The organism is Methylobacterium sp. W2 (genome assembly GCF_020662345.1).
Lineage (GTDB): Bacteria > Pseudomonadota > Alphaproteobacteria > Rhizobiales > Beijerinckiaceae > Methylobacterium.
The window spans coordinates 1-55,452 of sequence record NZ_VMOA01000016.1 but is presented as its reverse complement, the minus strand read 5'-3'; the positions used below and the strand labels follow the sequence as shown (position 1 = coordinate 55,452).

At 68.4% G+C, this 55,452-nt stretch carries 54 protein-coding genes, 1 tRNA gene and 1 pseudogene (1 of these 56 only partly in view); 21 read left to right on the top strand and 35 right to left on the bottom strand.

The genetic code is table 11. The annotated features are described in order from the left end of the window. Positions 1–615 carry the 5' portion of an SDR family NAD(P)-dependent oxidoreductase gene (locus FPV16_RS11230; RefSeq protein WP_227438273.1) on the bottom strand. The gene continues 87 nt to the left of window position 1, outside the view, so 615 of the gene's 702 nt are visible here — the first part of the coding sequence; it begins with the start codon at positions 613–615; its stop codon lies off the left edge, out of view. Positions 616–679: 64 nt separating this feature from the next. Next, positions 680–1,153, bottom strand: a complete 474-nt coding sequence (locus tag FPV16_RS11225; protein ID WP_227438272.1) for a nucleoside deaminase — start codon at positions 1,151–1,153, stop codon at positions 680–682. 142 nt (positions 1,154–1,295) lie between these two features. Here FPV16_RS11225 and FPV16_RS11220 point away from each other — a divergent pair, with 142 nt between their 5' ends. The 4 genes from FPV16_RS11220 to FPV16_RS11205 all read left to right on the top strand — a co-directional run bounded on the left by FPV16_RS11220 (position 1,296) and on the right by FPV16_RS11205 (position 5,624). After that, on the top strand, positions 1,296–1,499 hold the full coding sequence (locus FPV16_RS11220) for a CsbD family protein (protein ID WP_227438271.1): 204 nt from the start codon (positions 1,296–1,298) through the stop codon (positions 1,497–1,499). Between the two features lie 151 nt (positions 1,500–1,650). After that, positions 1,651–3,870: a pseudouridine synthase gene (locus FPV16_RS11215; RefSeq protein ID WP_227438270.1), complete on the top strand. Its 2,220-nt coding sequence runs from the start codon at positions 1,651–1,653 to the stop codon at positions 3,868–3,870. Continuing rightward, positions 3,867–4,424: a 16S rRNA (guanine(966)-N(2))-methyltransferase RsmD gene (rsmD, locus tag FPV16_RS11210; RefSeq protein WP_227438269.1), complete on the top strand. Its 558-nt coding sequence runs from the start codon at positions 3,867–3,869 to the stop codon at positions 4,422–4,424. The genes FPV16_RS11215 and rsmD overlap by 4 nt, the downstream gene beginning before the upstream one ends. Before the next feature lie 66 nt (positions 4,425–4,490). After that, positions 4,491–5,624, top strand: coding sequence for a spore photoproduct lyase family protein (locus FPV16_RS11205; RefSeq protein ID WP_227438268.1), 1,134 nt, complete (start codon positions 4,491–4,493; stop codon positions 5,622–5,624). 43 nt (positions 5,625–5,667) lie between these two features. Here FPV16_RS11205 and FPV16_RS11200 read toward each other — a convergent pair whose 3' ends face one another. Further along, a complete protein-coding gene (locus FPV16_RS11200) occupies positions 5,668–6,072 on the bottom strand; it encodes a winged helix-turn-helix transcriptional regulator (protein ID WP_227438267.1) in 405 nt (134 codons plus the stop codon). Between the two features lie 76 nt (positions 6,073–6,148). Here FPV16_RS11200 and FPV16_RS11195 point away from each other — a divergent pair, with 76 nt between their 5' ends. Next, on the top strand, positions 6,149–6,760 hold the full coding sequence (locus FPV16_RS11195; protein WP_227438266.1) for an FMN-dependent NADH-azoreductase: 612 nt from the start codon (positions 6,149–6,151) through the stop codon (positions 6,758–6,760). A gap of 24 nt (positions 6,761–6,784) precedes the next feature. On the opposite strand, the gene mutL is transcribed toward FPV16_RS11195, so the two are convergent. The 3 genes from mutL to FPV16_RS11180 all read right to left on the bottom strand — a co-directional run bounded on the left by mutL (position 6,785) and on the right by FPV16_RS11180 (position 10,079). Continuing rightward, positions 6,785–8,737 carry a DNA mismatch repair endonuclease MutL gene (mutL, locus tag FPV16_RS11190; protein WP_227438265.1) on the bottom strand — a complete coding sequence of 651 codons (1,953 nt, stop codon included), beginning with the start codon at positions 8,735–8,737 and terminating at the stop codon, positions 6,785–6,787. 71 nt (positions 8,738–8,808) lie between these two features. After that, complete coding sequence (locus FPV16_RS11185; RefSeq protein WP_227438264.1) at positions 8,809–9,633, bottom strand: hypothetical protein; 825 nt, start codon at positions 9,631–9,633, stop codon at positions 8,809–8,811. After that, positions 9,630–10,079: an abscisic acid-deficient protein Aba4 family protein gene (locus FPV16_RS11180; RefSeq protein WP_227438263.1), complete on the bottom strand. Its 450-nt coding sequence runs from the start codon at positions 10,077–10,079 to the stop codon at positions 9,630–9,632. Before FPV16_RS11180 ends, FPV16_RS11185 begins: the two co-directional genes overlap by 4 nt. Positions 10,080–10,118: 39 nt before the next feature. Here FPV16_RS11180 and FPV16_RS11175 point away from each other — a divergent pair, with 39 nt between their 5' ends. Next, positions 10,119–10,772, top strand: coding sequence for a TetR/AcrR family transcriptional regulator (locus tag FPV16_RS11175; protein WP_227438262.1), 654 nt, complete (start codon positions 10,119–10,121; stop codon positions 10,770–10,772). An 85-nt stretch (positions 10,773–10,857) separates the two neighbouring features. Here the strand turns inward: FPV16_RS11175 and FPV16_RS11170 are convergent, their stop codons facing one another. Beyond that, positions 10,858–11,847 carry a KpsF/GutQ family sugar-phosphate isomerase gene (locus FPV16_RS11170; protein ID WP_227438261.1) on the bottom strand — a complete coding sequence of 330 codons (990 nt, stop codon included), beginning with the start codon at positions 11,845–11,847 and terminating at the stop codon, positions 10,858–10,860. A gap of 357 nt (positions 11,848–12,204) precedes the next feature. Here FPV16_RS11170 and FPV16_RS11165 point away from each other — a divergent pair, with 357 nt between their 5' ends. The 4 genes from FPV16_RS11165 (at position 12,205) to FPV16_RS11150 (ending at position 16,750) form a co-directional block, all read left to right on the top strand. After that, positions 12,205–13,893, top strand: coding sequence for a methyl-accepting chemotaxis protein (locus FPV16_RS11165; protein ID WP_227438260.1), 1,689 nt, complete (start codon positions 12,205–12,207; stop codon positions 13,891–13,893). Positions 13,894–14,090: 197 nt separating this feature from the next. Further along, positions 14,091–14,585 (top strand): hypothetical protein, encoded by a 495-nt coding sequence (locus tag FPV16_RS11160; RefSeq protein ID WP_227438259.1) that lies wholly within the window; start codon positions 14,091–14,093, stop codon positions 14,583–14,585. 100 nt (positions 14,586–14,685) lie between these two features. After that, the gene (locus FPV16_RS11155; RefSeq protein ID WP_227438258.1) at positions 14,686–16,116 is read left to right on the top strand and encodes a protein adenylyltransferase SelO; all 1,431 of its coding nucleotides are present in this window, start codon (positions 14,686–14,688) and stop codon (positions 16,114–16,116) included. A gap of 76 nt (positions 16,117–16,192) precedes the next feature. Further along, positions 16,193–16,750, top strand: coding sequence for a hypothetical protein (locus tag FPV16_RS11150; RefSeq protein WP_227438257.1), 558 nt, complete (start codon positions 16,193–16,195; stop codon positions 16,748–16,750). A 69-nt stretch (positions 16,751–16,819) separates the two neighbouring features. Here the strand turns inward: FPV16_RS11150 and hpxZ are convergent, their stop codons facing one another. From hpxZ to FPV16_RS11135, 3 genes are read right to left on the bottom strand one after another with little or no spacing between them, the layout of a single operon-like run. Beyond that, the gene (gene hpxZ, locus FPV16_RS11145) at positions 16,820–17,200 is read right to left on the bottom strand and encodes an oxalurate catabolism protein HpxZ (RefSeq protein WP_227438319.1); all 381 of its coding nucleotides are present in this window, start codon (positions 17,198–17,200) and stop codon (positions 16,820–16,822) included. Positions 17,201–17,208: 8 nt separating this feature from the next. Beyond that, positions 17,209–18,603: an AtzE family amidohydrolase gene (locus FPV16_RS11140; RefSeq protein WP_227438256.1), complete on the bottom strand. Its 1,395-nt coding sequence runs from the start codon at positions 18,601–18,603 to the stop codon at positions 17,209–17,211. An 8-nt stretch (positions 18,604–18,611) separates the two neighbouring features. After that, positions 18,612–18,818 carry a DUF4089 domain-containing protein gene (locus tag FPV16_RS11135; RefSeq protein ID WP_227438255.1) on the bottom strand — a complete coding sequence of 69 codons (207 nt, stop codon included), beginning with the start codon at positions 18,816–18,818 and terminating at the stop codon, positions 18,612–18,614. 419 nt (positions 18,819–19,237) lie between these two features. On the opposite strand from FPV16_RS11135, the gene FPV16_RS11130 reads away from it, so the two are divergent. From FPV16_RS11130 to FPV16_RS11120, 3 genes are read left to right on the top strand one after another with little or no spacing between them, the layout of a single operon-like run. Further along, positions 19,238–19,963, top strand: a complete 726-nt coding sequence (locus FPV16_RS11130; protein ID WP_227438254.1) for an NrtR DNA-binding winged helix domain-containing protein — start codon at positions 19,238–19,240, stop codon at positions 19,961–19,963. Between the two features lie 17 nt (positions 19,964–19,980). Next, positions 19,981–20,964, top strand: a complete 984-nt coding sequence (locus FPV16_RS11125; protein ID WP_227438253.1) for an SPFH domain-containing protein — start codon at positions 19,981–19,983, stop codon at positions 20,962–20,964. A 2-nt stretch (positions 20,965–20,966) separates the two neighbouring features. Beyond that, a complete protein-coding gene (locus tag FPV16_RS11120) occupies positions 20,967–21,860 on the top strand; it encodes a hypothetical protein (RefSeq protein WP_227438252.1) in 894 nt (297 codons plus the stop codon). Between the two features lie 79 nt (positions 21,861–21,939). Here the strand turns inward: FPV16_RS11120 and FPV16_RS11115 are convergent. The 14 genes from FPV16_RS11115 to FPV16_RS11050 all read right to left on the bottom strand — a co-directional run bounded on the left by FPV16_RS11115 (position 21,940) and on the right by FPV16_RS11050 (position 36,041). Next, positions 21,940–22,016, bottom strand: a tRNA-Met gene (locus FPV16_RS11115). Between the two features lie 116 nt (positions 22,017–22,132). After that, positions 22,133–23,374, bottom strand: coding sequence for a tryptophan synthase subunit beta (gene trpB, locus FPV16_RS11110; protein WP_227438251.1), 1,242 nt, complete (start codon positions 23,372–23,374; stop codon positions 22,133–22,135). A 135-nt stretch (positions 23,375–23,509) separates the two neighbouring features. Then, positions 23,510–24,154 carry a phosphoribosylanthranilate isomerase gene (locus tag FPV16_RS11105; RefSeq protein WP_227438250.1) on the bottom strand — a complete coding sequence of 215 codons (645 nt, stop codon included), beginning with the start codon at positions 24,152–24,154 and terminating at the stop codon, positions 23,510–23,512. A gap of 13 nt (positions 24,155–24,167) precedes the next feature. After that, complete coding sequence (locus FPV16_RS11100; RefSeq protein WP_056252984.1) at positions 24,168–24,539, bottom strand: lipopolysaccharide assembly protein LapA domain-containing protein; 372 nt, start codon at positions 24,537–24,539, stop codon at positions 24,168–24,170. A gap of 40 nt (positions 24,540–24,579) precedes the next feature. Beyond that, positions 24,580–24,900, bottom strand: coding sequence for an integration host factor subunit beta (ihfB, locus tag FPV16_RS11095; protein ID WP_227438249.1), 321 nt, complete (start codon positions 24,898–24,900; stop codon positions 24,580–24,582). A gap of 78 nt (positions 24,901–24,978) precedes the next feature. Then, positions 24,979–25,959 (bottom strand): signal peptide peptidase SppA, encoded by a 981-nt coding sequence (gene sppA / locus FPV16_RS11090; protein ID WP_227438248.1) that lies wholly within the window; start codon positions 25,957–25,959, stop codon positions 24,979–24,981. A 414-nt stretch (positions 25,960–26,373) separates the two neighbouring features. Beyond that, a complete protein-coding gene (gene mqo, locus FPV16_RS11085; protein ID WP_227438247.1) occupies positions 26,374–28,104 on the bottom strand; it encodes a malate dehydrogenase (quinone) in 1,731 nt (576 codons plus the stop codon). Between the two features lie 734 nt (positions 28,105–28,838). Further along, on the bottom strand, positions 28,839–30,569 hold the full coding sequence (rpsA, locus tag FPV16_RS11080) for a 30S ribosomal protein S1 (protein WP_227438246.1): 1,731 nt from the start codon (positions 30,567–30,569) through the stop codon (positions 28,839–28,841). A 283-nt stretch (positions 30,570–30,852) separates the two neighbouring features. Beyond that, complete coding sequence (locus FPV16_RS11075; protein ID WP_227438245.1) at positions 30,853–31,431, bottom strand: hypothetical protein; 579 nt, start codon at positions 31,429–31,431, stop codon at positions 30,853–30,855. A gap of 155 nt (positions 31,432–31,586) precedes the next feature. Beyond that, a complete protein-coding gene (locus FPV16_RS11070) occupies positions 31,587–32,297 on the bottom strand; it encodes a DUF1013 domain-containing protein (RefSeq protein ID WP_018043156.1) in 711 nt (236 codons plus the stop codon). 224 nt (positions 32,298–32,521) lie between these two features. Further along, positions 32,522–33,466 carry a ribose-phosphate pyrophosphokinase gene (locus tag FPV16_RS11065; protein ID WP_019903469.1) on the bottom strand — a complete coding sequence of 315 codons (945 nt, stop codon included), beginning with the start codon at positions 33,464–33,466 and terminating at the stop codon, positions 32,522–32,524. A gap of 126 nt (positions 33,467–33,592) precedes the next feature. Beyond that, positions 33,593–33,820, bottom strand: a complete 228-nt coding sequence (locus FPV16_RS11060) for a DUF4170 domain-containing protein (RefSeq protein WP_056433705.1) — start codon at positions 33,818–33,820, stop codon at positions 33,593–33,595. A 172-nt stretch (positions 33,821–33,992) separates the two neighbouring features. Continuing rightward, positions 33,993–35,633 (bottom strand): exodeoxyribonuclease VII large subunit, encoded by a 1,641-nt coding sequence (gene xseA / locus FPV16_RS11055; protein ID WP_227438244.1) that lies wholly within the window; start codon positions 35,631–35,633, stop codon positions 33,993–33,995. A 54-nt stretch (positions 35,634–35,687) separates the two neighbouring features. Beyond that, entirely contained in the window at positions 35,688–36,041 is a 354-nt protein-coding gene (locus tag FPV16_RS11050) for a hypothetical protein (RefSeq protein WP_227438243.1), read from the bottom strand. A 166-nt stretch (positions 36,042–36,207) separates the two neighbouring features. Here FPV16_RS11050 and purD point away from each other — a divergent pair, with 166 nt between their 5' ends. After that, positions 36,208–37,491 carry a phosphoribosylamine--glycine ligase gene (purD, locus tag FPV16_RS11045; protein WP_227438242.1) on the top strand — a complete coding sequence of 428 codons (1,284 nt, stop codon included), beginning with the start codon at positions 36,208–36,210 and terminating at the stop codon, positions 37,489–37,491. Positions 37,492–37,575: 84 nt separating this feature from the next. After that, positions 37,576–37,746, top strand: a complete 171-nt coding sequence (locus FPV16_RS11040) for a hypothetical protein (RefSeq protein ID WP_227438241.1) — start codon at positions 37,576–37,578, stop codon at positions 37,744–37,746. A 9-nt stretch (positions 37,747–37,755) separates the two neighbouring features. Here FPV16_RS11040 and FPV16_RS11035 read toward each other — a convergent pair whose 3' ends face one another. Both FPV16_RS11035 and otsB read right to left on the bottom strand, forming a co-directional pair. Then, positions 37,756–38,766 (bottom strand): glucokinase, encoded by a 1,011-nt coding sequence (locus FPV16_RS11035; RefSeq protein WP_227438240.1) that lies wholly within the window; start codon positions 38,764–38,766, stop codon positions 37,756–37,758. Positions 38,767–38,892: 126 nt separating this feature from the next. Continuing rightward, positions 38,893–39,645 carry a trehalose-phosphatase gene (gene otsB, locus FPV16_RS11030; protein WP_227438239.1) on the bottom strand — a complete coding sequence of 251 codons (753 nt, stop codon included), beginning with the start codon at positions 39,643–39,645 and terminating at the stop codon, positions 38,893–38,895. A 234-nt stretch (positions 39,646–39,879) separates the two neighbouring features. On the opposite strand from otsB, the gene FPV16_RS11025 reads away from it, so the two are divergent. Continuing rightward, positions 39,880–40,374 (top strand): DUF427 domain-containing protein, encoded by a 495-nt coding sequence (locus FPV16_RS11025; protein WP_227438238.1) that lies wholly within the window; start codon positions 39,880–39,882, stop codon positions 40,372–40,374. 205 nt (positions 40,375–40,579) lie between these two features. Further along, on the top strand, positions 40,580–41,806 hold the full coding sequence (locus tag FPV16_RS11020) for a serine hydrolase domain-containing protein (RefSeq protein ID WP_227438237.1): 1,227 nt from the start codon (positions 40,580–40,582) through the stop codon (positions 41,804–41,806). A 91-nt stretch (positions 41,807–41,897) separates the two neighbouring features. Here FPV16_RS11020 and FPV16_RS11015 read toward each other — a convergent pair whose 3' ends face one another. From FPV16_RS11015 to gyrB, 6 genes are all read right to left on the bottom strand, one after another. Next, positions 41,898–42,536, bottom strand: coding sequence for a DUF2147 domain-containing protein (locus FPV16_RS11015; protein WP_227438236.1), 639 nt, complete (start codon positions 42,534–42,536; stop codon positions 41,898–41,900). Between the two features lie 294 nt (positions 42,537–42,830). Then, positions 42,831–43,040, bottom strand: a complete 210-nt coding sequence (locus tag FPV16_RS11010) for a hypothetical protein (protein WP_027173954.1) — start codon at positions 43,038–43,040, stop codon at positions 42,831–42,833. 446 nt (positions 43,041–43,486) lie between these two features. Then, on the bottom strand, positions 43,487–44,272 hold the full coding sequence (gene pcaD / locus FPV16_RS11005) for a 3-oxoadipate enol-lactonase (RefSeq protein WP_227438235.1): 786 nt from the start codon (positions 44,270–44,272) through the stop codon (positions 43,487–43,489). Between the two features lie 117 nt (positions 44,273–44,389). After that, positions 44,390–45,223: a 3-keto-5-aminohexanoate cleavage protein gene (locus FPV16_RS11000; protein ID WP_227438234.1), complete on the bottom strand. Its 834-nt coding sequence runs from the start codon at positions 45,221–45,223 to the stop codon at positions 44,390–44,392. 312 nt (positions 45,224–45,535) lie between these two features. Further along, positions 45,536–45,853 (bottom strand): hypothetical protein, encoded by a 318-nt coding sequence (locus tag FPV16_RS10995; RefSeq protein ID WP_227438233.1) that lies wholly within the window; start codon positions 45,851–45,853, stop codon positions 45,536–45,538. A 24-nt stretch (positions 45,854–45,877) separates the two neighbouring features. Next, on the bottom strand, positions 45,878–48,331 hold the full coding sequence (gyrB, locus tag FPV16_RS10990) for a DNA topoisomerase (ATP-hydrolyzing) subunit B (RefSeq protein ID WP_413629269.1): 2,454 nt from the start codon (positions 48,329–48,331) through the stop codon (positions 45,878–45,880). A gap of 259 nt (positions 48,332–48,590) precedes the next feature. On the opposite strand from gyrB, the gene FPV16_RS10985 reads away from it, so the two are divergent. Beyond that, positions 48,591–48,959, top strand: coding sequence for a type II toxin-antitoxin system RelE/ParE family toxin (locus FPV16_RS10985; RefSeq protein ID WP_227438231.1), 369 nt, complete (start codon positions 48,591–48,593; stop codon positions 48,957–48,959). After that, positions 48,956–49,333 (top strand): helix-turn-helix domain-containing protein, encoded by a 378-nt coding sequence (locus FPV16_RS10980; protein WP_227438230.1) that lies wholly within the window; start codon positions 48,956–48,958, stop codon positions 49,331–49,333. Before FPV16_RS10985 ends, FPV16_RS10980 begins: the two co-directional genes overlap by 4 nt. Positions 49,334–49,389: 56 nt before the next feature. Here FPV16_RS10980 and FPV16_RS10975 read toward each other — a convergent pair whose 3' ends face one another. Beyond that, positions 49,390–50,034, bottom strand: a complete 645-nt coding sequence (locus tag FPV16_RS10975) for an MBL fold metallo-hydrolase (RefSeq protein WP_027173959.1) — start codon at positions 50,032–50,034, stop codon at positions 49,390–49,392. A 301-nt stretch (positions 50,035–50,335) separates the two neighbouring features. On the opposite strand from FPV16_RS10975, the gene FPV16_RS10970 reads away from it, so the two are divergent. Continuing rightward, positions 50,336–51,970 (top strand): ABC1 kinase family protein, encoded by a 1,635-nt coding sequence (locus FPV16_RS10970; protein WP_227438229.1) that lies wholly within the window; start codon positions 50,336–50,338, stop codon positions 51,968–51,970. 19 nt (positions 51,971–51,989) lie between these two features. On the opposite strand, the gene FPV16_RS10965 is transcribed toward FPV16_RS10970, so the two are convergent. Then, a complete protein-coding gene (locus tag FPV16_RS10965) occupies positions 51,990–52,289 on the bottom strand; it encodes a HigA family addiction module antitoxin (RefSeq protein ID WP_227438228.1) in 300 nt (99 codons plus the stop codon). Between the two features lie 19 nt (positions 52,290–52,308). Then, positions 52,309–52,589, bottom strand: a pseudogene (locus FPV16_RS10960) (type II toxin-antitoxin system RelE/ParE family toxin). A gap of 305 nt (positions 52,590–52,894) precedes the next feature. Between FPV16_RS10960 and FPV16_RS10955 the strand changes: the two are divergent. Continuing rightward, positions 52,895–55,452, top strand: a 2,558-nt coding sequence (locus FPV16_RS10955; protein ID WP_227438227.1) for a penicillin-binding protein 1A, incomplete at its 3' end; no start/stop codon positions are given.

Sequence of the window (55,452 nt, the reverse complement as noted above, 5' to 3'; positions counted from 1 at the left end):
GATGGCGTCGGGGTCAAGCAGACTGTCGGGTGCATCCGCGGTCTCGGGGCGGGAGGCGCTGCGGATCCCGCCGTCGATGACGAAATGGGCGACATGGATGCCCTTCGGCTGGAGTTCCCGCGCCAGGCTCTGGGACAGGCCGCGCAGGGCAAACTTGCCCATGGCGAAGGCCGCGGATTCGGCATAGCCCTTCACGCTCGCCGACGCCCCCGTGAACAGGATCGCGCCGTGCCGCCCCGGCAGCATGCGCCGCGCGGCGGCCTGGGCCACGAGGAAGCCGCCATAGGCCGAGACCATCAGGGCGTGACGCACCGCGTCCGGATCGAGATCGGCGATGGCGCCGCGCAAGCGGCCGCTGGCATTGTAGATCACCACGTCGGGCGGGCCGCCAAGAGCCGGTTCCATCCGGGCGAACAGCGCCTCAACCTCCGACGGGTCGACGGCATCGCAGGAATGCAGGGCGGCCCCGGTCTCGGCCGCCAGCCCTTCGAGCTTGCCGATGGAGCGCGAGGCGAGACCGAGGCGCAGGCCTTCGTGGGACAGGCGCCGCGCCAGCGAGGCGCTCAAGCCTTCGCCGGCGCCGACGATGAGGGCACGCTGATAGGTCGGGACCATGGGACATCTCCGGATGTTGAGGGTCTGTTGCCGAACGTCCCAGTGCCCGGGAAGGCTCCTGGCCTCAGCCTTCCCGCCGATCGCGAAAAAAATCGCGCAGGAGCGTGGCGGCCTCCGCCTCGCGCAAGCCGCCATAGACCTCCGGCGCATGGTGGCAGGTGGGCTGGTTGAAGACCCGTGGGCCGTGTTCGACCCCCCCGCCCTTCGGATCGAGGGCCGCGAAATAGACCCGGCGGATGCGCGCGAACGAGATGGCGCCAGCGCACATGGGGCAGGGCTCCAAGGTGACGTAGAGGTCGCAGCCGATCAGGCGCTCGTCGTCGATGGCGGCGCAGGCGGCGCGGATCGCCAGGATCTCCGCATGGGCGGTGGGATCGCGCAGCCCACGGGGGCGATTATGGGCGACGCTGAGGATCGTACCGTCCCGCACGATCACGGCCCCCACGGGCACCTCTCCCTCCATGGCCGCGCGCCGGGCGGCGTCGAAGGCGAGGCTCAGCGGATCGGTCGCGGCCTTCAAGGAGACGGGCACAGTCATGATCGTCGGGCCCAAGCTTCTGGCTTCGTTGAGTAAATGACCGAGTCGAGATCCCGTGATCAAGCCCGGCAGGAACCTCGCGGCGACGGGGCCGTTTCCTTCCCGACGCGGCAAGGCCGCAGGATCTTTTCAGGAGCAGACGATGAGCAGCACCACCGACAAGATCAAGGGTCTCGCCAACGAAGCCGTCGGCAACGTGAAGCAGGGCATCGGCAATGCCACGGACAACGACAAGCTCAAGGCCGAAGGCAAGGCCCAGGAACTGAAGGGCGAAGCCCAGAAGACCGTCGGCGACGCCAAGGACGGCGTCAAGAGCGCTGCCGACACGGTGAAGAGCAAGCTCTGAGCTTTGGCATCGAGCAATAGCGAATACGTATGCGAAGGCGGCCGGGAGGCCGCCTTCTTCGTATGCGGCTGCAACGCCCCCTTGCTCTGCGGGTAGGCCGCTCCACGCGCAATCGCTCGCAACCTCGCCTCCGCTCTGTTATGGGGCTGGGATGAGCGACAAGACAGACGAACAGACGGGCGGGTCCGAGGACGCGCCCGAGACCAACAACGTTTCCGGCGAAGCGTGGTCCCCGGCGACCGATGCGGGCGTGCCCGGCCCGTCCGCCGAAGAGCAGCCGGCGCCACGCCGGGCCGCGCTCGCCAGGGGCGGCGACGCCCCCCTGCGCCGCAAGGCCGCCTTGCCGAGGCCGGCGGCTAAGCCCGTGGACACTGATTCTGCCGCTGGTTCCGATCCGGCGACGCCCGAGGGCGACCGCATCGCCAAGGCGATCGCCCGCGCCGGCATCGCGTCCCGTCGCGACGTCGAGGCGATGATCGCCGAGGGCCGTGTCACCCTCAACGGCAAGGTGCTGACCTCGCCGGCGATCAACGTGACGGATGCGGACGAGATCACCGTCGATGGCGAGCCCCTGCCCGCCCGCGAGCGGACCCGGCTGTGGATCTATCACAAGCCGCGGGGCCTCGTGACCACGGCCCGCGACCCGGAAGGGCGCCAGACCGTCTTCGAGGCCCTGCCCGAGGATCTGCCGCGCGTGGTCGCCATCGGCCGTCTCGACATCAACACCGAAGGCCTGCTGCTGCTCACCAACGACGGCGGCCTCGCCAAGGTGATCGCCCATCCCGATACCGGCTGGCTGCGGCGCTACCGCGTCCGCGCGCATGGCGACACGAATCAGGCCGAACTCGACAAGCTGCGTAAGGGCGTGACCATCGACGGCATGGATTACGGCCCGGTGGATGCGGTCCTCGACCGGTCCTCGGGCGACAATCTCTGGCTGACGCTCGGCCTGCGCGAGGGCAAGAACCGCGAGGTCAAGCGCATCCTCGAACATCTGGGTCTGGCCGTGAACCGGCTGATCCGCCTGTCCTTCGGCCCCTTCCAGCTCGGCGATCTCGAAGTGGGCCTCGTCGAGGAGATCCGCACCAAGGTGCTCAAGGAGCAGCTGGGCCCGACCCTGGCCGACCAGGCCGGCGTCGATTTCACCAGCCCCAACCGTGAGCCGATCGCCCCGTTCGGCTCGCCAAAGGCGGCTCAGCAGCAGACCAAGCAGCCCGCCCGCAGCGCCTCGGCGGCCGCGGCGAGGAGTGCCGGCCGCAGCTATGACGACGCCCCGCGGGGCGGCGACCGCGGCGGTGACCGTGATCGGGGCGGCGACCGCCCCCTGCGCAGGCCCGCCGAGCCGGCCCGCGTGCCCACCGGCGGCAACAGCGCCGGCCCCCGCCGCTCGGTCTGGCACGCCGAAGAGGCCGCGCCGCAGGAGGACGGTGCGCGCCGGGTCAAGATCCCCCGCCGTGGCGCCGATCCCAAGGCCGAACGTGAGGCCTCCGCTGCCCGCGGCCGCGAGCGCGTCGGCGCGATCAATACCGGCGAGCGCCGGGTCCTGGTGGAACGCCTGAAGGCCAGCCCGCAGGAGCCGGCCCCCGAGCCGCATCGCCGCGACCGGGGCGCCCGCCGTGACGACACGGGCGCCGCCGAGCGTCCGGTCCGGACGCTGCGCCAATCCGATGCCAAGGCGGCCCGCCGCGAGGAGACCGATGCCCGGCCACCGCAGCGCCGGTTCGACGGCGACGCCAGACCTCCGCGCAGCGACGCCAGGCCTCCGCGCCGGGACGATGCGCCGCGCGGCGGTTTCGGGCGGCCCGATGGCGCCGAGCGGCGCGGTCCGCCTCGTGGCGGCGACGAGCGTCCGCGCAGCTTCAAGCCCCGCGACGGCGGCGGCTTCAACGACCGGGCTGAGCGGCCGGCCTTCAATCGCGGCGAGCCGCGTGGGGACAGGCCCGCGGGATTCCGCAGCGAGAAGCCGGCCTTCAATCGCGGCGGAGACGATCGTCCCGGCGGCGGCCGACCGGGCGGATTCAAGCCCGGCGGCTTCAAAGGAGCGGGCTTCAAGGGCCGCTCCGACGAGCGCCAGGGCGGCGACCGTGACATCGGCGCCGAACGCTCGGGCGCCGATCGTGGCGGTTTCCGGCCGGGTGGTAAGCCCGGCGGGTTCGGCAAGCCCGGTGGGTTCGGAAAGCCGGGTGGGTTCAGCAAGCCCGGCGGATCGGGCAGACCCGCTGGAGCCAGCAGGCCTGGCGGCTTCAAGGCCGGTGGTTCGTCCCGGCCCGGCGGTTCGGCCAAGCCCGGTGGGTTCGGCAATCGCGGCGGTGGCGCGGGCGGCAAGCCCGGTGGCGGCGGCGGACGTCCGCCCCGTGGCGGCTCGCGGTGAGGATCGTCGGCGGCGACCTGCGTGGACGCCGCCTCGCCACCCCGAAATCGGACGCGATCCGGCCGACCTCGGACCGTCTGCGCGAGGCGCTCTTCAACGTCCTCGCCCATGCCTATGACGACGCGGTGGCCGGTGCGCGGGTCCTCGATCTCTTCGCCGGAACCGGGGCCTTGAGCTTCGAGGCCCTGTCCCGCGAGGCGAGCTACGCCCTCCTGGTGGACGAGGGGGCGGAGGCGCGCGGTCTGATCCGCGAGAACATCGATGCCCTGGGCTGCGCCGGCAAGACCCGGCTGTTCCGCCGCGATGCGACCAAGCTCGGCCCCGCCGGGACCAGCGGGACCTTCACCCTCGTCTTCTGCGATCCCCCCTACAACCGGGACCTCGCGCCGGCCGCCCTGTCCAGCGCATCCCATGGCGGGTGGCTCGCCCCCGGCGCCCTGGTGGTGGTGGAGGAGGCGGCGGGCGCCAGCGTCGCGCTGCCCTCCGGCTTCACCGAACTGGAGCGCCGGGTCTACGGCGACACCGCCCTGGCTTTCGCGCGCTTCCAGGCCTGAACCGTCGGCCCTGCGGCCCCGGCGCGCGCCGGGAACCCCGGGGCATCGTCGCTGCGTTGCCCCGGCATGGTCCTCGATGACGCCACGCGCGATCCCGTCACGGCCGAACCGGCGAAGGCCGAGCCGGGGGATGCTCCGCGTGACTCCCGCCTGTGGCGGCCACGCCGAGTGCTGGTGACGCCGGCGGCCCTGGAGCATGCCCATGGCCGCGCGATGCTGGCGCGGGCCGAGGCGCTCGGTCTCCCGGTGGAGCGCCTGAAGAACAACCGCCTCACGGGCCTGCGCGACGAGGATCCGCGCCGGGCCTATCGCGAGGCGAAGGCCACCCTCGCCATCGTGGTGGCGCCCCCGAGCAAGCTGCGGCTGCAGCCGATCCCGCCCAGTGCCGACTGGCGCTTCGATCTTGCCGAGGGCTGCCCGGCCCATTGCCAATATTGCTACCTCGCCGGCTCCCTCTCCGGCCCGCCGGTGACGCGGGCCTACGCCAATCTCGACGCGATCCTCGGGAACCTGCCGGCCTATCTCGGCCAGGGCGGCGTCACCTCGGCCCAGGCCGGCCGCGTCGAGGAGGGCACCACGTTCGAGGCCTCGTGCTACACCGATCCCCTCGGCATCGAGCACCTGACCGGCTCGCTCTCGGCGGCGATCACGCATTTCGGCGCCTGGGACGCGGCGGTGCAACTGCGGTTCACGACCAAATTCGCCGCGGTCGAACCCCTTCTGGCGCTGCCCCATCGGGGCCGGACCCGCGTGCGGTTCTCCCTCAACGCCCGTGCCGCCGCGCGCTACGAGGGCGGCACCGCCAGTCTCGATGCCCGCCTGCGGGCCCTCGGTGCCATGGCGCGGGCCGGCTACCCGGTCGGTCTCACCATCGCGCCGATCATCGCCGTTGCCGATTGGCCGGACGCCTATGGAGGGCTCCTGCGGGAGGTGGCGGATGCGCTGTCCGCCCTGCCCGATCCCGACCTCACCGTGGAACTCATCACGCACCGGTTCACACCGGGATCGAAGGACGTGCTCGAGGGCTGGTATCCCGGCTCCGACCTGCCGATGCGGGAGGACGAGCGCAGTCGCAAACTCACCAAGTTCGGCTCGGTGAAGTATGTCTATCCCCGCGACCTCATGCGGACGATGCGGGAGACGATCACCGCCGCCGTGGCGCGCGAACTCCCTTTCGCCCGGATCCTCTACTGGACCTGATCGGCTGGTCTTCTCGCTGTCACGCCCGTCGAATGTCCCGGATTCAGGCCGGGTCCGTCTCGCTGCCTGTGTCGAAACGGGTCCGCGCGGCGTGGATCGCGGGCAGGTTCGCGAAGGCCCAGCTGCCCAGCGCCTGAACCGGTACCTGGAGGGAGCGGCCGAGGGCGGTGAGTTCGTAATCCACGCGGGGCGGGATCGTCGGAGTGACGGTGCGGGAGACCAGGCCGTCGCGCTCCAGGCCGCGCAGGGTGAAGGTGAGCATCCGCTGCGAGATGCCGCCGATGATCCGCTTCAATTCGTTGAAGCGCCGGGGCCCATCCGTCAACGTCATCACCACGAGGATGCTCCATTTGTCGCCCACTCGCGCCAGCACCGTACCGACCACCCGGCAATCGCCGGGGCGGTGAGGGGCCTGTGCCTCGGTTACGTCGCTGTGACCGGGTTCCACGAATGTGCCTCCTTGCGCATGGGCCGCTCCGGTTATCTATAGCGCCTCGGTATATTTCTGATACCGAGGATCGAACATGAACCTTCTGCACATCGACAGCAGCATCCTGGGCGAGCATTCCGTCAGCCGCGCCGTCTCGGCCGCCATCGTCGCCCGTCTCCAGGCGGGGGCACCCGATCTTAACACGACCTATCGCGATCTGGCCGCCACGCCGATCCCGCATCTCTCCGGCGCCTATCTGGCGGGCCATCAGCCCAACGCTACCAACACGCCCGACATCCAGAACGACGTCGCGCTCGGCCGCACGGTCCTGGCCGAGTTCCTGGCCGCCGACATCGTGGTGATCGGCGCGGCGCTCTACAATTTCACGATCTCGACCCAGCTCAAGGCCTGGATCGACCGCATCCTCGTGGCCGGACAGACCTTCAAATACACCGAGAGCGGCGCCGTCGGCCTCGTGCCCGAGAAGCGCGTCATCGTCGCCGTGGCGCGCGGTGGCCTCTATGGTCCGGGGTCACCCGCCGCCTCGGCGGAGCATGCCGAGACTTATCTGAGGGTCGTCCTCGGCTTCATCGGCATCACCAACCCGGACTTCATCATCGCCGAGGGGATCGCCCTCGGCCCCGAGGCCCGGGAGAAGGCCCTCGCCGGGGCGCTCGAAGCCGCCTCCGCTCTCGCGGCCGCCTGAGGACCGAAGAGCCGGCGCAACTCTCTAGCGCCGGCCGAACAGCCGCTCGATATCGTGGAGCTTCAGTTCCACGAAGGTCGGGCGGCCGTGATTGCAGGTGCCGGCGAACGGGGTCGCCTCCATCTCGCGCAGGAGGGCGTTCATCTCCTCGGGCCGCAGGCGGCGTCCGGCGCGGATCGAACCGTGGCAGCTCATGCGCGAGAGGATCGCGTCGAGGCGCCGACCGAGGGGGCCGCCCTCGGTTCCGTCCGCGCTCCCCTCCTCCAGGCCGCTCGCGTCGAGGGCGTCGAGGATGTCCTCCAGGAGACGGCGGGTGGACGCATCGGCCAGCGCCACGGGAACCTCGCGCACGAGGACCGCGCCGGTGCCGAAGGCCTCGAGGGTGAGGCCGAGACGGTCGAGGTCGGGGGCGGCCGCGATCAGGCGCTCGGCCTCCTGGGGCGCCATCTCCACCACGTCGGGGATAAGGAGGCCCTGCCGGGCGATGCCGCCGGCGGCGCGCTCGCGCTTCAGCCGCTCGTAGACGAGGCGCTCATGGGCCGCGTGCTGGTCGACGAGGACGATCCCGTCGCGGGTCTGCGCGACGATGTAGGTCTCGTGAAGCTGCGCGCGGGCGGCCCCCAGGGGATGCTCGCTCTCGGGCGGTTCGATCTCCGGCTGGCGCAGATCGGCCCCGGGCGGCGCGAGATCGGCGGAGAACAGCGCCTGCGCATGGTCCCCGAACCCGGCCTCGGACCGGTCGAATTTCGCTTGTGGCGCCTCGAACAGACCCCCACCCGCCCCGAAGGACGATGCCGGCGCATGGCCGGCGGGCGCGCCGAACGAGGGCAGGCCGGGCGGGATCGCTGCCCTGCCCGACCAGGCGCCGCGCCCCGAATGCGCCGTCATCGCCGGCCGTAGCGACGGTGAAGCATGGCCCGGACGCAGGGCGTCCAGGGTCCGGGCCGCGCCGGTACTGGCGTTGCGCGCTCCGACCTGCCGCAGGGTCTCGTGGATGGCGCTGACGATGAGGGCGCGCACGAGGCCCGGCTCGCGGAAGCGCACCTCGGTCTTGGCGGGATGGACGTTCACATCGACGAGGGCCGGGTCGCAGGTGATGGCGAGGCCGAGCACCGGATGGCGGTCGGCGCTCATCGTGTCGGCATAGGCCCCGCGCACGGCACCGAGCAGCAGGCGGTCCCGGACCGGGCGGCCGTTGACGGTGAAATGGATCTGGTTGCCCGCGCCGCGATGGTAGCTCGGCAGGCCGATATGGCCGGACAGGGCGAAGCCCTCCCGCGCCATCTGGAGGGGGGCGGAACTCGCGCCGAAATCCGGCCCCAGCACCGCCGTGAGCCTCCGCAGGGCCGCGTCGTCGCCGGTCTCGGCGGACAAGACGAGGGGGCTGCCGCTCTCGGAGCGGAGGGCGAAGCGGATCCGCGGCTGCGCCACGGCGAGGCGCCGCAACCCATCGGCGATGGCCAGCGCCTCGGCGCGGTCGGATTTGAGGAATTTCAGCCGCGCCGGCGTCGCCGAGAACAGGTCCGTGACTTCGATCCGCGTGCCGCGCGGGCTCGGTGCGGGGCGGACCTCGCCCTTGATGCCGGCATCGACCACCAGGGTCGATCCGGTCTCGGCCTCCGCCGTGCGGCTGGTGAGGGAGAGGCGGGCCACCGCCCCGATGGAGGGCAATGCCTCGCCGCGAAAGCCGAGGGAATCGATGCGGGTCAGGTCACCGCCGGGGAGTTTCGAGGTGGCATGGCGCTCCACCGCGAGGGCGAGATCCTCCGCGCTCATGCCGGCGCCGTCATCCACCACGCGGATCAGCCGGCGGCCCCCCGCCTCGATCGTCACCTCGATGCTGGCGGCGCCCGCATCGATGGCGTTCTCCACCAGTTCCTTCACGGCGGAGGCCGGGCGCTCCACCACCTCGCCCGCGGCGATTCGGTCCACGAGGATCGGGTCGAGGCGGCGGACGGGGCGGAGCACGGGCGGCATTGCCGTCACCATAGGCGAGCGCGCCGCCGCATCAAAGCGCCGCCCGCCACGTCGTGGCGGGAAGAACGCGCTCAACCAAAAGGAAAGGCGAGGCCCCGTCCGGCCTGGATCCAGGCAGTCGCGATGAGGCCGCACAGGAGGCAGGCCACCAGCGTCACAAGCGCCCGTCGCCGGGGCCAGCCCAGGGCCATGAAGCCGGCGGCTACGAGCGGCAGGATCTGTTCCCCGTGCATGCCGAGGAAATGCGCGATCCTGAGATCGCCGCCCGCCCGGTTCCAGCCGAGGAGCGGCCATGCCGCGCCGATCGGGCCGACCGCATGGCTGCGGTTGGCGCTGAGGGCGATGCCGGTGGCGGCCCCGAGGATCACCGTCATGGCGAGGCCGAGAACCACCGCCAGGCGCAGGCTCGGTTCGAGGCCGGGAAGCGGCCGGACCGCCACCGCGATGGCCAGGGGAATCTTGGCAGCGAGCAGGGTCAGCGCCAGAATTCCCATGAACGCGTAGAGGATGGCGTGAAGCGGATCGCCATCGTTGAAATGCGAGGCCTCGGCCCGGGCGGCCTGCAGAGTGATGTAGCCGAGCTCGAACCCGCCCGCGACGACGAGGAGGAGCCGGCCGGTGCGCAGGGAGCGGGAATGGCGATGGTCCGGCCGGACATAGCCGGTGAACCAGGCGAAGGTCAGGGCGTATACGCCGACCGAGACGAAGAACTTCCCGGGTTTCGTCCAGACGAAGGCGCCGTCGATGAGCCGCCCGTCGATGAGGGGCAGTGCCAGGGTGACGGCGCCGGTCAGCAGGCAGGCGAGGCCGAAGGCGGTGAGGACGGGATCGTCCGCGCGAAGCCGAGCGAGCGCCGTGGGGCGGCGGTCCTGTCCGGTGAGGGCGGACGCGCTCATGCCCGGGCCGCCAGGCCGAGCCTGCCGGTGCTGAATCCGATGACGAGGGCGAGGAGCAGCCCGGCCGGGCCGACGAGGAAGGTGAGGACGAGGCAGGGCAGGATCAGCAGGGGCGAGAGCCCCGCCCCGGTGCCGGCGCGGGCGATGCAGGCGCCGACGAAAAGATCGAAGGCGAGATAATGGATCCAGCCGGCGGTGAGCGCATGGTCGTCGGCGAAGAGGGAACGCACCGCCTCGATGGAGTCGAAGCCGCCCTTCGCGCCCCCGGCCAGCCCCGCCGCCAGGGCGCCGATATAGGCCACCGCCAGAAGCGCCGGGAGGACCAGGCCCGTGCCGATCCAGGTCGCGCGTCGGAGCCGAGGTGCGAACAGCGCGATGGCGAGGGCGATCCAGCCGAAAAGGGCGATCGAGCTGCAGAGGGAGAATAGACTCGCTGCGGAAATCACGGCTTGTCCGACCTCATCTTGACATCGTATAGATCGAACATGAGCGAGCATCTTGACACTGTCAAGCCATCCAAGGGCGTCGGAACGGCCGGGGCAGCCGCCTACCATCACGGCGATCTGCGGGCCGCCCTGATCGAGGCGGCGACGGCCATCCTGCGGGAGCGCGGGATCGACGGGTTCTCCCTGAGGGAGGCGGCGCGCCGTGCCGGGGTTTCGCCGGCGGCCCCGCAGCATCATTTCGGCGATGCGCGCGGGCTCCTCACCGCCGTGGCGACGGAGGGTTTCCGGATGCTGGGTGACGCGCTGGCGGCGGCCGATTCCGCCGCGATGGACCGCGACGGGCGTATCCGCGCGCAAGGCCGGGCCTATGTCGCCTTCGCCCTCGACCACCCGGCCGCATTCGACACGATGTGGCGCTGCGCGCGGATCGATACGGGCGACGCGGCCTATGCGGCGGCGGCCGGTCGCGCGTTCGGACTTCTGAAAGCGGCGGTGGACGGAACCCCTTTCGAGGATGACGGGCCACCGTCGGCGTCCAATCCCGCCGCCCCGGACCCGAAGGCCATGGCCTGCTGGTCCCTGGTCCATGGTCTCGCGCGGCTCGCCCTTGATGGAGCGCTAGGGCCGGCCGAGGCGGCGCGCGGAGCCATCGACGGGATGCTGGAGCCGGTCCTCGATTGCCTGACGGTGTGATGCCGGGACGAGGCGGCTCAAAGTCCGCTCTCATCGCGAGGCCGGGGGCGGATCCGCTCCGGTCTTTGCGGAATCGGCCCTGTTGTCAGGCGACCCCTGCCCGCAGCAGGTCGTGATAATGCACGAGGCCCACGGGCCGTTCGTTCTCGACGACGATCAGCGAGGTGATCTTCATCGATTCCTGGATTTCCAGGGCCTTGGCGAGGAGGGTCTCGGGGCTCACGGTGCGCGGCCGGACGCTCATCAGCGCTTCGACCACGAGACTGTCGAGATCGGCCCTGAACACGTTGCGGCGCAGGTCGCCGTCGGTGAGGATGCCGGCGAGGCGGCCGTCCTCCTCCACCACCACCACCGATCCGAATCCCTTGGCGTCGATCTCGGCGATGGCGGCGCGCATGCCCGTGCCGCGCCGGACCACCGGCAGCTGATCGCCCGCATGCATCACCTCGCGGACCTGGCGGAGTGAGGCTCCCAGGCGTCCGCCGGGATGGTAGATGCCGAATTCGCGGGCGGAGAAACCGCGGGCCTCGAGCAGGGCGATGGCAAGCGCATCGCCCAGGGCAAGCTGCATCGCCGTGGAGGTCGTGGGCGCAAGCCCGTTGGGACAGGCTTCGCGGGCCTTGGGCAGGGTCAGGCAGATATCGGCCTCCCGCCCGAGGGTCGAACCGGCATTCGCCGTGATGGCGATGAGACCGACCCGGTAGCGCCGCGCATAGCCGATGATGTTGGCGAGTTCCGTGGTCTCGCCCGACCACGACAGGGCGACGACGACGTCCTCCGGCTGGATCATGCCGAGATCGCCATGGCTGGCCTCGGCCGGATGGACATAGAGCGCGGGGGTGCCGGTGGAGGCCATGGTCGCCGCGATCTTGCGGCCGACATGGCCGGACTTGCCCATGCCGGTGAGGATGGCGCGGCCCTTGGCGGTGGAGATGCGGGCGACGGCGTCCGAGAAGGCGGTGCCGAGACCGTTGCCGATGGCCTCCATCAGGCAGCGCAGACCCTCGCACTCGGTCTCGATGGTGCGCAGGGCCGAGGCGATGGCGGGCGCATGGCCGGCATCGGGGGGCGACATCCGCTTCTCCGCTGCAGCACCGCCCATGACCATCCCCGCCTTCGCTGGCGCGCGCGGCACCATGACGTGCCGCCTATGCAAGGCGAATGTGGTCGGATGGGGGCTTGGGCGCATGGGACGCGAGCACATGGGGCGCGAGCACATGGGACGCGAGGGACCCGTATCGGCGGTGGCGTGGCGGAGGCGAGGGTATCGGGGGCGGGTGCGGGGAATGCCCTGCCGCCCTATGGATGGCACTATACTACGTCAATGTTGAAAAATTTCCGACTGCAACAAGTGATCGTTAACTGTTCAGCTGGAATGTCAACTCTGAAGTAACGGCTGATCGTCGCGGCGCGCGGTCAGGAAGAGGTTTTCATGTCAATCCAGACACTCTCGATTCGTGCCAAGCTCATCACGGCATTCTCCCTCCTTACTTTATTTGTGATTGGCCTGGGAGTGCTTGGGATCGTCAGTACGCAGCGCATGCGCGAGCAAGCTCTCGACATCGAAAACAACTGGCTTCCGAGCGTTCGTGTCCTTGGTGAGATCGATACTCTGACGGCCCGCAACAACGGCGTCATGCTGCGTCACACGCAGGAGACCGACTCCCAGAGGCTGGCGACGATCGAGGGCGACCTCGTGCGGTTCGGAAAGAGGATCGACGAGAAGAAGGTCGCCTACGAGCGGATGATCGCTTCTCCCGAAGAGCGCGAGCTCTACGAGACGTTCACGCGCGAGTCCGGCAAATTCGCCGCGATCCGCCAGACCATCCTGGATCTGTCCCGCAGCGGGGAGAAGGCACAGGCTTTCTCCCTCTACGAGAACAAGGGGATCACCATCCGTCGGGGCATGTCGGACGCCCTCGAAAAGCTGGTGAGCCTGAACAATGTCGGAGCCGATCAGGCGCAGGCACGGAGCAAGGCGGTCTTCGAAGAGGCCCGGACCCTGGGCATCGCCGCGATCGTCGTCGCGGTCGTCCTGTCCGTCCTGTCCGCCTTCATGATCATCTACGGCGTGAGCCGAGGCATCGATTCCGTGGTGCAGCCGATGCAGGCGCTCGCCGCGGGCGACCTGTCGGTGACCATCCCGCACCAGAACGCCAGGACCGAGATCGGGCGCATCGCCGACGCCGTGCAGGTGTTCAAGAACGGATTGCACCGGATGAAGGCCCTGGAAGATGAGACCGTCCTGGCCCGTGCCGGCGCGGAAGCGCAGCGAAAGGCCGCCATGCGGTCCATGGCCGACGGCTTCGAGTCCGCCGTCGGCGGGATCATTCAGAGCGTGTCCAGTTCGGCGACGGAGTTGCAGGCGACCGCGCAGAGCATGGCCGGCACCGCGACGGAGACCGCCGCGCAATCCACGAGCGTCGCCGCTGCGGCGGAACAGGCCGCCTGCAACGTCACCACCGTGGCGGCCGCAGCCGAGGAGCTCGGCTCGTCGGTGCAGGAAATCGGCCGTCAGGTCAGCGCCTCGGCCGGCCTGGCCCACGTCGCCGTCGAGGAAACCGCCCGGACCGCGACGCTCGTGAAGGACCTGAACAGCGCCGTGGCGAAGATCGGCGACGTGGTCACGATGATCAGCGCCATTGCGGGCCAGACCAACCTCCTGGCCCTGAACGCGACCATTGAGGCGGCCCGTGCCGGCGAGTCGGGACGCGGCTTTGCCGTCGTCGCCGCCGAGGTGAAGGAACTCGCCAACCAGACCGCCAGGGCGACCGAGGAGATCGGCGGCCATATCGCCTCGATCCAAGGCTCCACCGATCAGGCGGTCTCGGCGATCGGCGGCATCACCACCCGCATCCAGGAGATCAGCGCCGTCGCCACGACGATCGCGGCCGCGGTGGAGGAGCAGGGCGCCGCCACGCAGGAGATCGTCCGCAACGTGTCCCAAGCCGCCACCGGCACGGGTGAGGTCACGGTGAACATCGCGGGCGTGGCAGGGGCCGCCGAGGAGACCGGAGCTGCCGCCAGCCAGGTGCTCGGCGCGGCATCGGAGCTGTCACGCCAGTCCGAACATCTCAATGCCGAACTGGGCCGCTTCCTCGCGACGATCCGCGCGGCCTGACTAGGGCGGGCCTCTGGCGCGGGAGTGCTGTCCCGGTTTTCGCGGGAGGTCTGCCCGCGCCACCAGCGCCACGTTGCGCCGGGTCGCCCACCCCGAAGCGGAGGGCGACGAGCCGCGTGGGTGGATCGAGGCGACGATCCGGCGAATGCGCCTCCGCCGACTGGTGAGATCCACGCCCGGCGCGGTATGCCTCGCGGATGCAGCGCATCATCGTCATGGGGCCGCCCGGAAGCGGAAAATCGACACTGGCGCGGCGTCTCGGCGCCGCGCATCACCTGCCCGTCTTCCACCTCGACCAGGCCTATTTTCGTCCCGGGTGGGAGCCCGTGCCGGTGGAAGAGTTCCGTGCCGAGGTCGAGCGCCTCGCGGCCCTCCCCCGCTGGATCATCGACGGGAATTACACGGACGTCATCGGGCCGCGCTTCGAGGCGGCGGATACCCTGGTCTATCTCGATCTTCCGGCCTGGCTGACGATGGCGCGCGTGATCCGGCGCCTGATGGCGAGCTATGGCCGGGTCCGGCCGGATGCAGCGCGCGGATGCCCGGAACGGCTCGATGCCGAGTTCCTGCGCTACGTCTGGACCTGGAACCGCAAGAGGCGAGCCCGGAACCTCGCCCTGATCGAGCGGTTTCCCGGCAAGGTCGTCATCCTGGCAAGCCGGGCAGAGCAGCGGCGGTTCGGAAGGGCGTGACCCGCCCCCGATAGGCGCTCGTATCGATTGGGGACGGCTGTCATCGCCGGCCCGCCCTCGCTAGAGTCCGGGTCGCCATCGTAGGAACCCACGCTCGCCCATGCCAACACCACGCACCGCCGCGAAGCACGCCGAACTCGGCCCCGATTTCTACGACGTCGTCGCCGCCGCCGATTTCCCGAAGACGATCCTGCGCTACCGAAACCGGCCCTGGTCGGCGCGGGTCGGTCTCGATGGCCTCTCCGACGAATCGTGGATCGCGCATTTCGGCCGGTTCCAGCCGCTCGCCGGCAGCCTGCCCCAGCCCCTGGCGCTACGCTATCACGGCCACCAGTTCCGCTCCTACAACGCCGATCTCGGCGATGGGCGCGGTTTCCTGTTCGCGCAGCTCCACGACCTTGCGGATGGGCGCCTTCTCGATCTTGCCACCAAGGGTAGCGGCACCACGCCGTGGTCGCGCACGGCCGATGGCCGCCTCACCCTGAAGGGGGGCATGCGCGAGATCCTCGCCACCTCCATGCTCGAGGCCCTGGGCGTCGACACCTCGAAGACCTTTAGCCTCATCGAGACCGGTGAAGAGCTGGAGCGGGGCGACGAGCCCTCCCCCACCCGGTCCAGCGTTCTCGTGCGCCTCAGCCATTCCCATATCCGCATCGGCAGCTTCCAGCGCCTGTTGGCGCTGGACGAGCCGCACAACATCGAGAAGCTTCTCGATTATGCGGTGCGCACCTACCTGCCGGAGGCCTGGCGCGAGGAGACCGCGCTCCGTGCCGTCGCCTTCCTGGAACAGGTCTGCCGGCGGGTCGCCCGCACGGGCGCGCAGTGGATGGCGGCGGGCTTCGTCCACGGGGTGCTCAACACCGACAACATCAACATCACGGGCGAGAGCTTCGATTACGGCCCCTGGCGCTTCGCGCCGACCAGCGACCCGGGCTTCACCGCCGCCTATTTCGACGTCCATGGGCTCTACAGTTTCGGCCGCCAGCCCGAGGCCCTGTTCTGGAATCTCAGCCGGCTCGCGGAATGCCTGACGCCGCTCGCCGACCGCGACGCCCTCGAAGGCGCCCTTAAAGTCTTCGGATCGAGCCTGCAGGACGCCTTCGCCGACGCGCTCCTGGCCCGGCTCGGCCTCGCCAAGCCCGCCGACGAGGGAGACCTGCACCGCTTCGTCGCCGCGTTCTGGGGCTTTTTGGCGAAGAGCCGGGCACCCTTCGAGCAGACCTTTTTCGACTGGTACGGTGGTCTCGCCAGTTCCGATCGCGCGGCGGCGAGCCCGTCATCCGCCTTCTACGAGCGCGAGGATTTCGCCGCCGTCAGGGCCAGCCTCGCATCCCTCTCGCCGGTGGAGAACATCCGCCTCGACCACCCGTATTTCGCCGGGGCCACGCCCTGCACGATGCTGATCGACGAGGTCGAGAGCCTGTGGGATCCCATCGCCGACCGGGACGACTGGTCGGCGCTCCATGCCAAGCTCGATGCGATCGCCCGGATGGCGGAGGCCTACGGCACGGCACCGGCACCCGTCGCCTGAGAGGGCGCCCTGTTTCGAACACATCGCTGCGTAGTTTTGGGAGATGGCGGCGGGCGACGTCCGCCTGGACGGCACGATGACGGATATCCGGATCACGGCGGGCTCCTTCGGCGAGGGAGTGGCCACCTACGAGGACGGCGTCTTCCGCTTTCCCAATGGCGATACGCGTGGCGTGGAGGATCTCTCCGATTTCGGCACGCCGCCCGAGCCGGCGCCCGAGCCGCATTGGAGCGGCGACATCGTACGCGGTCTTCAGGGCGCACTCGCCACCTCGACCAAAGGATTGCCGGCGCCCTTCGGCTTTGCCGCCTCCTTCGTCGGCCTCGGGCTCGACGTGCTCGATCCCTCGGCCTCTACCGTTGCGACCCTGCCGATCAAGTTCAGCGATGGCGCCAGCGCGACGCTGGCTGCCGACGGCGCCGTGGCAGCTCTGATCCGGCGCGACCGCGAGGTGGTCCGCCTCGCGCTAGAGCGGGTGGCCCCCGCCCCGGCGATTCAACCAGCACCGGCACAGGAGCCGATGGTCCCGGCGCCGGGCCTAAGCGATCCGACCCTAACCTCGATGTTCCAGTACGAGAAGCGCAAGGGACGCCTGCGCCGCGTCGTCACCGAGACGACGCCTCAGGAACCGTGAGCAGACGCCGCGGATTTCCTGCGCCCTGAAGCTACACCTCTCCCGCGCCCGGGGGGGAGTTTTAGAGCTTCAATCGTCGATGACGCTCACATGCGCGGCTACGACCTTCCAGCCATCGGGGAAGCGGATCCATGTCTGGCTCTGCCGGCCGATCTTGCCGGGCGATCCCTCGCGGCGGAACAGGGTCATCGCCACCGCCGTGTCGCGCCCGTAGGCCGTGATCACCGTATCGGACAGGGTGCGTTCCAGTCCGACCGGCGAGCGGGCGCGGCGGAAGGCACGGATCGCGTCCATGCCGTAGAGGTTCTCGCCCCCGCCGTAGCGGATGGTGCGGGGATCGTCGTGGAACAGGGCTTCCAGCGTCGCCACGTCGTTGCCGGTGAGCGCCGTCTCATAGGCGGCGAAGGCGGCTTCGACCTCGGCGATCACCTCGGGCGCATCGATCTCCATCGGCGCGCTCACAGGATCGCGTGCGGCGCGCAGACCACGCCGTCCCGTTCCAGATGCCGCGCGACCCGAAGCGCCAGATCCTCGCGCCACGGGGCTGCGATCACCTGGACGCCGAGGGGCAGGCCGTCATCGAGCCGCACCGGCACCGCCACCACGGGCAGGCCGATGAACGAGATCGGCTGGGTGAAGACGCCGATATTCGCCCGCACCGGCAGCGTCACCCCGTCGAGTTCGAAGGTGACCTGGCCCGATCTCGGCGCCCGGCACGGGGTCGAGGGGGCCAGGATGATGTCGACCTCGCGGAACAGATCGAGCATCGCCGCCCGGTACCAGCGGCGGAAGCGTTGCGCGCGCTCGACGAAGGGGGCCGGGATCATCGCCCCCGCGATCAGCCGGTCGCGCACGGCCGGGTCGAAATCGGCGGCGCGGGTCCGCAGCCGGTCGAGATGGAGGGCGGCGCCCTCGGCGGCGGTGATGAGATAGGCGGCCGCCCGCGCCCGCGCGGCTTCGGGGATCTCCACCCGGCGCTTGGCGCCCAGGGAGGCGGCGAGGGTTTCCACCGCCATGAAGGCCTCGTCATCACCGCCACGCGCGAAGTATCCCCCCGCCACGGCGATCCGCAGATCGCCGATGCCGGCATCGAGGCTCGGCATGGCGGGATCGGGGGCGCGGGTCGTCGCCACCGGGTCGTCCGGATCGGGTCCCTGCATGGCATCGTAGGACAAGGCGAGGTCGGTGACGCTGCGCGCCATCGGCCCGAGATGATCGAGGCTGCCGACGAAGGGGAAGCTGCCCGCCCGCGTCAGCCGGCCATAGGTGGGCTTCAGCCCGAAGCAGCCGCAGAAGGCGGACGGGACGCGGATCGAGCCGTTGGTGTCCGAGCCGAGGGCCAGGGGGACGAGGCCCGCGCCGATGGCGCCCCCCGAGCCCCCGGACGAGCCGCCGGACATGTGCCCGAGATCGTGCGGGTTGCGGGTCGCCCCGTCATGGACGTTCTCGCCGGTGAAATCATAGGCGTACTCGCCCATGTTGAGGCCGCCCACGAGGATGGCCCCGGCGGCTTCGAGCCGTCGCACCAGGGCGCCGTCCCGTTCGGCGGGAGCGAGATCGCGGTTGATCTTCGAGCCCGCCCGCGTCGGCAGGCCCGCGATGTCGATGAGGTTCTTCACCGCGAAGGGCACGCCCGCCAGCGGTCCCAGCGCCTCCCCACGGGCTCGCGCCGCATCGACGGCGTCGGCCCTGGTCAGAGCGCGTTCGGGCAGCACGTCGGTGAAGGCGTTGACCGAGACATCCACCCGCGCGATGCGCGCCAGCACGGCCTCGGTCACTGCGCGGGCGCTGATCACCCCATCCCTGACGGACCCGGCGATATCGGCCGCGTGCATCGTGCTCGGATCGGTCATGTCGCCGCTCACGCCGCGAAGACCGGAGCCGGTTCCGCCTCGTCAGGCAGGGGAAATCCTGCGACCAGGCCGGCGGCGCTGTGCAGCACGGTGAGGTTCGCCCCCACCGCCGCGACCCAGGCGGGGTCGAGGGGAATGCCCAGAAGCGCCGAGGCGGCGTCGATATAGGCATCGAGCCCACCCGATGCGGGCTCGGTCTTCGGCATCTCGGCCATGGCTTCCTCCTCAAACCCCGATCCGGCGGAACCGCCGCATGGCGGAGAGCAAGGGTTGGGCCGGACCCGATGACGATCTCACGGAAGCACTCCAACGTCATTGGCCTCTGTGCGGTGCCTTCCCCTTTGCGCTACGGCGTTCACACATCTCACTGGCATCGCGGGTCCCCTCTCTTGGCAGGAGAAGGAGCTCGCGCATCCCGCGAGATCTGCGACGGCGAGATGTGTGAAGGCCGTCACGCCTTGCCGAGGAAAGCGTCTTCTCCCCCATCCGGAGGCCGTGAGAGCGGGCGGGCCGGAGACCATCGGACCCGATCAAATCCGATCCTCACCATCGTTCCGGATGACTTCGAACTCGGCCCTTGCCTTATGTGTAGTATGCATCTAACTAAGTTGCAGAACGCATATAAGGCTGGTCCGTGACTGAATCCGAATTCCTGGCGGAGTACGATCCCGCCGCCTACGAGCGCCCTGCCCTCGCCGTCGATCTCGTCCTGCTGGGCCTGCGCGAAGGTCGCCTGACGGCGCTGCTGCTGAAGCGCGAGCAGCATCCGCATGCCGGCCGCTGGGCGCTGCCCGGCGGCTTCGTCGGGATCGACCAGACCCTCGACGCGGCCGCCATCCAGGTCCTGCACGAGAAGGCGGGCATCGCTGGGGTGCATCTGGAGCAGCTCTACACATTCGGCGCGCTTGCCCGCGATCCGCGCATGCGGATCGTCAGCGTGGCCTACCTTGCCCTCCTGCCGGAGGCCGCCCTCGCCGAGGCCCTGGAGCGCGCACCCTCCCTCGTGGCGGCCAGGATCGAGGTGCCCTGGTCGGGCGAGGCCGGCGGAGATGTGGCGGCGCTGTCACCCAAGGGTGAGGTTCTGCCCCTCGCCTTCGACCATGCGGACATCCTGGCGATGGCGATGCTGCGCCTGCGCGGCAAGCTCGATTATTCGGATGTGGGCTTTGCTCTCCTGCCCGAGCATTTCACCCTGCGGCAGCTGCAGGACGTGCACGAGGCGGTTCTCGGCACCACGCTCAACAAGCCGGCTTTCCGACGCCGGATGCTCGACCGGGGCTGGCTGGCGCCGACCGGATTGCGCGAGGCCGGAACGTCGTTTCGCCCCGCCGAACTCTACCGATTTCAACCGTCGCGCTGACCGAACAGGAGGTTTCCATGGCGTCGATCCGTAACATCGGCCTGATCGCGCAATTGAGGAGCGAGGCCAGCAGCCACGTCATCCGCTATCGCAAGGGGCGCATCCGCCAGAGCGGCCGGGGCCTCGTGTTCTGGTTCCGTCCGGAGACGTCGAGCATCGCCGAGTTGCCCATAGACGACCGCGAGATGACGCTGTTCGTCCGTGGCCGCAGCCAGGATTTCCAGGCCGTCGCCGTGCAGGGGACGATCGGCTGGCACGTGGTCGATCCCGAGCGTCTGGCCAGCCGTATCGACTTCTCCATCGGCCTTGGCACCGGCAAGCTCCAGGGCGAGCCGATCGAGAAGATCGAAGCGCGCATGGCCGGCATCGCCAGTCAGGCGGTGCTGCAATATCTCGGCGGCAAGCCGGTGCGTACCATCCTCGATGCCGGCCCCGAACCCCTGCGCGGGGGGCTGGAGGCCGTACTGGCGGCCGACCAGTCCCTGGCCGAGATCGGGGTCGCGGCCGTGTCGGTGCGGCTCACCAACCTCGCGCCGACGAGCGAGCTCGAACGTGCCCTGCAGACCCCGACCTTCGAGGCTCTGCAGCAGAAGGCCGACGAGGCGACCTTCTCCCGCCGCGCCCTCGCCGTGGAGAAGGAGCGCGCCATCGCCGAGAACGAGCTCGCCACGCGGACGGAACTGGCGCGCCGGGAGAAGCTCCTCATCGCCGAGGAGGCGGAGAACGCGCGAAGCCGTGCGGCCGGCCTCGCCGAGGCACAGGGCGTCGAGGCGATGGCGGAGGCCGAGCGCATCCGCCTCGTCGAGGGAGCCAAGGTCCTGGCCGAGGCACAGCGCGTCGCGATCTACCGCGATCTGCCGCCCGCGATCCTGCTCGGCCTCGCCGCACAGGAACTGGCGGGCAAGCTCGATACGATTGAGCATGTCAGCGTGACGCCCGATCTCCTCGCCGCCGTGATGGGCGAGTTTCACAAGGCCCGTCCCATGGTGGGAGCCCGCTAGGCATGGCCGCCCTCACCCACCGCGCGGTCTTCGTCATCCGCGAGACCGATTACGAGGCCCTGATCGCCCGGCACGCCACGAGCGGGCAGGCGCGGTTCTTCCTCGAGAGTCGCGGGCAGAAGCTCGAGGATGTGATCGAGCGGCACGAACGGTTCCACGCCGTGCTGAGCCAGGCACGGGCCTCGGTCCCGGGTGAGTGGCGCCAGGCGCTGGTGCGGCGCGCCGACCTCGACCGCTTCCTGTTCGCCGCGGACGACGTCGTCGTCGCCGTGGGCCAGGACGGGCTCGTCGCCAATGTCGCGAAGTATCTCGGCGCGCAGCCGGTGATCGGCGTCAACCCGGCCCCCGACCTCTATGACGGGATCCTCGTCCGGGTCGCCGTCGAGCGGCTCGGGCAAGTGCTCATCGCCAGCGTCAACGGTGCGGCGCAGGTGGAGCGGCGCACCATGGTCCAGGCCGTGCTCGACCAGGGCGAGACGCTGTTCGCGCTGAACGAGATCTTCGTCGGGCACCGCAGCCACCAATCCGCGCGCTACAGGGTGGAAGCGGCCGGCGAGGCCGAGGATCAATCCTCCAGCGGGCTCATCGTGGCGTCCGGCACGGGGGTGACCGGCTGGGCGCGGTCCATCGCCGAGGCCACGCATCTCGCCCTCCCCCTCGGCGCGGAGGAGGCGGCGGTGGGCTACTGGGTACGCGAGCCGTTCCCGAGCGTCGCCAGCGGCACGCGGCTGCGCGCGGGCAAGCTGACCGATGCCGGGCTCGTCGTCACCTCGCGGATGAACGATGGCGGCGTCGTCTTCGCCGACGGGATCGAGCAGGATTTCCTGGCCTTCGAATGGGGCCGCCAGGTCAGGCTTTCGCCGGCGGATCGCACGCTCAATCTCGCCATCGGCTAGCCGCCGCCGGGATGTTTCGACGGATCGAGGATACGCAAAGAAAAACCCGCCAAGTCATGGACTTAGCGGGTCAAATTCTTGGTAGCGAGGGAGAGATTTGAACTCCCGACACAAGGATTATGATTCCTCTGCTCTAACCAACTGAGCTACCCCGCCATAACAAAGGAGCCCGCGCGGTGCGGGCGCCCCTGAAGAGATCGGCGGTATAAAGAAATCCGCCTTCGGGTGTCAACGGGGAGTTTGCGACTTGGCCACTCCCCGGCGCGGTTTTGTCAGAGGCGGGTGCCCAGGATCTCGGCCACCTGCGGGATGTCCTTGTCGCCACGGCCCGAGAGATTGAGCACCATCAGATGCTCGGCGGGCTTCGTCGGCGCGATCTCGAACACCTTGGCGAGGGCGTGGGCCGGCTCGAGGGCCGGGATGATGCCTTCCAGCATCGAGCACAGCTTGAACGCCTCCAGGGTCTCGGAATCCGTCGCCGAGAGGTAGGTGACGCGCTTGGCCTCGTGCAGCCAAGCGTGTTCGGGGCCGATGCCCGGATAGTCGAGGCCGGCCGAGATCGAGTGGGCGTCGGCGATCTGGCCGTCCTCGTTCTGCAGCAGGTAGGTCCGGTTGCCGTGGAGCACGCCCGGCTTTCCGCCCGACAGGGAGGCGGCGTGGAGGCCCGACGAGATGCCGTGGCCGGCGGCCTCGACCCCGTAGATCTCCACCTCGCGGTCATCGAGGAACGGGTGGAACAGGCCCATGGCGTTGGAGCCGCCGCCAATGCAGGCGATGAGCGAGTCGGGCAGGCGCCCTTCCATCTCCAGCATCTGCTCCCTGGTCTCCCGGCCGATGATCGACTGAAAATCGCGCACCATCGCCGGATACGGGTGCGGGCCGGCCACCGTGCCGATACAATAGAACGTGTCGGCGACGTTGGTGACCCAGTCGCGTAGCGCCTCGTTCATGGCGTCCTTGAGGGTCTTGGTGCCGGATTCCACCGGGATCACCTCGGCCCCGAGCATTTTCATGCGGAAGACGTTGGGCGCCTGGCGCGCCACGTCGACGGCGCCCATGTAGACGACGCATTTCAGACCGAACCGGGCGCAGAGGGTGGCGGTTGCGACCCCGTGCTGACCGGCGCCGGTCTCGGCGATGATCCGCGGCTTGCCCATGCGGCGAGCCAGCATGATCTGGCCGAGCACGTTGTTCACCTTGTGCGAGCCGGTATGGTTCAGCTCTTCGCGCTTGAAGAAGACCTTGGCCCCATGGCCCGGGGCCGATGTCGCGCGCAGGTGTTCGGTGATGCGCTCGGCATAGTAGAGCGGGCTCGGGCGGCCGACATAATGGGTCAGGTGGCCGTTCATCTCCTCCTGGAAGGACGGATCGGCCTTGGCCTCCGTATAGGCCTTCTCGAGATCGAGGATGAGCGGCATCAGCGTCTCGGCGACGAAGCGACCGCCGAAGATGCCGAAGCGGCCGCGCTCGTCCGGTCCGTTGCGGAACGAGTTCGGAGAGGGGGCGATGGTCACGGTTGTCGTCCTTCGCGTCTTGGGCCGGCGGATCACCGCCGGGCCTCTGCGTTCGGTATGGGGTTGCGCCAAGGCCTAGACCCGCGCGGGGGGGCACTACAATGCGGCGAACGCGTCGATTTGTGAAATCGGACCCTATTCGTAGTTCCGAACCGCCGCGATGAAGGCGGCGATGCGCTCCGGGCTCTTCTCCCCCGGCCGTGTCTCGACGCCCGAGGAGACGTCGACGGCGCGCAGTCCCGTCCGCGTGAGGGCCTCGGCGACGTTGTCCGGGGTGAGGCCGCCCGAGAGCATCGTCCCCGCCGGCAGGGTCTGCCCTAAAAGAAGATCCCAATCGAAGGCGAGGCCGTTGCCACCGGGAAGGGCTGCGTCCGGCGGCGGCTTCGCGTCGAGAAGGAGGCGGTCTGCCGCTCCATAGGCGAGGATGGCGGCGAGGTCCGAGCGCGTCGAGACGCCGAGCGCCTTCATTACGGGGCGGCCGCTGCGGTCGCGGATGGCCGCGACCCGCTCCGGCGTCTCGTGCCCGTGAAGCTGGATCCAGTCTGGATCGACGGCACCAAGGGCCGCGTCGATCAGGGCGTCGTCGGGGTCCACGAGGAGGACGACCCGCTCCGCCCTGCCCTTTGCCTGTTCCGACAGCTGGCGCGCCGTCTCCAGAGGGACATGGCGCGGGCTCTTTGGGAAATGCACGAAGCCGACGAGGTCGGTCCCGGCCGAGAGCGCCGTGTCGAGAGTGTCGGGCGTGCTCAGACCGCAGATCTTGACCCGGATCGACGGCATGACGGCGCCCGGCCTAACGCGGCGCCGGGAGCGCAACGCGGCTGTCGAGACCGGGATAACGCTCGGCCGGGGCAGGCTCGCTCGCCGCGACACGCGACTTCAGACGCTCGGTCTCGCCTTCCAGGCGACGGATCTCGCGGCGGCGGGCGGCGCTCGTCCGCCGCGTGCTCGACTGGCCCAGCCACGTGCCGATGCCGCCGCAGAGGATGCCGATGGCGACGGAGGCGAAGATCAGGACGTAGAGCGGCAGCGGCAGGCTGAAGGCCGGCGTGTCCGTCGTGAACGGATCGAAGGACAGGCGGACGACCTCACGGTTGGCGACCGCCAGGGCGACGACCACGATCGCCACGGGAAGCAGGATCAAACCCTTGAAGAAGCGGATCATCGAGACACTCCGGTCGATGGGACGAGGCTGTGCATGGCGTTCAGGCTTCCTCGCTCTCGGAGGGCTCCTCAGCGCCGATTCCGGCCTCATTGAGTCGCTGGCGCATCTCCTTGCCCGTCTTGAACACGGGGATGGCCTTCTCGGAGACGGCAACGGGCTCACCGGTGCGCGGGTTGCGCCCGCGGCGCGCATCGCGGCGCTTGACCGAGAACGCGCCGAAGCCGCGCAGTTCCACACGGTCGCCGCGCGCCAAGGCCTCGGCGATCGTATCGAGGATCGCCTTCACCAGGGTTTCCACGTCGCGCTGGTAGAGATGCGGGTTCTGCTCTGCGATCCTGAGCACGAGCTCCGACTTGATCATGCGGCGGTCTTCCCTGGAATGATGCGTGTCCGGCACCCCTGCGGACGTGATCCGAGCAGGCGTGGTTCGGCGTCGCCCTCAAGGCGCATCGGCGGAACCCGGGCGCCAGACGGCGAGCAGGCCCCCTTGCGCGAGACCTGCCGTCTCATCTCCGGCCTGGCGCAGGCGCGTGGCGAGTCCGCCCAGCCCCAGGAGGTCGGCACCCATGCCGAGGGCCGACCAGAGCTTGAAATCGCTCTCGGATTTCGGCTTCCAATCGCGGATGGGCAGGCCCTTGGCGACGTTGCGCTCCGTCTCGAGCCAAACCACCGCCTGACGCTCACCGCCGACGCTGTCCACCAGCTTCAGCGGAACGCTCTGGCGGCCGCTGAACACGCGCCCGTCGGACACGGTCGCGAGCTCTTTCTCGGAGAGTTTGCGCCGCTCGGAGACGAGGCCCTTGAACCAGGCATAGGTATCGCCGACGACGGCGGCCAGGGCGGCGCGGGCCTCGGGCGAGGTCGGGGTGAAGCCCGACGGCTCTGCCTTCAGCGGCGACGACTTCACCGACTCGACCTTGACCCCGACCTTGTCGAGCAGACCGGACAGGTCGGGATACTGGAACAGCACGCCGATGGACCCAACGAGGGCGGTTTCCCGCGCGACGATATGATCGGCCGCGATGGCGGCGATATAGGCGCCGGAGGCCGCCGTGCCGTCGACGAAGGCCACCATCGGCTTCTTCTCGGACAGCGCGCGCAGGTTGCGGTAGAGTTCTTCCGAGCCGGTGGTGGTGCCGCCCGGCGACGAGATCGAGACGATCACGCCCTGCACGGCGCCGGCATCGCGGACCCGCTCGATGAGCTTGGTCGTCGATTCACTGCCGGCGATGAAGCCGCCGATGGAGATGCGGGCGATCTGCGGCTTCACCGCCGGGAAACCGAAGCCGTCATTGCCCCGGACCCTATAGCCCACCGCACCGACGGCGACGATGAGCCCGCCGATGCCGACGACGCGCCACAGGGAGAGCTTGCGGCGCAGGCGCCGGCGATCGATCAGAAGTTCGGCGTCTGCGGCCATGCGATCGTCCCGATCCCTCAACTCATCCGACCGTTGCGGCCGGTTAATCGCTCGCGGAAGGTAAGGATGTACCGGTAAGGTGCCTCCAAACGTCCCATCGAGATGTGTTCCACACCTGCCGCCGGATTGCACCAAGCCGTTGGCAGCTCTCGCGTCCTTCCGCCGGAATGCCGACTTAGTTCGGGGTACGCGAAAGCAGGGCCGTGTTCTAGCGCCCCCTCCGGTGGACCGGCAAGAGGACTCATCGACGGGAAGCGAGGCTTCGGCGCAAAGCCGGACGGGATGCGGGGTTTTGGTAGGGGTGCCCGGCCATCGTGCCGGGGATCAGCCATCCCCTCGATCGCTCGGCCCAAGCAAAAGCCTCCAATGTCGATCCGGCGACATCGGAGGCTTTTGGCGGCTAGATCCGCTCGCTCAGGGAGCGAGGTCGTGGACCGGATTCGTTGCGGTGGTGCGGTTGCTGTTGAGGACGGTGTTGCTGGCGGATGTCTGCTTCAGTGCCTCCACGTCGATCTGTGGGGGCGCCGGGAGCTGCAACTGCTCGCTCGTATAGGCCCAGGCCTGTGCGACCCGCTCCGGATCGTCGTTCAGCTTCAGGCCGTAGCTCGGGACGATCTGCCGGAGCTTCGCCTGCCATTCCGGTGACGAGACCTTGGAGGCGAACACCTTCTCCAGCACCTTCAGCATGATCGGAGCCGCGGTGGACGCGCCCGGCGAGGCGCCGAGCAGCGCCGCGATGCTGCCGTCCTTCGCGCTGACGATCTCCGTGCCGAGCTTGAGAACGCCGCCCTTGTCCTTGTCGCGCTTGATGATCTGCACGCGCTGGCCCGCCTGCCACAGGCGCCATTCGTCCTTTTTGGCCTTGGGGAAATACTCGCGCAGGGCGGCGATGCGGTCATCGTCCGAAAGCATCAGCTGACCGGCCAGATACTCCACCAACGGGTATTCATCCACGCCCACACGAACCATCGGCCAGACGTTGCTGGTGGTCGTCGAGGACAGGAGGTCGAAATAGGAGCCCTCCTTCAGGAATTTGGTGGAGAAGGTCGCGAAGGGACCGAACAGCAGGACGCGCTTGCCGTCGAGGACGCGCGTGTCCAGATGCGGAACGGACATCGGAGGTGAGCCGACCGAGGCCTTGCCGTAGGCCTTCGCCAGATGCTGCGTCGTCACGTCGGGATTCTCGTTGACGAGGAACGAGCCGCCCACGGGGAAGCCCGCGTAATCCTCGCCTTCCGGAATGCCGGATTTCTGCAGGAGATGCAGCGATCCGCCGCCCGCGCCGATGAAGACGAACTTGGCGTCGAAAATCTGCTCGGACCCGTCCTTGAGGTTCCGCGAGATGACGCGCCAGGAGCCGTCGGGGTTCTTGTCGATGGTCCGGACCTCGGACGAGGCCTTCAGGTCGAAATTCGGCTGGCTCTGCAGATGGGCGACGAACTGGCGGGTGATCTCGCCGAACTCCACGTCGGTGCCCAGAGAGGTCCAGGTGGCTGCGATCTTCTGCTTGGGATCGCGGCCCTCCATCATGAGGGGGACCCATTTCCGAATCTGCTCGGGATCGGTCGAATAGTCCATGCCGGCGAAGAGCGGGCTCGCTTTGAGCGCGGCATGGCGCTTCTTGAGAAAGGCGATGTTCTCGTCGCCCCACACGAAGCTCATATGTGGGGTGTAGTTGATGAAGGAGCGCGGGTTCTTCAGGACGCCGTTGCGAACCTGCCACGCCAGGAACTGGCGAGTGACCTGAAAGGCCTCGTTGATCTCGACGGCCTTGGCGATCTCGATCTGCCCGTCCTTCTTCTCGGGCGTGTAGTTGAGCTCCGCAAGGGCGGAATGGCCGGTGCCGGCGTTGTTCCAGCCGTTGGAACTCTCCTTCGCCACACCGTCGAGCCGCTCGATCATCTGGATCGACCAGTTGGGTTCGAGTTCGCGCAGCCAGACACCGAGCGTGGCGCTCATGATGCCGCCGCCGATCAGAAGGACATCGACCTTCTTCGCCGGAGAAGCGGCGAGAACCAGGGAGCCGGGCACGGCCACGGCCGCCATCCCGGTCAAGGCCGTGCCGAGGATCTGCCTGCGGTTCAGGGCAGGCGCCGTGGAGGAAAAGCCCTTGGACGGGCACATATCGTTGTCATCGGCGCTCATCGCCATACCTCGTTCTGCGGAACACGTCCGAAGGACCCTCATCGGACGTCTGTCCGTCCCGGGCATCGGATCGAGAGAATCGGAGGAGCGCTTCTTCCCAGAGGGCATTCTTGCCCGGTGTGCTGGCTTGACCAGTCTGCCGGATCGATGCTTCGCTGATCCCAGTCGGTAAAGGGGCCGGCGATAGTCTTCCAGCTATTATTTATCAGTCTCGTGATGGGTTTGGACGTTCTAATTTTCTCTCTGGAACATTTACAGACCACACATCGATACGACGCCTCGTAACGTCGACTATGTTTTCATGGCCAGGGAAATCCCGCACTTGCATCTCAACCGTGCGAGCATCTCAGCTCTGAACGACGGCGAGCCTGCACGAAGGGCATCGGCAACCGCCACCGACGAAACGTCAGAGACGTTCCAGCGGATCGACATGCGGCCCGAATGTCCCCTCCGGGCTGCCGCTCCGGAATCCCGTCCAACAGAGGCGATGTCTCGAACAGTGGCGTTTGCAATTCGAGCCGGTCCCGCAGTGGCCCGTCTCCTAAACGAGCGACCGGGAGGCGACAATCTGCGGGGTGCCGCAATCCGTTCAAAGTCCGGGTTTTGAAACGGGCTGCCCGTGAGACGGCGTGTCGAGACAGAGAAACGCCCGCGCGGGAGGCGATCCCGCGCGGGCGTCCAAGGTGTGGTCACCGGGTCGGGAGAGCCGGCGACCGTTCGTATCGGCGCCAGACTTAGTCCTGCGCGTCATCCTTGTCGTCGCTGGTGCGGGCCTTCTTGAAGGCGGCACCGAGGATCTCGCCGAGGGAGGCGCCGGAATCGGCGGAGCCGAACTGAGCCATCGCCTCCTTCTCCTCGGCCATTTCCAGGGCCTTGATCGAGAGCTGGACCCGACGCGCCTTGCGATCGAACTGGATCACCCGGGCATCGAACTTCTCGCCGGCGGCGAAGCGCTCGGGGCGCTGGTCGCCACGGTCACGGGCGAGCTCGGCCCGGCGGATGAAGGTGGAGAGGTCGGTGTCGACGATCTTCACCTCGACGCCCGAATCCTTCACTTCCAGCACTTCGCAGGTCACGATCTGACCCTTCTTGAACTCGCCGGCCTCCGTGAAGGGGTCGCCGCCGAGCTGCTTCACGCCGAGCGAGATACGCTCCTTCTCGACATCGACGTCGAGAACCTGGGCGCGCAGCATGTCGCCCTTCTTGAACTCCTCGATGACCTGCTCGCCGGGACGGTTCCAGTCGAGATCCGACAGGTGGACCATGCCGTCGACGTCGCCGTCGAGACCGATGAACAGACCGAACTCGGTCTTGTTCTTGACCTCACCCTCGACCTCGGAGCCGACCGGATGCTGCTCGGCAAAGGCCTCCCAGGGGTTCTGGAGGGTCTGCTTGAGGCCGAGCGAGATGCGGCGCTTGACGGGATCGACTTCGAGGATCTGCACTTCCACTTCCTGCGAGGTGGAGACGATCTTGCCCGGATGGACGTTCTTCTTCGTCCAGGACATCTCGGAGACGTGGATCAGGCCTTCGATGCCCGGCTCCAGCTCCACGAAGGCGCCGTAATCGGTGATGTTGGTGACACGGCCCTTGAGCTTGGCGTCGACCGGGTAACGCTGGGCGATACCCTCCCACGGATCGGCGAGCAGCTGCTTGATGCCGAGCGAAATGCGGTGGGTCTCGTGGTTGATCTTGATGATCTTGACCTTGACCGTCTGGCCGATGGTCACGACCTCGGACGGATGGTTCACGCGGCGCCACGCCATGTCGGTGACGTGGAGCAGGCCGTCGATGCCGCCGAGATCGACGAAGGCGCCGTACTCGGTGATGTTCTTGACGACGCCGTCAATGACCTGACCCTCTTCGAGGTTGGCCACGAGCTCGGAGCGCTGCTCGGCGCGGCTCTCTTCGAGGACGGTGCGGCGCGACACGACGATGTTGCCGCGGCGGCGATCCATCTTGAGGATCTGGAACGGCTGCGGCGTGCCCAGCAGAGGGGTGACGTCGCGGACGGGACGGATGTCCACCTGCGAGCGCGGCAGGAACGCCACGGCGCCGTCGAGGTCGACGGTGTAGCCGCCCTTGACCTGGTTGAAGATCGCGCCGGTGACGCGCTCGTTGGCCTCGAAGGCCTTCTCGAGCTTGACCCAGCTCTCCTCGCGACGGGCCTTGTCGCGCGAGATGACGGCCTCGCCGAGCGCGTTCTCGATGCGGTCGACATAGACCTCGACCTCGTCGCCGACGGCAAGTTCGCCTTCGCGGCCGGGGCCGTTGAATTCCTTGAGGGCGACACGGCCTTCCGTCTTGGCGCCGATGTCGATGACGGCCACGTCCTTCTCGATCGCGACGACGCGACCCTTGACGACGGAACCTTCGGTGATCTCGTGCTCGAGGAAGCTCTCCTCGAGGAGAGCCGCGAAGTCGTCGCGGCTCGGGTTACGCTGCAGGGCGTTACCAGCGGTCATTCTGTCTCCTGACAGGCCTCATGGTCGAGGCCGGCGTCGGCGGTTCGTGTGACGGGGCACCCTCGGCGATCGCCGCCCGCGGGCCCCTGGAGGACCCGACAGGCTCACCCCCCGCAGGAGGGCCGACGCAATCTGGAACAATGGTCGAGGGCCATTCCCCAACGGGTCGATGGCGGGACGAAAAGCCCGCGCACAGTCGAATCCGAAGGGAGGACGGCGCTGCCATAACCGATCGCGCCCGTTTCGGCAACAGAACGCTTGCGATCCACCATGGAGGATGCGTTCACGTGAGCATCCAGCGCGGCGTATCGGCGTGGCGCAGCCAGATCGCGGAGGCGACCGAGAGCGCCTCGAGCGGCATCTCGACGTCGCCGCGGCCCTTGTCCCAGAGTTCGATTCCGGAAAAGCCGACCTTCCGAATCGTCAGCCACGCGCCGAAGGGAAAGGTCGCGTCCGTCCCCTGTCCGGGCCCGAAACAGTCCTCAAAGGCCAGGGGATCGATCATCATCTGATCGTATTTTCGAAGGTGCTCCACCATCGAGACCTTGGACCGGAACAGGATGCGGTCGCGGATATGGGACGAGAAACACGGCTCGTACTCCGTAAGCGTCATCCGGAGCTTGCCCCCGATGCGTAGATAGGGCGGGTTCGGGCCGGCCTCGCTGAAGTTGAGCGGGCTCCAGCCTTCCTCGCTCATCAGAGATTCGGCCAGCGTCACAGGCTCGGAGGCCACCACTCGCGGATCGGCGTCGCGAGCCGCCGTACCGGCGCTGGATCCCGTCGCCAGGATGTCGGACCCGATCGTGTGGCCGCCCGGCTCGTAGTCCGCCACGTCGTGTGCCGTCTCGTGAGAGGCCATCATTCGCCCCGTAAAAGTGTCCCCGGCAATCGAGGGCGATCAATATTGCGCATTTTCTTATGCTTGGCGATCATGCAGCGCACCAAGACGACAAAGGTGCCGCAACAGCGGCGCCTTCTGGTTGATGTCTATCGGTTGGCGGACGCGCGACGCGACGACTATTCCTCGTCTTCGTCCTCGGTGCTGCGCATGCCCTTGAGCTTGGCGAAGACCGAATCCGCGTTGAGCTTCTCGTCGCGCTCGTTGCGGTGATGCTCGTCGGCTTCCTCGAAATTGCCGGCCGTGGAGACTTCGGTGGGCAGCAGCGTCGCGCCGGCATCGGTCGGCAGGACCGCCGGACGGTCCTTGGCGGCGCGCTGGACTTCGAAATCGAGGTCGATCTGCGTGCAGAGACCGAGGGTCACCGGGTCCATCGGCTGCAGCGAGCCGGAATTCCAATGGGTGCGCTCACGGATCTGCTGGATCGTCGACTTGGTGGTGCCGACGAGGCGGATGACCTGCGCGTCCTTGAGTTCGGGATGGTTGCGCAGCAGCCAGAGGATGGCGTTCGGCCGATCCTGGCGGCGTGACAGCGGGGTGTAGCGCGGACCCTTGGTGGTGCGCTTGACCTCTGGCAGCTTCACCTTCGAGACGGCGACCTTGAGTTTGTAATTGGGGGCCTTCTGCGCCTTTTCGATCTCGTCGCGGGTGAGCTGCCCGGTGGTGATCGGGTCGAGGCCCTTGATCCCGGCGGCGACTTCGCCATCGGCGATGCCCTTCACTTCGAGGGGATGCAGCTTGCAGAAATCGGCGATCTGCTCGAAGGCGAGGGACGTGTTCTCGACCAGCCAGACGGCGGTCGCCTTCGGCATCAGCGGACCTTGGGACATGCTCTGTGGCTCCGACGTTAGCGGGAGAACGGGCGGCGCCGGGCATCGGTCCGCAGGCTCCGGATCGATCGATCCGGAAGTCCCGTCTCACGCTTCAAAAAGGGGATCAGCGTATATAGGCGGCTGCCGGAGGGCGCGCAATTGCCTTCACGTCCGGTCATCGCCGATGGACCGTGGATACGCCCGATCTCCCCCGTCGATTCGCAGCCGTGCGGCGCCGATCGTCAGACGAAGAGGCTCGACACGCTCGATTCCGTCGCGGTCCGACCGATGGCTTCGCCGAGAAGCGGGGCGATGGTGGCCACGCGGATGTTGCGGGCGAGCTTGACCGCCTGCGTCGGCTGGATCGAATCGGTGATCACCAATTCCTTCATCCGTGACGCGGCGATGCGGGAGACCGCGCCGCCCGAGAGCACCCCATGGGTGATGTAGGCCGACACGTCCTTGGCGCCGGCGTTCAGCAAAGCTTCGGCTGCGTTCACCAGGGTGCCGCCGGAATCGACGATGTCGTCGACGAGGATGCAGGACCGACCCTCGACCTCGCCGATGATGTTCATGACCTCCGATTCGCCCGGGCGCTCGCGGCGCTTGTCGACGATGGCCAGCGTCGCGTCGATGCGCTTGGCGATGGCGCGGGCACGGACCACGCCACCGACATCGGGGGAGACCACCATCCACTCCTTCGGGTCGAGGCGCTCCTTGATGTCGCGCACGATCACCGGGGCGGCGAAAAGGTTGTCGGTGGGAATGTCGAAGAACCCCTGGATCTGGCCCGCATGGAGATCGAGGGTCATCACCCGGTCGGCGCCGGCCTCTGTGATGAGGTTGGCCACGAGCTTGGCCGAGATCGGGGTGCGACCGGAGGTGCGCCGGTCCTGCCGGGCATAGCCGAAATAGGGAATCACCGCCGTGATGCGCCGGGCCGAGGAGCGCCGCGCGGCGTCGATCATGATGAGCAGTTCCATCAGGTGATCGTTGGCGGGGAAGGAGGTCGACTGCACGATGAAGACGTCCTCGCCGCGGACATTCTCCTGCAGTTCGACGAAGATCTCCATGTCCGCGAAGCGGCGGACCATGCACTTGGCCAGGGGAAGCTCGAGATAAGCGGAGATCGCCTCCGCCAGCGGACGGCTGGCATTTCCAGCGATGATCTTGATCGAGGACTTCATGCCGCCGTCTTCATCTCGCGATTCCTGCGCCGCGCCGGATACCGGCCCCTTGGCGCGGCACCCCTTACAACCCCCGCCCCGGCGTCACAATGCCTTCACTTATGATTGGGGGATGCCCTGCACAGATCACGGCTCCAGCAGGCGATGGAGATGGACGATGAAATAGCGCGTCTGAGCGCTGTCAACGGTGGCCTGCGCCTTGGATTTCCAGGCGCTCTGCGCAGAGGCATAGTCTGGAAAGATTCCGACGATGTCGAGCCCCTTTACATCGCGGAAGTTGACGCCATCGAGGTTCTCGAGCTCGCCGCCGAAGACGAGGTGCAGCTTCTGTCCGCTATCGATCGTGGTGGTCATCGGTTCTCCTCGGCAGGCTGTAGGGCCGCTGGCACGGTGTAGGATCGGAGGTGCGGGGCCGACATGCGGCGCCGCGCTTTAGCTTTGTTCGCGACGCGAAGCGAGACATCGCGCGTTGGGAAGCATCCGCCGCGCCAGTTGTCCCGGGCTCGCCATGCGCCAGCCACGGGACTCACAATTCGAACAGGGATTGCTGAGGCGGCGCCTCCGCCGGCTTTCGCGTCTGCCGCTTGCGCTTCGGCGGCCCCTCTCCGCCGGGCGCCGTATCGTCCTGGGGTTCGGACCGGGCGAACCGCGTGCCGTCCGCGAATTCGAGGCCGAGGCGCTGCCCCGGCAGCACCGAGGCGGCGGCGCGGACCGGGGCTCCGTCCTCGTCGCGGACCAGGGCGAAGCCGCGGGCGAGGACGGCGCGGTAGCTCAGCGTACCGAGGAGCGCTGCGAAATTGCCGAGCCTGTCGCTCCGCCGCTCGATCAGGCGGCGGACAGCCTGGCCGAGCCGCGTATCGAGGGCGCCCAGGCGCTCGAAGCGGCGGGCGGTCTCCGTGCGGGCACGAACGAGGGTCTGTTCGCGGGCAACGACGAGGCGCTGGCCGAGATAGGCCAGCGCCTCGCTTTTGCGCGTCGCGTAGTTCTGGAGGGTGGAACGAGGACGGTCCGCGACAAGGGCGAGACGCCCGCGCGCCTGGGCCAGCCGCAATTCCGGCGGGTGCCGTCCGAGCCGATCGAGCAGGCGTCCGAACCGCGCCCGGTGATCGCGCGCGTTGCCGGCCAGCGCCGGCATGAGCCGAGCCTCGGCGAGGTCGAGCCGTTGGCGTTTTCCCGCGAGGAAGGCATCCGCCCCCGGCATGGCGCGCAGGAGCGCACGCAGGTCCGAGCCTTCGCGGTCGAGCTTGCGCCGGACCGCTTCGCCCTGGCGGTAGCCGAGGTCGCGGATCTCGGCCACGAGATCGGCGCGGACCGGCACGGCTATCTCGGCGGCACCCGTCGGCGTCGGCGCGCGGCGATCCGAGACGAAATCGATGAGGGTGGTGTCGGTCTCGTGACCCACCGCCGAGATCAGGGGGATGGTGCTCTCCGAGGCGGCGCGGACCACGATCTCTTCGTTGAACGCCCACAGATCTTCGATCGAGCCGCCGCCCCGCGCGACGATGAGCACGTCCGGCCGTGGGATTGCGCCGTACGGGACGAGCGCATTAAAGCCACGGATGGCGGCGGCGATCTCCTCGGCCGCCCCCTCCCCCTGAACGCGCACCGGCCAGACCAGGACCGGCCTCGGGAAACGGTCTTCCAGCCGGTGGAGGATGTCACGGATGACGGCGCCGGTGGGCGAGGTCACCACTCCGACGACCCGGGGGAGATAGGGAATCGCACGCTTGCGCTCGGGCGCGAACAGGCCTTCCGCCGAGAGGACGCGCTTGCGCTCCTCCAGCAGGGCCATCCAGGCGCCGATCCCGGCGGGTTCGAGGGTCTCGACGACGATCTGATAGGACGACTTGCCGGCGAAGGTGGTGATGCGCCCGGTGGCGACGACCTCCAATCCCTCCTGGGGCCGCTGGCGCAGGCGGTTGAAGGTTCCCTTCCACACCACCGCGTCGATGCGGGCGGTGCCGTCCTTCAGCGAGAAATAGGCGTGTCCGGAGCCGTGCTGGCCGCGATAGCCGGAGATTTCGCCGCGCAGCCGGACGTGGCCGAACGCGTCTTCCAGCGTCCGTTTCAGAGCTGAGGCGAGATCGCCCACCGACCATTCGGGCGCGTTCGAGACGGCGGGAGGCGAAGCGGCGAAGGTCGAGACGGGGGGAGGAACAAGGGCCATGGCGCGTCTGACGCTAGGCCGGGCCGGCACGCGGGTAAACCCCGGCGCTGTCCGTTAGAACATGAGGGCCAGCAGGAGGATGCCCGACAGAACGGGGGCAACCCCGATGGCCAGCGCCCAGGGCCAGAAGCCCGGGACATGCGGCGGTCGGTTGTCGTTGACGGGTCGGACCGAGGGGCGCCCGCTCACGAGGAACTGCGACAAACGCAGTCCGGACCCGGTTTGCGGGACCATCGGCGGGGCAGCGGAGTGGCGACATCCTGGCATGACCTCGATCAACCCGCGGACGGCCCCGATCGTTCCTGCGATGATCGTCGATTGCGCGAGGTCGGAGGAGGAATTTCGGGCATCGACGCGATTGCGCGCCGGGGCCTCCTCGATCGTGTCCTTCGCGGGAAGACTTTCCATCCCTCGCTTTTCGGGGGAAACCCTGTGCGGGAATGCCCGCCGCCCGGCGCTGTGGACGTTCGACGATGCTATGTTTCGGACCGACCGTTCGCCACTCGACCCTTTGCTACCTGACCCCTCGCTCCGGCATCCCGGCATGCCTTCCGCGTCCTTCGAAGCGTGACTTATGAACATCCTCCTCATCGGCTCCGGCGGACGCGAACATGCCCTGGCTTATGCCATCGCCAAGAGCCCGCTCTGTTCCCGCCTGTACACGGCCCCTGGCAATCCGGGCACGGCCGAGTACGGCGAGAACCGTCCCGATCTCGTGGTCGCCGATCATGAGGCGGTGAGGCGGTTCTGCGAGACCGCCGGGATCGGCCTCGTGGTGGTCGGGCCGGAGGCCCCCCTCGTGGCGGGCCTCGTCGACGATCTCCAGGCTGCGGGTATCCGCGCCTTCGGACCCACCAGGGCGGCGGCGCAGCTCGAAGGCTCGAAGGGCTTCACCAAGGATCTCTGCGCCGAGCGTGGCATCCCCACCGCCGCCTTCGCCCGCTTCACCGAGCGGGACGCCGCCCTCGCCTATCTGGCGCAATCCGGTGCGCCCATCGTGGTGAAGGCCGATGGGCTCGCCGCCGGCAAGGGCGTCGTGGTCGCGGAGACCCTGGAGCAGGCCGAGAGCGCGGTGCGCTCCATGCTCGGGGAGCCGGGTGCCGAGATCGTCATCGAGGAATGCCTGTTCGGCGAAGAGGCGAGCTTCTTCGCCCTCTGCGACGGCACCAACGCGGTGCCGATCGGGACGGCGCAGGACCATAAGCGGGTGTTCGACGGGGATCGCGGCCCCAATACCGGCGGCATGGGTGCCTATTCCCCGGCCACCATCCTCACGCCCGCCCTCGAACGGGAGGTGATGGACACGATCATCGCTCCGACGCTCGCCGGGATGCGCGAGCGCGGGACGCCCTTCACCGGCATCCTCTATGCCGGCCTGATGCTGACCGCCGATGGCCCGAAGCTCATCGAGTACAACACCCGATTCGGCGACCCCGAGGCGCAGGTGCTGATGCCCCGTCTCGCCTCGGATCTGGTACCGGCCCTGCTCGCCGCCTGCGAGGGCGACGTCACCGGCATCGCGCTGCAATTCGACGCTCATCGCGCCGCGCTGACCGTGGTGATGGCGGCGGCCGGTTATCCCGGCGCGGTGATGCGCGGTTCGACCATCCGGGGGATCGCCGAGGCCGGCGCCAACACCGCGGTCATCGTGTTCCAGGCCAGTACGCGGGCGGAGAATGGCCGTATCGTCGCCGATGGCGGCCGCGTGCTGGCGGTGACGGCTACCGGCGACAGCATGATGGAGGCCCAGGCCCGCGCCTATGCGGCGGTGTCGCGGATCGACTGGCCGGAAGGCTTCTGCCGCCGGGACATCGGCCGGCGGGCCGTGGCCCGCGAAGTGGCCGGGGACGGCATCTGACGACGCCGCGCCCTTGAAATCCCGGGCGCCCGCTCATCTTGCACGGTGACGGCGGGTATCGCGCCGGTGCGGAGGAGCTGACCGATGGGCTACGTCTCGAAGACCGTGATGGAAGAGGGCAAGGCCGCCAAGATCGCCGGCCAGCCGGATGGGTCCAACCCCTACCCGGCCGGATCGCAGAACAGCGCCGACTGGCTCGAAGGCTACACCTACGACCAGGCGGAGCAGAACGTCGACAACGATTCGGACGAGTAGCCGCCCGGTTCAGTCCTTCGTCCAGACCTGCCCGTGATAGACGAACACGTCGTACCGGTTCGCCAGGGCGGCGAGGCCCGAGAAGGCAGGGTCCTGGACGGAGATCACGCTGGTGGGGATCGCCTCCATCTGCGTGACGAAGGGCGGCTTGTGCTCGAAGGAGCGCCGGAATTCGCCCTTCTCCAGGATGGGCAGGATCCGCGGGGCGATGCCGCCGCCGATATAGACGCCGCCCGTGGCGAGGAACGTCAGGGCGAGGTCGCCGCAGACCCGGCCGAGCAACTTGGCGAACAGGGCGACGGATTCGGCCGCATGAGGATCGCTGCCGTCGACACCCCGCGTGGTTACCATGGCGGGGTCGGCCTCCGCCGCCTCCCGCCCGGTCCGCGCGAGATGGACGGCCTTGTAGAGACGCGCGAGTCCGGGGCCCGAGAGCAGCGCCTCCACCGTCACTCGCCCCTCGATCCGCTCCACATGCCGCCAGATCTCCTCCTCGGCCGCGTCGGCGGGGCCGAAATCCACGTGTCCCGCTTCGGTGGAGACGATGGTGAGCCGGTCCGCGTAGGGGATGACCGCCGCCGCGCCGAACCCGGTGCCGGGACCGAGGACGAGCCTCGTCCCCTGGTCGCCCTTCAGCCCGCCGTCGCGATAGGGGCCGATCGGCGTCAGGTCGGTGGGGGCGATATCCACGGCGCCGGCGGCCACGGGCACGTAATCGTTGACGACCACCGCCCGCGACAGGCCGAAATCCCGGCCGATCCGCGCGCCCTCGATGACCCAGTCCGCATTGGTGAGACGAACGGCGGGGCCATCGATCCGGGCGGCGACGGCCAGGATCGTCGAGCGCGGCGGCGGTCCGTCATACTTTTCGAGAACGGAGCTGATCGCCGTGCTCGGGTCGGGGAAGGCGTTGGTCGGGACATGGCCGACGATCTCCGCATTGCCGCCCGGCTCCGGCACGAGTGCGAAACGGGCATTGGTGCCGCCGATATCGCCGACGAGGACCGGGAACTCGAACATGCGTGCGGTTGTCCTTCGCGTTGGAATCCGGAGTTTGACATCTCCCCCGCCTTTGAGGCGCGTGCGGAGCGTCACGGTTGGGACGGGAAGACCGGCCCGGATACGGGATCGCGGCCGGTCGCGCCCTCAGGCGGGCGGCAGGGCGTCGGGGTCGATCGGCGCGCCATCGGCCCAGGCATAGATGAGGGCGCGTACGGCGTCGGGATCGGTGAGGCGCCGGGTGGCGATGGTGTCGCTGCCGCCGATGCGGACGCTGACCCCGCCCTCCTCGTTGACCACGGCGAAGGCCTTCTCGTCGGTGAGGTCGTCGCCGAGGAACACCGCGCGGCGGCCGGCATAGGGCGGCGCTTCGGACAGGGCGCGGATGGCATGGCCCTTGGTCGCCGAGGCCGGGACGATCTCGCCGACCGCCTTGCCGAGCTGCAGCCGGTAATCGGCGCCGAGATCGGCCGCGGCCGCCTTCACGGCCTCCTCGGCTTTCGCGGCGTCGGTGGGCGTGGCGAGGCGCCAATGCACGGCGACGGAGGCACCCTTGTCCTCGATCAGCACCGATTCGAGGTCGCGCACGGCGTCTTTCAAACCCGTGATGCGGGCGCGGAGGGCGGGATGATCCTCGGCACTGCCGCCCGAGACCACCCCGTCGACCCGCCGCTCGACCCCGTGAAGGCCGGCAACGTCGAACCTGGCGGGCGAGAGGAAATCGTCGATCACCGCGATGGGGCGGCCGGTGACGACGGCGAGCGCCCCGCCGAGCCGGTCCCGCAAGCGCAGGAGCGCGGGCGCGAGCTCCGGGGGCACCACCACCTGGTCCGGTCGCGGAGCGATCTCCACGAGGGTGCCGTCGAAATCGAGAAAGAGGGCGAAATCCGTCACAGGCATCTTTCCAGGGTGTCTGGCTCGGGAGGGCCGGCTCACCGAGACGGCCGATCCATCAGAGCGGCCGAGTTCCTATCATCCGCGTCGCGAGCCGGGCTAGCATGGCCCGCGCCACGCGCAAACGCCGTGTCTCGAATATCGCCTCCGCGCCGGCCCCGTCGCGACAGCGGTCCCCCGGCTCCGGGGGGACGCCCGACCGACAACCCCCTGATAGCCCTTCGAATTTGGATGAGTCCGATGCACCCGACCCCCCTGCCCTGCGGTCCCGGCCAGGAAAGCGTGTGGGATTATCCCCGCCCGCCGCGGCTGGAGCGCGTCGCCCGGCGCCTGCGCGTGGTCCTCGCCGGCGTGACCGTCGCCGAGACGGTGGCGGGGTACCGCGTGCTGGAAACCAGCCACCCGCCGACCTATTACCTGCCCCCCGGCGACGTGGCCGACGGCGTGCTCGGACCGGCCAGGACGGCGGGGATCTGCGAATGGAAGGGCCGCGCCGTCCTCTTCGATGTCGTGGCCGGCGGCCATCGGGCGCCGGGCGCGGCCTGGGCCTACCCGGCGCCCACACCGGATTTCACAGCCATTGCCGGCTTCGTCGCCTTCTATGCCGGGGCGATGGAGGCCTGTTTCGTCGATGACCTCAAGGTCGAGCCGCAGCCCGGCGGCTTCTATGGCGGCTGGATCACGCCGGAGGTCGTCGGCCCGTTCAAGGGCGGCCCGGGAAACATGGGCTGGTGAGCGCCACGGCCGGCGGTTTCCATGCGCCACGCGACGGGCCTTCGATGCGCCATGCGACGGGTCTTCATGCGCCATGCGGCGGACCTTCGGCGTATCACCGACAGCCGGCAAATACCGGTACCCATGGCGCCGAGCGATGCTCTAAAGCCCGAGGTCAGGTTCGACGAGACGGCCGCCCGATGGCGGTGAAGACGGAGTGGCGCGCATGCAGGACATCTCGGTAGCCGACCCAAAAACCCTCGGCCTCTGCCCCGAGCGGCTCGAGCGGGTCGATGGCTGGATGCGCAGGCTGGTGGCCGAGGGCAAGCTCGCCGGCCTCTCGGTGATGCTGTCGCGGCGCGGGGAGACCGCGTTCTTCCGCGCCCATGGTCTGGCCGACATCGCCCGCGCGACGCCGTTTGCCGCCGATACCATCACCCGCATCTACTCGATGACGAAGCCGCTGACCTCGGTGGCCGTGATGATGCTCTACGAGGAGGGGCGCTTCCAGCTCGACGACCCGATTACCCGCTTCCTGCCCGAATTTGCCGAGATGCGGGTCTTCACCGGTGGCAACCGGGTGAAGGCCGAGACCGTGCCCGCCGAGCGCCCGATCACCATCCGCGACCTCCTCACCCATACGGCGGGCTTCACCTACGGTTTCATGGAGGCGACCCTCGTCGACGCGCTCTATCGGCAGAACGGCGTCGATTTCGGCGAGAACCAGGATGCGAGCCTCGCCGAGGTGGTCGCCCGGCTGGCGCGTCAGCCCCTCCTCGCCCAGCCCGGCGCGGAATGGAACTACAGCGTCGCCACCGACCTCCTCGGCCACCTCGTCGCGGTGGTCTCGGGCCAGGATTTCGGCGACTTCCTCAAAGCCAAGGTCATCGACCCGCTCGGCATGGTCGACACGGATTTCTTCGTGCCGGCCGACAAGGTCTCGCGGCTGGCGGCCAATTACAGCCTGTTCCGCGACCGCAGCCTCAAGCTCTACGACGACGCGGTGGGAAGCCGCTTCGCCGCCAAGCCCGCGATCGCTTCCGGCGGCGGAGGACTCGTCTCGACGGCGTCGGATTACATGCGCTTCTGCCGCTTCATCCTCGGGCGCGGCGCTCTCGACGGCGTGCGGCTCCTCGGCCGCAAGACGGTGGATTTGATGCTGATGAACCATCTCGGCGGCGACCTCGCCTCGATGGGACAGCCCCGCTTCTCCGAATCCTCCTATACCGGGATCGGCTTCGGGCTCGGATTCTCGGTGATGCTCGACCCGGCACGGGCGCAGATCGTCGGCACGCCGGGCGAGGTCGCCTGGGGCGGATTGGCGAGCACCGCGTTCTGGATCGATCCGGCCGAGGACCTTGCCGTGGTGATGCTGGCCCAGCTGATCCCGTCCTCGGCCCTGCCGATCAGACGGGAATTGCGGGTGCTGACCTACGCCGCCCTGACGGAGTGACGGCGGGGCGCGAAAACCACCCTCCCGGATCTCGCATCCGGGAGGGTGGCGCTTTCAGAAGCGACGTCGACGGGCGCGCCGTGGCGCTGGCCTACTCGGCGGGCTTGGCCGCCGGCTTCGGTGCGCTCGAGGCGGGTTTCGGGGTCGGGGCAACGGTCGCGCCGGTGGCCGAGGCCGGCGCGGGCTTGGGCGCCCATTCCGGATCGGAGCGGGGGCCGCCGGGGCCGTTGGTCGGGCCGGTGATCTGGCCCGGCACCGTATCGGTGACCTTGGCCCAGGCCTGCGACATGCACATGAAGCGCAGCATGCAGCCGCGCACGGTGAGCTCGCCGGGCTTCTCGCTCCAGATCGTCACGTCGTAGAACGACCCGTCCTCGGCGTTGTAGATCTTGCCTTCGTAATGGTTCTCGGCGTTCGGCTTGATGCCCATGACGAGCTGGTGGCCGAGCGAGGGGCGGGCCTGCTTCTTTGGGTCGGGATTCTTGAAGTCGATCCGCGGCTGGCCCTTGTCGTTCAGCGGCACCTTCAGCCAGACGACGTAGCCGCACAGGTGATCGTTCTTCGCGCCGCATTTCTCGAGGCGGACGCGAGCCCGCCCATCCTCGGTGAGCCAGGTTCCGCTCGGATCGTTGGGAGCCGCCATGGCGAGCCCGGATATCGCGCTGAGCGCAAGACCGGCCACCGGCGCCAGGAGGCGCCCGGCCATGGCCGAAATGGGTCGATACGTCATCAACAACATCCTTAACCCGCCCCGAAACGCGACCGTCCGTGCCCATGCCGTCCGCCCGTCCGGGGCGCGTGGTCAAGCACGCGGTGGCGGGAGCCGCCCCTCGTCTGAAGGCCCCGGCTTCGGATGTGAACGTGACCGGATCATGACCGGCTCACGGCGTCCTAGCGGATTTCGCGAGGGCCGCGACAGAATTCTTCGTGAGGTTCGGCGCGTCTCGTCGCAGACGATGCCGCATGAAAAAGGGCCGGCGCTTACGCACCGACCCTGATCCCGCCATCGACGAGGAAAGCTGTCTTACTCGGCCGCCGTCATCTCGGAGGTAAAGTGGCCGCACCAATCCTTGGATGCCACCACTGGCCACAGGCCCGGCGACTTCGGCTCGGGCTGGCTCACCGGCGGGTTGTAGCGGCAGAGACCTTCGTCGCCGGCCGAGAGACCGCCATTGATCTTGTGATCGTCAAAGAAACGGCAGCTCTCGCAGGCCGCGCTGGTGCTGTGTGCCATGTGTATCTCCCACAGTTCCGGTCCAGGCAGAGGGGGCATCCCGGCCCCCGCCGCCGCATAGTTGTTAATTAGAATAACTCCAGACTGAGGTCAAGGGCTGGTTCGTCGTCCATGAAGCGGTCCGCCCGGTGGTAAGGCTTTCGAGCCTCGAGGACGGACACGATGGCAAAGCACCCGAAGCCTGAGGAGGGTGCTGCCACGCCAAGGCAGACGGATGTGCCGATCTCACAGGGCGAGAGCGTCGTAGATGCCATCCGAACGCTCGGCGTGAGTTCAGCGACGGACTATCGGTGGCGGCGTGAGTGCGGCAGCCCGACGTCGGATCAGGATCGGCGCCGTATGGCCGGCGCCGGCGAGGGAGCACTCGACATGTGCCGCCCCAGCACCGCCTTGCGGTTCTCCAGCCCGTCCGCCAACCCGAGAGCTCCGGTTGCGGAGACCTTGCTTCAGTGCCGGCCGAGGAAGGCGCCGAGATGGGCGGCCACCATGCCCGGATGCTCGACGGCGAGGAGGTGAGCCGCTCGCGGCAGGAGGACGAGTTCCGCCTGAGGGATGCCGGCGCAGATCTCTTCGGCCATGGGCGGGGGTGTGGACGGGTCGTCGCGCCCTGCGATGACGAGGGTCGGCGCCTGGATGCGCCCAAGTATGGGCCTCAGATCCATCTCGCCGATGGCCTCGCAGGCGCGGGCGTAGCCGGTTCGGTCGCAGGCGACGAAGTCTTCTCTAATCGTCGCGAGGACAGCGGGTGATGCCTCGCGGAAATCGGCGGTGAACCACCGCCCGAGAGTGGCCTCCACGATCGCTGCCGTCCCCTGCCTCCGCACCGTCGCGGCCCGCTCGCTCCAGCTTTCGCGGCTGGGGAGATGGGCGGCGGTCGCCATCAGGCCGAGGCTGAGAACCCGCTCGGGGGCCTTCGCCGCCACGGCCTGGACGGTCATGCCGCCGAGGGAGAGCCCCGCGAGATGCGCCTTCTCGATGCCAAGGGCGTCGAGAAGGCCGATGAGATCGGCCGCCAGATCCTCGATCCGGGTCTCGGTATCACGGGCCGGCGAGGCGCCGTGGCCGCGCGTGTCGTAGCGCAGGATCCGATAGAAGCCGCGCAGGTCCGTCGCCATGCCGTCCCACATTGCGAGCGTGGTGCCGAGAGAGTTCGACAGGGCGAGGACCGGCGCGCCCGGCGGTCCGGACAGGTCGACATTGAGGTCGGTGCCGTTGGCTCGGATCAGAGGCATGCGCGGTCAGACTCTGGCTTGGGAAATCGTATCGCCTTCCAGGTCGCTGGCGCGCAGTGCCGTGGTTGCGAAGAGAGGCCCGAGCAGGTCCGAACCGAGGGCCGAAACGCTCATCCGTCAGGTTCCCAGTCCGAGGGCGGTGCGAGCCTCGGCCGGGTTGGCCACCCGCCTGCCATGGCGAGTCACCGCCTCCACGGCGCGGCCGACGAGTTCGGCGTTGCTGGCCGCCAGGCGGTCCTTCGTGATGCGGATATTGTCCTCCAGGCCGGTGCGGACCGCGTCGGCCCCGCGAGCCAGGGCCCATTCCATGACGACCGCCTGATTGCGGCCGATGCCGGCCGCGGTCCAGGTCGCCTCGGGCAGGATGCGCCGCATCTCGCCGAGTAATATGTCGAGCAGGCGTTCGTCCGCCGGCATGGCGTTCTGGACGCCCATGACGAACTGCACATGCGGGCGCGCATCCATGAGACCCGACTCCACGAGGCGCCTGGCGCCGTGCAGGTGCGAGAGGTCGAAAATCTCGATCTCCGGCCGGACGCCATACGTCTTCATCTGGCTGGCGAGGGCGGTCACGAGGCTGGCGGAGTTCTCGTAGACGATGGTCGGGAAGTTCACCGAGCCCGTGGACAGCGACGCCATGTCGGGCCGATGCTTCAGCGAAAGGCCGCGCGCGGCCGGGTCGCGCCCGCGTCCTCCGGTGGAGAACTGCACGATCATTCCGGGGCAGTGCCTGCGCAGGCCTTCCTGCACGGCGGCGAACCTGTCCGGGTCGGAAGACGGGCTCTCGTCGTCGTTGCGGACGTGGATATGGGCGAGCGTCGCACCGGCCTCGAAGGCCTGATGCGTGGATTCGATCTGCTCGGCGATCGTCACCGGCACAGCCGGGTTGTCCTTCTTGCGCGGCACCGAGCCGGTGATCGCCACGGCGATGACGACGGTGTTGCTGCTCATGTCTCTGTCCTCCCGCGGCAGGTCGAAGAACACGGTTTCGGCCTCGGCGCACAGCACGATTTCGAACTGTATACGAGGGCGCGGTGGCGTCGTCTCGATGTCGCGGCGCGCGACCGGTCGGTTACGGCAGGGGCATCGGCCCGGCATCGGCCATCGGATCGATCTCAATCAGCGTGTCGCCGGGGAACGAGAGCCGCGTCCCTGAGCAGGTTTCGCAAACGTCGTCGCCGGTTTTACATCCTGAAACCCGCGACACTCGAACGACCTGAGCGAGGTGGGGCGCTGGCATGCCGATGCGAACCCGCTTCGGCGTCAGGCGCTGTCGGGATCCTCGTCGTCCTCGTCGATCAAGCTCAGGGTGCGCAGGATCGCCAGGGCGACCACCTCGGCGTCGATCTCCCCCTCGGGGGTCGCCGGGAGGATCGCCACGGTGCTGACCTCCTGCCCCGCGAGGCGGCCGACCACGACCTTGTAGACATCCCCTTCCGGGGCCTCGTCGTCGCGCACGAGGCAGACGCGATGGTCGCCGGCCTCGCCGTAGACGCGCTGGGTCGTCACCTCGACCCGGTCGTCGTCGGCGCGCGCCGGCTTGCGCGGCTGTCCGAAGGTCGGACGGATGATATTGCTCATGTCGACCCTCCCGGCCGCATTCATTCAGACGTCGAGATTGGCGACGCTGAGGGCGTTTTCCTGGATGAACTCGCGGCGCGGCTCCACCACGTCGCCCATCAGCTTGACGAACAGGTCGTCGGCATCCTGGGTGTCCTTGATCCGAACCTGGAGGAGCGAGCGGACCTCGCTGTCGAGGGTCGTCTCCCAGAGCTGCTGCGGGTTCATCTCGCCGAGACCCTTGTAGCGCTGGAGCTGGAGGCCCTTACGGCCGAAGGCCATCACCGCCTCGAACAGGCCGACCGGCCCGTGCAGCACTGTCTCCTCGCCCTTGCGGGCGTAGGTCACCGGCTCGCCGTAGATCTCGCGCAGGGCCTCGGCCCGGTCGGCGAGGCGGCGCGCCTCCTGCGAGGCGATGAGCGAGGCGTCCAGGGTCACCACCTGGCGCACCCCGCGCAGGGTCCGGCTCAGGATGTAGCCGCCCTCGCTGACGGAGCCCTCCCAGCCCTGCTCGATATCGTCGGCGATGACGTCCATGCGCCGGGCGATCTCGGTGGCGCGCTTCGTCGCCTCGGCGGGGTTCTCGTCCACGTTGGTGCGGAAGGCCCCGGCGATCATCGCCTGTTCCACCGTGGCGCGGTCGTAGCGGGTGTGGAGCGCCTGCATCAGGCCGCGGAACTGGCGCGCCTCCTCCACCAGGACCTTCAATTGCGGGCCGCCGAACTCGGCGCCGGAGGCGAGCCGCAGCACCGCCCCGTCGACGCCGGCATCGATGAGGTAATCCTCGAGCGCCCGCTCGTCCTTGAGGTAGATCGCGGTCTTGCCCTTGGCGGCCTTATAGAGCGGCGGCTGGGCGATATAGACGTAGCCGCGCTCGATCAGCTCCGGCATCTGCCGGAAGAAGAAGGTCAGGAGCAGGGTGCGGATGTGGGAGCCGTCCACGTCCGCATCGGTCATGATGATGATGCGGTGATAGCGCAGCTTGTCCGGGTTGAAGCCCTCGCGGTCGGTGGAGGACCGGCCGATGCCGGCGCCCAAAGCCGTGATCAGCGTGCCGATCTCGGCCGAGGACAGCATGCGGTCGGCGCGGACGCGCTCGACGTTGAGGATCTTGCCCCGCAACGGAAGCACCGCCTGGAAGTGGCGGTCGCGGCCCTGCTTGGCCGAGCCGCCGGCGGAATCGCCCTCCACCAGCAGGATCTCGCATTTCGACGGGTCGCGCTCCTGGCAATCGGCGAGCTTGCCCGGCAGGGACGCGATGTCGAGGACGCCCTTGCGGGTCACGGTCTCGCGGGCCTTGCGCGCCGCCTCGCGGGCGGAGGCCGCGAGGATGACCTTGCCCATCACGGATCTTGCCTGGGACGGGTTCTCCTCGAGCCAGTTGGAGAGGCCCTCGTTGAGGACGTTCTCCACGGCCGGGCGGACTTCCGAGGAGACCAGCTTGTCCTTGGTCTGGGACGAGAATTTCGGGTCCGGCACCTGCACCGAGATCACGGCGGTGAGGCCCTCGCGGCAATCCTCGCCGGTGAGGGTGATCTTCTCGCGCTTGGTGATGCCGGTGGATTCGGCATAGCCGGTGATCTGCCGGGTCATGGCGGCGCGGAAGCCCGCCATGTGGGTGCCGCCGTCGCGCTGCGGAATGTTGTTGGTGAAGGGCAGCACGGTCTCGTTGAACGAGTCGTTCCACCACAACGCCACCTCGACGCGGATGTTGTCGCGCTCGGCCCGCACGAAGACCGGCTTCGTCATGCCCTCGATGGGTTTGCGCGAGCGGTCGAGGTAGCGCACGAAGGCTTCGATCCCGCCCTCGTAGAACAGCTCCTCGCGCTTGTGCTCGGCATGGCGCGCATCGGTGAGCACGATGCGCACGCCCGAATTGAGGAAGGCGAGCTCGCGCAGGCGCTTTTCCAGCGTCGCGTAATCGAACTCGATCATCGTGAACGTGTCGGTGGAGGGCAGGAACGACACCTCGGTGCCGCGCCGGCCGTTGCCGTCGCCGACGATCACCAGCGGCGAGACCGCATCGCCGTGGCGGAACTCCATCGCGTGCTCCTTGCCGCCCCGCCAGATGCGGAGCCGGAGCCATTGCGACAGGGCGTTGACGACGGAGACGCCGACGCCGTGCAGGCCGCCGGAGACCTTGTAGGAGTTCTGGTCGAACTTCCCGCCCGCATGGAGCTGGGTCATGATGACCTCGGCCGCCGAGACCCCCTCCTCCTTGTGGATGTCGGTGGGGATGCCGCGGCCGTTATCGGACACCGTCACCGACCCGTCGGCATTGAGGGTACAGGTGACGATGTCGGCATGGCCCGCGAGCGCCTCGTCGATGGCGTTGTCCACCACCTCGTAGACCATGTGATGCAGGCCCGACCCGTCGTCGGTGTCGCCGATATACATGCCGGGCCGCTTGCGCACGGCATCCAGGCCCTTGAGCACGCGGATCGATTCCGCGCCATAGGCCGTGGCCGCCAGGTTGCGGGAGGTGTCGTCGTCGGTCATGTCGGACATCAAGTTCCCCAGGCAGGCGGGTCTTTGCTTGATTTTCGTGCCACGGCTGGAGCCCCGGGCGCGCCTGCGATTCGTTCAGTGGGCTATATATAAGCGGTGCGCCTTGAAAATGCACCGCATGAGCACAGGCGGTCCCCGTGTCTTCCCGACGACTCCGAGGCTTGCCGCCACGCTGGAGCTCCCTGCAATCTCGATCTGCAACGAGGGTCGTGTCGACCCTTTCGAAAACATACCATGCAGGGTATGAAAAATGGTCCGGCAGGTCGAGCTACACCATGAACTCCGGCGCGAGTTCGATGAACTGCAAGAGGCGGTCCAGGACGAGTTGCTGGCCATGATCGAGCTGTTGAAGGTCGCGGGCCCTCGATTGAGACGGCCCGGGGCGGATACGCTCAACGGTTCGAAGCATGCCAATATGAAGGAGCTTCGCTTCGAGGCGGGTGATGGTGTCTGGCGGGTGGCCTTCGCCTTCGATCCCGCTCGAACACGCATTCTCCTCGTTGCCGGGGACAAGTCCGGTGTTTCGGGGAAACGTTTCTACACCGCGTTGATCAAGCGGGCCGACGCTCGGTTCGACCAGCATCTAAAGGCCATGCACAGGGATGGGAGCTCCCGGTGACCGATGACCATCACCCTATCTCGGCGGACGACCTCCTCGCAGCGCTTCCGCCCGAACGACAGGCGCGGATCAGGGCGCGCGGCGCCGAACTGATCGCCGAGGAGTTCGCGTTGAGAGATCTGCGACGTGCCAAAGAGATCACCCAGGCAACCGTCGCCGAACGGCTGGGTGGCCGTCAGGTCTATGTTTCGCGCCTCGAGAAGCGCGCGGACATGAAGCTGTCGACCTTGCGTGCCTATGTGCAGGCGATCGGCGGTGATCTCCAACTTTTGGTGACGTTTCCGGAAGGCCGCGCCGTACGTCTGAAAGACATCGGCGCGGACGTTCCTCGTACCCGCAGAAGCCCGGCCCGGAAGATCAAGACCGCCGAGTGACATCCCCGGCCGGTGTTCGATCTCACTCCTGCAAGAGCTTCACTCCTGCAAGAGCCTCACTCCTGCAGGAACGGGTTCGTCATCCGCTCTTCGCCCAGCGTGCTGGTGGGGCCGTGGCCGGGGATGAAGGCGATGTCGTCGCCCAGCGGCAGGACCTTCTCCTTGATGGCGCGGATGAGCTGGTCGTGGTTGCCGCCGGGCAGGTCGGTGCGGCCGACCGAGCCCTTGAACACCACGTCTCCCACCAGGGCGAAGCGCGCGTCGCGGCTGACGAAGACGACGCTGCCGGGCGAATGGCCGGGCGCATGCAAGATGTCGAAGGCGAGATCGCCCACGCTCACCGCGTCGCCCTCGGCGAGCCAGCGGTCCGGCGTCACCGCGCGAGCCCCGTCGATGCCGTAATTCGCCCCCGTCTCGGGAAGGCTGTCGAGGAGGTAGCGATCGGCCTCGTGCGGGCCTTCGATGGGCACGCCAAGACGCTCGCGCAGCTCGTCGGCGCCCCCGGCATGGTCGATATGGCCGTGGGTGAGCAGGATCTTCTCGATGGTGATGCCCTGGTCGCGGATCGCGGCCTCGATCCGGTCGAGGTCGCCGCCGGGATCGACCACGGCGCCGACCTTGGTCTCGTCGGACCAGATCAGGGTGCAGTTCTGCTGGAAGGGCGTCACCGGGATGATTCCGGCGCGGGGCGTGCCTGCCATCGGGACCGTCTCTCCGTCGATTGTGTGCGCGAGGATCGCGCGGGAGCCGCCTGTCTAAGCGGGTTCGCCTCGGCAAGCCAACGCTACCCCTCGCTCAGGCCTTGGGAGCGTCGCGGGGTCCGGCACGCAAAACCGGTCGCGGGGGCCGGGTGCCGACGATTGCCGCTGCGCCGCCAAAATTCGGCCTCGCCGGCTTCCTAGACGTGGCCTATCTGGACACCGGCACCGTCCAGGACAGGCCCGCCGGCCTGAGACGACGACACGGCCACCCTCACGCCAGCCGGGGCAGTCCCTTGAGCACATGCTGAAAACCGCTTTCGTCGCCGCACGCGACCGGCAGCGCCTGAGCGAGATCGCCGCCGTCCTGATCGGCTTCGGCGTCACCAAGGTGGTGGAACGCCTCGGCCTCGGCCATCTGGCGCGGTTCGCCAAGCGCCGCCGGCCGCAGGTCGACGTGGCGCGCCTGTCTCAGCCGCAGCGCGTGCGCCGGGCGATCGAGGCCCTGGGGCCGACCTTCATCAAGCTCGGCCAGATCCTGGCGAGCCGGCCGGACCTGCTGACGCCGGAATGGACCGAGGAGCTGGAGAAGCTCCACAGCCAGGTCCGGCCCATCGCCTGGGACAAGATCCGCCCGCAATTGGAGGCCGATCTCGGGGCGCCGCCCTCGGAGATCTTCGCCGAGTTCGACACGGTGCCGTTGGCCGCGGCCTCGATCGCGCAGGTCTACCGGGCGCGGCTGATGTCCGGCGAGGAAGTGGTGGTGAAGGTCCTGCGCCCGGGCCTGCGCAAGATCATCGAGGCGGATCTGCGCCTCCTGGCGCATGCGACCCGGATCGTGGTTCAGGAATGGCCGGAATTCGGTCGCTACCAGCCCCATGAGCAGATGCGCCATCTGGCCAGCGGCCTCTACGGCGAGCTCGACCTCATCAACGAGGCGCGCAACTGCGAGACCATCGCGGCGATCTTCGCCGACCGGGACGACATCGTCATCCCCAAGATCCACTGGGAGTTCACCTCCGAGCGCGTCCTCGTCCAGGAATTCATCCACGGCATCCCGCCCAACGACCATGCCCGCCTGGACGCGGCCGGGGTCGACAAGGTCAAGGTCGCTCAGAAGGGCACCGACGCCTTCCTCAACATGGCGCTGATCGAGGGCGTGTTCCACGCCGATCCGCATCCCGGCAACATGCTGGTGATGCCCGGCGACCGCATCGGCTTCATCGATTTCGGCATCATCGGCCGCCTGTCCGAGCGCCGCCGCACCCAGCTCCTGATGCTCATCGGCGCGATGCTGAAGGAGGATTCCGACGGGCTGATGGCCGTGCTGCTGGACTGGACCGGATCGAGCAACCCCGACCTCACCAAGCTCGAATCCTCGTCGCAGGCCTTCATCAACCGCCATGCCGGCTCGGTGCTGAATTTCGGCGACCTCCTCACCGACTTCATGACCATGGCCCGCGAGAACGACCTCGCCATGCCCACGGATCTCGCCATCCTGTTCAAGGGCCTGGTGACGGCGGACGGGGTGATGCGCCATCTCGACCCGAAATTCGACCTCTTCACCGCCGCCGGACCCACGGTGAAGAGCAAGCTCGCCTCGCAATTCTCGATTAAGGGCATCACCCGCAAGGTCGAGGCGGTGGGCGCCGGATTGTTCGGCGCGGCCTCCGAACTGCCGACCCTGATCCATCTCATGTTGGTGCGCCTGAAGCAGGGCCGCGTCACCGTCGAGATCGAGCTGAAGGGCATCGACAAGCTCACCCGCGGCATCGAGCGCGCCGCCGCCCGCGTGGCCGTGGCGCTCATCGTCGCCGCCTTCGCGACGCAGCTCGCCCCCCGCTTCATGGACCTCGGCACCCCGGCCTTCGTGACGGTGGGCGCGATGGTCTGCGTGATCGGAATCGGGTGGCTCGTGCTGCTGGGGCGGAACAAGTAGGGGGAGCCTCGGCTCCCCTCTACGGCACCGGAACGGTCTGGGGTTCGCAGGAGCGGGTGGTGGAGTAGTCCATCGTCGCGCGTGCCTTGGACAGATCGTGCGCGTTCTGGAGGTTGAGCCAGAACTGGGGCGATGTGCCGAAGCGGACACCGAGCCGGATCGCCGTGTCGGCACTCACACCACGTCGTTCGCGGATGATCTCGGACAGGCGGTTGGGGGGAACACCGATCTCGGCCGCGACCTGCCGGGCGGAAAGCCCAAGTGGGGCGAGGTATTCTTCGGCCAGAACTTCACCCGGATGCGTGCGAATGCGAGACATGTTCGATCTCCTTCGTGTCTCAATGGTAATCGACGATGTCGACCTGCTCCGGTCCTTGTGCTGTCCATCGGAAGCAAAGGCGCCACTGGTCGTCGATGCGGATGCTGTACTGCCCGGCACGATCACCCCTGAGACGTTCGAGCCGGTTCCCGGGGGGGACCGCAGATCGTCCAGGGTCGTTGCGGCATCGAGAATATCGAGCTTGCGTTTGGCCGCGGCCTCGAAAGCACGCCAGGGCCTGTAGCTCGTTCCATCGTCGAACAAGGCTTCGACGCGTTTGTCTGCAAAGCTCTGAATCATGCGCGCACTACGTGATACGTTATGTGTATCATCGGCGACGCGATTGGACAAGGTATGGGTATCGAATCCCCTTCGATCTTGTTCCTACACGAAGGAGCAAAGCGCCACCGACTCGATGGGACGCGACGCTGGATATCCCCCCTCCCATCGGTTTACCGACGTCGCGGGATATCGAGGGTCTCCTTAAATCAGCCGCGTTGTGCATCGCATTTCGGCTGCGGGATGGCGCCCTTCCCTCCTCACCAAGGGGGAGGAGCTTGCCTCAACAGACCCTGCGTGATTGAACCTCCGGTGCCCTCCCCGCGATGAACATCATCCTGATCAAGCTGTTCGCGACGGCGCTGACGCTCAGTCAGGTGACGACGCGGCCGGATGCGGTGAAGACGCAGTTCGATCCGGTGGCCGACAAGGGCCAGGTGGTGCAGATCCTGCGCGACGGCTGCGCCCATATGCGGAAAGCCTTCGACATCGAGGACATCAACCTCGACGAGCTGATCTCCACCGCGATGGAGGACCCCTCGGCCATCGCCGGTGCCTCGGCCCCGAAGCTCCTGCACGGGCTCGATATCGGCGAGCTCAACACGAGCTACCGCCAATTCTGCAAGGGCGAGGACCCGGCGAACTCGCCCTTCGACGCGAGCGAAGTGATCGCCTTCTACAACAAGGCCGTGGCCGACCTGCCCTCGGCCCAGGACCTGAAGGACCGTAAGCTGCCCGGCGCGAGCCTGATCCTCGACGGGGCGGGCAAGCGCTACGCCGAGGCGTTCGAGGCCAACGGGCGCCGTCTAAGCGTGCCGATCTCCGACGTGCCGGTGATGGTGCAAAAGGCGTTCGTGGCCGCCGAGGACAAGCGCTTCGAGACCCACAAGGGTATCGACGAGCGCGGCGTCATCCGCGCCTTCATCGGCAACCTCGCCTCCCCCGGTCGTTCGGCCGGCGGCTCCACCATCACCCAGCAGGTGGTCAAGAACCTGTCCGTGGGCGACGACGTCACCTACGAGCGCAAGATCCGCGAGATGATCGTGGCCTCGCGCCTGGAGCGGATCCTCGGCAAACCGCAGATCCTCGAACTCTACCTCAACGGCATCTATCTCGGCCGCGGCTCCTACGGGATCGAGATGGCCGCGCGCAGCTATTTCGGCAAATCGGTAGGGCAGCTCACGGTGCCGGAGGCGGCGTTGCTCGGCGGCATGCCGAAGGGGCCGAACTTCTACAATCCGGACAAGTATCCCGACCGCGCCAAGGAGCGCCGCGCCTATGTCCTGGCGCGGATGAAGGACGAGGGCGTCATCACCGAGGCGCAACTGAGCGAGGCCGCCAACGCCCCCCTCGGGTTGAAGCCGATCGAGACCACGCGGCGGGATTCGGGGTTCTACTTCGTCGATCACCTCACCCGCGAGGCGCGCACCTTCGCCGGCATCGACTCCCTCACCTCCGCCTCCCACGTGGTGCGTTCCACCATCAATGCCGGCCTCCAGACCGCGGTGGAATCCGCCCTGCAGGACGGGCTCGCCACTTACGAGCGCGCCACCGGGCGCCAGCGCTACGAGGGACCGGAATTCAACCTCGCCGACAGCGTCGCGAAGCTCGGCGGGGCCGCGCCGGCCGTGGAGGGATCGGTCCAGTCGGTTCCCCTCGTCGTCGGCGGCGAGGCGAAACCGAAAGCTGCGCCCGTCAAGCCCGCCCCTGCGGCGGCCGCCGGGCCGAAGCCGGTGGCGCAGAAACCCGTCTGGCAGCGCGCCCTGGAGAGCGCGCGGCCGGTGCTCTACGACGTGCATTGGCCCCTGGCCGTGGTGCTCGAACCGGGGCGCGGTCCGGTGAAGGCCGGGCTCGCCGACGGGCGGATCGTCAGCCTCGATCCGGGCATCGCCAAGGGCCGCCTGCAGCTCTACGACGTGGTACGGGTGAAGCTGCGCGACCCCAAGGCCAAGGTTCTCCGTGCGGATCTGCGCGTGCGCCCCTCCGTCCAGGGCGCGGCCGTGGTGCTGGAGAACCGCACCGGGCGCATTCTCGCCATGGACGGCGGCTTCTCCTACCCGCTGAGCCAGCTCAACCGGGTGACCCAGACCGTGCGCCAGCCCGGCTCGACCCTGAAGCCGCTGACCTATCTCGCCGCGCTCAATGCCGGCCTCCAGCCCAACACCCTGGTGATGGATGCCAGCGTGACCCTGCCGCCCATCGGCGGTGTCGGCCAGTCCTGGAGCCCGAAGAACTACGATGGCGGCGGCTCGGGCGCGACGACCCTCCGGCGCGGCCTCGAATTCTCGAAGAACCTCGTCACCGCCCGGCTGCTCCAGGGCGGCATCGCCGACACCGCGCCGGCGAGCCTCACCCGCATCTGCGACCTCGCCCTCGAAGCGCAGCTCTATGCCGAATGCGAGCGCTACTACCCGTTCGTCCTGGGCTCGCAGCCGGTCCGCATGGTCGATCTCGCCGCCTTCTACGGCGCGATCGCCAATGAGGGCGCACGCCCCGCGCCCTACGCGCTGGAGGCGGTGGAGCGCGATGGGACGGTCCTCTACAAGCGCGAGCCGAAGGAGCCGGTGCGGATCGGCTCGGCCGACAGGGTCGCGTTCTACCAGTTGAAGACCATGCTGCAGGGGGTCACAAACCACGGCACGGCGGCGGCCCTCGCCCGCTTCTCCGGCTCGATCGCCGGCAAGACCGGCACGTCCGAGAACGAGAACGACGCGTGGTTTGCCGGCTTCACCAACGAGATCACCATCGTGGTCTGGGTCGGCTACGACAATGCCGACGGCACCCGCCGGACCCTGGGGCGTGGCCAGACCGGCGGGCATCTCGCCGTGCCGATCGCCGGCACGATCCTCCAGGCCGCCTGGGCCAACGGCGTGGCGCGCACCCC

What these genes read in the sequence shown, in the direction of transcription:
- FPV16_RS11225 (WP_227438272.1), bottom strand. Translation starts at nt 1,153, where the DNA reads ATGACTGTGCCCGTCTCCTTGAAGGCCGCGACCGATCCGCTGAGCCTC.
- FPV16_RS11220 (WP_227438271.1), top strand. Translation starts at nt 1,296, where the DNA reads ATGAGCAGCACCACCGACAAGATCAAGGGTCTCGCCAACGAAGCCGTC.
- FPV16_RS11215 (WP_227438270.1), top strand. Translation starts at nt 1,651, where the DNA reads ATGAGCGACAAGACAGACGAACAGACGGGCGGGTCCGAGGACGCGCCC.
- FPV16_RS11205 (WP_227438268.1), top strand. Translation starts at nt 4,491, where the DNA reads ATGGTCCTCGATGACGCCACGCGCGATCCCGTCACGGCCGAACCGGCG.
- FPV16_RS11195 (WP_227438266.1), top strand. Translation starts at nt 6,149, where the DNA reads ATGAACCTTCTGCACATCGACAGCAGCATCCTGGGCGAGCATTCCGTC.
- mutL (WP_227438265.1), bottom strand. Translation starts at nt 8,737, where the DNA reads ATGCCGCCCGTGCTCCGCCCCGTCCGCCGCCTCGACCCGATCCTCGTG.
- FPV16_RS11185 (WP_227438264.1), bottom strand. Translation starts at nt 9,633, where the DNA reads ATGAGCGCGTCCGCCCTCACCGGACAGGACCGCCGCCCCACGGCGCTC.
- FPV16_RS11175 (WP_227438262.1), top strand. Translation starts at nt 10,119, where the DNA reads ATGAGCGAGCATCTTGACACTGTCAAGCCATCCAAGGGCGTCGGAACG.
- FPV16_RS11170 (WP_227438261.1), bottom strand. Translation starts at nt 11,847, where the DNA reads ATGTCGCCCCCCGATGCCGGCCATGCGCCCGCCATCGCCTCGGCCCTG.
- FPV16_RS11165 (WP_227438260.1), top strand. Translation starts at nt 12,205, where the DNA reads ATGTCAATCCAGACACTCTCGATTCGTGCCAAGCTCATCACGGCATTC.
- FPV16_RS11160 (WP_227438259.1), top strand. Translation starts at nt 14,091, where the DNA reads ATGCAGCGCATCATCGTCATGGGGCCGCCCGGAAGCGGAAAATCGACA.
- FPV16_RS11155 (WP_227438258.1), top strand. Translation starts at nt 14,686, where the DNA reads ATGCCAACACCACGCACCGCCGCGAAGCACGCCGAACTCGGCCCCGAT.
- FPV16_RS11150 (WP_227438257.1), top strand. Translation starts at nt 16,193, where the DNA reads ATGACGGATATCCGGATCACGGCGGGCTCCTTCGGCGAGGGAGTGGCC.
- hpxZ (WP_227438319.1), bottom strand. Translation starts at nt 17,200, where the DNA reads ATGGAGATCGATGCGCCCGAGGTGATCGCCGAGGTCGAAGCCGCCTTC.
- FPV16_RS11140 (WP_227438256.1), bottom strand. Translation starts at nt 18,603, where the DNA reads ATGACCGATCCGAGCACGATGCACGCGGCCGATATCGCCGGGTCCGTC.
- FPV16_RS11135 (WP_227438255.1), bottom strand. Translation starts at nt 18,818, where the DNA reads ATGGCCGAGATGCCGAAGACCGAGCCCGCATCGGGTGGGCTCGATGCC.
- FPV16_RS11125 (WP_227438253.1), top strand. Translation starts at nt 19,981, where the DNA reads ATGGCGTCGATCCGTAACATCGGCCTGATCGCGCAATTGAGGAGCGAG.
- FPV16_RS11120 (WP_227438252.1), top strand. Translation starts at nt 20,967, where the DNA reads ATGGCCGCCCTCACCCACCGCGCGGTCTTCGTCATCCGCGAGACCGAT.
- FPV16_RS11105 (WP_227438250.1), bottom strand. Translation starts at nt 24,154, where the DNA reads ATGCCGTCGATCCGGGTCAAGATCTGCGGTCTGAGCACGCCCGACACT.
- FPV16_RS11100 (WP_056252984.1), bottom strand. Translation starts at nt 24,539, where the DNA reads ATGATCCGCTTCTTCAAGGGTTTGATCCTGCTTCCCGTGGCGATCGTG.
- ihfB (WP_227438249.1), bottom strand. Translation starts at nt 24,900, where the DNA reads ATGATCAAGTCGGAGCTCGTGCTCAGGATCGCAGAGCAGAACCCGCAT.
- sppA (WP_227438248.1), bottom strand. Translation starts at nt 25,959, where the DNA reads ATGGCCGCAGACGCCGAACTTCTGATCGATCGCCGGCGCCTGCGCCGC.
- mqo (WP_227438247.1), bottom strand. Translation starts at nt 28,104, where the DNA reads ATGAGCGCCGATGACAACGATATGTGCCCGTCCAAGGGCTTTTCCTCC.
- rpsA (WP_227438246.1), bottom strand. Translation starts at nt 30,569, where the DNA reads ATGACCGCTGGTAACGCCCTGCAGCGTAACCCGAGCCGCGACGACTTC.
- FPV16_RS11075 (WP_227438245.1), bottom strand. Translation starts at nt 31,431, where the DNA reads ATGATGGCCTCTCACGAGACGGCACACGACGTGGCGGACTACGAGCCG.
- FPV16_RS11070 (WP_018043156.1), bottom strand. Translation starts at nt 32,297, where the DNA reads ATGTCCCAAGGTCCGCTGATGCCGAAGGCGACCGCCGTCTGGCTGGTC.
- FPV16_RS11065 (WP_019903469.1), bottom strand. Translation starts at nt 33,466, where the DNA reads ATGAAGTCCTCGATCAAGATCATCGCTGGAAATGCCAGCCGTCCGCTG.
- FPV16_RS11060 (WP_056433705.1), bottom strand. Translation starts at nt 33,820, where the DNA reads ATGACCACCACGATCGATAGCGGACAGAAGCTGCACCTCGTCTTCGGC.
- xseA (WP_227438244.1), bottom strand. Translation starts at nt 35,633, where the DNA reads ATGGCCCTTGTTCCTCCCCCCGTCTCGACCTTCGCCGCTTCGCCTCCC.
- FPV16_RS11050 (WP_227438243.1), bottom strand. Translation starts at nt 36,041, where the DNA reads ATGGAAAGTCTTCCCGCGAAGGACACGATCGAGGAGGCCCCGGCGCGC.
- purD (WP_227438242.1), top strand. Translation starts at nt 36,208, where the DNA reads ATGAACATCCTCCTCATCGGCTCCGGCGGACGCGAACATGCCCTGGCT.
- FPV16_RS11040 (WP_227438241.1), top strand. Translation starts at nt 37,576, where the DNA reads ATGGGCTACGTCTCGAAGACCGTGATGGAAGAGGGCAAGGCCGCCAAG.
- FPV16_RS11035 (WP_227438240.1), bottom strand. Translation starts at nt 38,766, where the DNA reads ATGTTCGAGTTCCCGGTCCTCGTCGGCGATATCGGCGGCACCAATGCC.
- otsB (WP_227438239.1), bottom strand. Translation starts at nt 39,645, where the DNA reads ATGCCTGTGACGGATTTCGCCCTCTTTCTCGATTTCGACGGCACCCTC.
- FPV16_RS11025 (WP_227438238.1), top strand. Translation starts at nt 39,880, where the DNA reads ATGCACCCGACCCCCCTGCCCTGCGGTCCCGGCCAGGAAAGCGTGTGG.
- FPV16_RS11020 (WP_227438237.1), top strand. Translation starts at nt 40,580, where the DNA reads ATGCAGGACATCTCGGTAGCCGACCCAAAAACCCTCGGCCTCTGCCCC.
- FPV16_RS11015 (WP_227438236.1), bottom strand. Translation starts at nt 42,536, where the DNA reads ATGACGTATCGACCCATTTCGGCCATGGCCGGGCGCCTCCTGGCGCCG.
- FPV16_RS11010 (WP_027173954.1), bottom strand. Translation starts at nt 43,040, where the DNA reads ATGGCACACAGCACCAGCGCGGCCTGCGAGAGCTGCCGTTTCTTTGAC.
- pcaD (WP_227438235.1), bottom strand. Translation starts at nt 44,272, where the DNA reads ATGCCTCTGATCCGAGCCAACGGCACCGACCTCAATGTCGACCTGTCC.
- FPV16_RS11000 (WP_227438234.1), bottom strand. Translation starts at nt 45,223, where the DNA reads ATGAGCAGCAACACCGTCGTCATCGCCGTGGCGATCACCGGCTCGGTG.
- FPV16_RS10995 (WP_227438233.1), bottom strand. Translation starts at nt 45,853, where the DNA reads ATGAGCAATATCATCCGTCCGACCTTCGGACAGCCGCGCAAGCCGGCG.
- gyrB (WP_413629269.1), bottom strand. Translation starts at nt 48,331, where the DNA reads ATGACCGACGACGACACCTCCCGCAACCTGGCGGCCACGGCCTATGGC.
- FPV16_RS10985 (WP_227438231.1), top strand. Translation starts at nt 48,591, where the DNA reads ATGGTCCGGCAGGTCGAGCTACACCATGAACTCCGGCGCGAGTTCGAT.
- FPV16_RS10975 (WP_027173959.1), bottom strand. Translation starts at nt 50,034, where the DNA reads ATGGCAGGCACGCCCCGCGCCGGAATCATCCCGGTGACGCCCTTCCAG.
- FPV16_RS10970 (WP_227438229.1), top strand. Translation starts at nt 50,336, where the DNA reads ATGCTGAAAACCGCTTTCGTCGCCGCACGCGACCGGCAGCGCCTGAGC.
- FPV16_RS10965 (WP_227438228.1), bottom strand. Translation starts at nt 52,289, where the DNA reads ATGTCTCGCATTCGCACGCATCCGGGTGAAGTTCTGGCCGAAGAATAC.